A 48,119-nucleotide genomic window follows, 5' to 3' on the forward strand; every position below is an offset into this window, starting at 1 on the left:
TGCAAAAGTGACTGGTTATCACACCATTAGAGGTTTGGTACATGGCAATGCAAGGTTAAAAAGAGATGGTTATTCATATGTTGAACAAAACGTTTACTATGCATATGGGATTCCTGAGGATTGTGAAATTTATGAAAACGATACCGTTGTAAAGATTATTGAAAATAACGCTGCGTAAAGACGCGCGGGCGCGGCGGGGGCGCCCCTCTTTCAAATTTTCCCATTCCAAATTTTATCAAATGTTTATCACATTAAATTGTGAGGGTATCTCTATGTGCAAAAAATACGAATTAACCAGTGAAATCAAAAAAATCAAACATGCTCTTACTCGAAATATTATAAACCTTTATCGCATTAAAGCTTTAAAAGATTTTGATGATGTACAGGCGGGGTCTTTAGGCGGCTTTATTGAAAAGGAAGTTAACCTATCCCATGATGGTAATTGCTGGGTGTATGATGAGGCTTGTGTCTATGGTCATGCAAGAGTGTATGACAATGCAAAAATACGCCATTTTTCTCAAGTCTGTGGTCAAGTTTATGGCAATGCTGAGGTCTATGGAAAAGCTTTTATCTCTCAATATGCTAAAGTTTATGACCATGCTTTTGTCTATAGCAATGCTCATGTTTATGGCAATGTTTATGGGTATGCTCATGTGAATGGTAGTGCCCGCATTCTTGCTGATGCTCATATTTATGATCATGCGCATGTTTCTTATGATGCTACGGTTTTTAGTTATGCACGCGTTTATGGTCATGCCAAGGTTTCTGGCTTGGCTTGTATTTATAGCCATGCAAAAATTTATAATTATGCTGTTATTAATGGTCGTGCAAAGATTTATGGCAAGGTTTATGGAAATGCTTGTGTGAGTGGCTCTTGTGAGATTTATGGCTCTGTTTTTGGCAATGCTAAAATCTCATATTGTGCAACGATCTGGGGGCGTGCTTATGGCAATGCAAAAATCAACAAAAAAAGCAAAGTAAGGTTGGTTCCAAAAAATTGTGAGGTTTATGAAAGGGATAATGTTGTCAATATAACTGATAAAACAGAATAAAAAGAGACATGGGGGCGTGCATTCTTTATGGTTATAAACGCATATAAAATGCATTGCTATAAACATCTCATAAAAGATAGCATTCATAAAAAAAAGCCGTGCCAAATGATATGACGCGGCTTTCAAATAGCGTTTTTTATTGATTAAAATGAATCATCCACATGGAGTAATGAATGCATATATACAAAACGTATCATATTGCAAGCGCTCTATGAGAGATATGAAAACTTATCAAAAGAAACGTAAATGTGCGTATGATCTTTAATCACTCATTTGAATTACAGAGCCTATAAACGCTTGTTATGGCTATTAAACGTATCAAACAAATCAAAATGCTCGGTAGCTTTATCAATCCAATCAAAAGCAAATGCATATTAAGTGAATGTCTTGTAAAAACGTTCTTTTTACATTTGGAAGCGTTGGTTTTTACAAAGCAGCTTTTCATAAGAAAAATAAACAAACGCTTTTATAAAATGTAAGGTTTTCAAGATTTTGCTCTGCTGTGAAAGCTAAATCTTAATTTTCTCATAAATGAAACGTTTTTAAGAGCAAATGATAACTAAGTTATAACTGTAATAAAAAAAAGTTTTAACGTTTCTTATAAAGATCTCATCTTATGTTTCAAACGTTTAAACGTGCATTTAAAGAGGTTCTCATAAGCGTATTTGTACTTTTCATAAAACCTAATTTCTTTAAATATTAGCCGGTCCATTTTTGGAGGCATTATCTTAGAATAGAGCATTCTTTAAACATTACAGCTTTTGACTCAAAATTGAGTAAAAACCCATGTGAGATTACAATGGTTTTGAAGTTTTCTTGCTTGCGTTATATCATTAAAAAGCTTTCTCTTTCATAAGACATAACATTGTGATTTTCATTCTATATGTCATGATATTATATTTATGCTGATTACTTATCATTTTCTAAACTTTTAGAAAGCGTTTTAAAAGTGATCTTGTCTTTAAATCCTTTTATGCAATCTTTATAAATTAAACCTATAAGCTTATAAAAGTTTTAAATGATTACTTTCTTATAGGATACTATAACATCTTTAGATTTTGCGCTCCCCAATTTTGGGGACCGTTAATTTTGTTTTTATCATGCGATTAACAATCCAATCATTAAAACAAGATGTGATCTTTAAACGTATGTTATCGATAATTCCAAACAACTAAATTTTAAACAATGTGATTTGTACTGTGATAAAAACGTATCATAAGATTTATAAACTGTTATGAATGATAGCTGCTTTTCATTTCATTTGAATGCACACATGCGTTATAATATTTGTATCATGATTTGCTTTTTATGGTCTATTCATGCATGGCAATCTTATATAAAAAATGATCAAATGAATCATGCATAAAAGTGTGGATTCTTAAGTGGATTCATATAAAATAATTTCACACAACCTATTGACTTTATTGGTTTTTTATGCATAATATGTTATCGAACTTATGACCGGCAAAAGGGCGCCAATATTCCTGTACCACCAACGACTAACTAACGGTATTTCTTATCATTTTTGATCATATCCTCCACCCTTATTGTACATTTTATCAGCAAGATGTGCGCAGCAAGCCCGTACATTTACGCTGCTAAGTCTCCGTGTACGGTTTTCATTCTCAAACGCAAAATCATCTTTAGCCGAAGCAACTTGATATTGCAGCGCCGGTCCATAAAGCGTATGCACAATTGGTACCAAATATACACAGGGCAGTGCGCATTTTGGGTTATATTGTCATGAGAGAGATGACCAAAAACTTTATCCCAAAAGCATTATACTCTAAATTATCAAGAGCATTCTTCAATCCCCCTGAATAAGACCCGTGATAAACAGGGCTTGCAAGAATAACATCGTTAGCGTCTGCGATTGTTTTGACAAATGCATGCGTTTTAGCATCACAATGGTAATGACTTATAAAAACAACAACTTTTTTAAATGCCTCCTCAACGGCGTATGAATATAAGCACGTTTTTTCTCGTCATTTTTTAAGGTATTAAACTCTTCCAATCTACCGAACTTACTCTTAAATTGTAGCCGAATGATTTTAATAAACCCATATTATTTTAAAAACTCAACAAATAATATTGAGGCTACAATCAAAGACACTTCTTTTCAATATTAAGCAAGTTTTGTAACCTATATTGTTATCTCCATAGAAGTAAAACAGCCTCTATGGACGATGAGTAGCTAAGCCTTCACAGCTAGTGCTTTACAAGCGCTTTTATAACACTCACTCTGCCCCAAATATAGGATTGCATTTTATTAAATAACCCACGCGCATATAATTAAAGAGAGAAACGATTAAGCTTGCACCAATCATGCCAAGCCAATAGCCAATAAAGTCATATTCAAAAAAATGCGCCATTAGTGCTCCCCCAAATAGGCCTAACCCCCAATAACTTATTGCTACAACAATTGTTGACCAAAACGTATCAAGCAAGCCCACAAGTATGCCATTGAGCATAGCACCTAAAGTGCCAAAAGCAAAAGACAATAAAATGAACGGAAGCAACTTCCAAGAGAAAACAACAACGCGTTCTGAAGAAATATTAAAGATGGTTGTAAGGATGAATCCATAAGAGAGATAAACAATCCCTGATAAAAACAAGACATAAGCTACAGCAAAAACAGTGACACTCATACGCAGCTGTTTTAGAGCCATATTATTCCTATCTGCTCTATACCACGCTGCTATTGTCGCGGCTGCGCTGGAAATCCCCAAAGCCACCACAGAAATAAGCATATCGAGACGCATCCCTATCGTATGCGCGGCCAAAGATTCGACCCCATAAGCCGTAATCATAAATGCAATGACCGAAGGAAAGCCCTCCGCAATAAGAATACGTATACCAATGGGTAGCCCTACTCTCAGCAATTTTATTATTCGTAAAATCTCTAACTTTGGTCTCAAATAATTAAAGCGAAAAGAATGAAAAGCAGAATTGCGGGAAAAAATTATTGCTGCTGCAATAACAATTAAAATACGGATCAAACTGCTCGCAATTCCTGCACCAAAGACACCTAATCCGCTTGCAGAACCTATACCAAAAATAAGCGGCCAAGAGATAAGAAAATTCACGAGGATAGCCGCAAGCATAACCCAGGTTAACGGCTTTGGATTACCAATTGCTGACAGTAATCCCCGGCTATTCACATAAAGATAAAAAAACACCACTCCTATAGCAGCACCACTATTATATTCCTGCGCTATATTGGCAATTGTCCCATCTTGGCCGAGAAAACACAAAATATTCCTCGTGTTGAGTAAAATGATCGCACTCATTATTCCAATCACAAGTGAAAGCCATATTCCTTGATCAAACCATGCCTTTAATGCATATCTATCTTGTCTACGAAAACTTTCCGCAAGTTTTGGTGCAACCGCGGTAATAATACCTAGCCCAAACAACATAACAAAACTAAATATACTCAGAGCTAACATTGTACCACTCAAGGCTTGCACGCCTAAATGCGCTACAAGCGCTGCATCTGTGAAGGAAATCATCATCTGAGAGATAAACCCAACAGCCAGTGGCATGCCAAGAGAGAGCAATTGCTTCATCACAACAAACATTGTGAAATACCCTTCCATATTGAAGGGCATATTAAGCTCAGATCTTTTAAACAAAACACATTGATTTTTTCGGTAAAGTCTTTCCATCGCAAGTCTTGTGTAAAGGATGCATAATGAGAACGCATTAAGGTAAGAGGAGATGCCCAGTTCTTAAAAAAGAAGCGCAATGCACCTTTATTGGTTTTTTGTACAATATTATGCCCCCAAGCAACTACAGTCATTGATAAAAGATCCTCAGCGAGCCGTTTGTTCGTCTTGTATATCCATTTTTAGTATTTTTAATCAAACTTTTTGGTACTGCAAGTAATACACCTGTGCTAACCTTTGCTTACTCGCTGCTTACATACGTAAAAAAAACAAAGCCGACCAAGTTGTCAAAAAACACAGGCATTAGCATTTTTACAATCCATTGTGCCTATACACCAATTAAAAAAGAGCGTTTATGATACATAAGACACCTCGATGCCCCACCGCTCTACGATCTAAAATTATGAAACTTTAGTTCAACAACCAACGCACAATATTTTACGAACGCAAAAGCACCATCTAGCACTCACTAGGAGAGCATTCTATAACTATACGTACCATGTCCACATCACAAAACCTATAGAGACTTCATATGAATGATTGCCCTCCTCAAAAATAATAATTTTGGCCTCCTCCGAATCCAATCTGAAGTATTCATTTAACAACACATCAATATCATATCCTCTTGATATACTCGTTCGCGATATTTCTGGAGAATAACAGCACAATCATTTGGCGCATTCAAATCGGTAAGCATCTCTGCTAAAAACGATGGACAGCTATTAATTTCGACTCAATCCATATAAGATGACCCACACACTATTTTTTCCTGTGTCTTTATGTAAGTCATAGGCAAGTCCCTATTCAACTGTATCTTCACTCTCAGACCTCTTCGTTTTTTATTAACTTTTTATCAGTATAAAGCCAAGCCAAATTAAGCGGGATAATTGAACATATACAAACCAAGGCAAAACAAAAAGCTGCTTCTATACAAACATTATTTGCCAACCAACAATCAGCACAAGCGCTAAAATACCAAAAATACGCGCAAGAAAACTAACAATGGATAAAACCGTATTTGCATTCTTTTGTTGAATATGTTTAAAAAATTCTGCTTCAAACTGCGTCATAGGAACAGAAAAAAACTGTGAAATACGGTGAATAAAATAATAGGAGCCCAACTGTTTGCAACGAGAAGCAGAGCAAGCATAACAACAGCACTTAGGACGAGTGAGCACAAAGTTATCGCCATAGGAGCATATTTTTGCATAAGATATTTAATCACAAAGCGATTAAATAAGTATTTTACGAGAGTATAAGACACAAAGCACAGGCCAAGAATAAGAATTTTAGTCTTTCCTGTCGCATTGTCTAATACTCCTGTCTGTCCCAAAATAAAAGGTTGCCAAAAATGAAATATTGGCTGCAATGCAGCAACAATAAAACCACATATCAATATGTAATATAACCCAATTTTTGAGGTAACTAAATAAGTAAAAGCTTCTGTTGCATGCAACAAAGAACCCGAGTCTATTTACTGACTATCCGAAGCGGATGCAATACCTATCCCCGTCACCCGACTAAACAAGAATACAAGCACGAGAAACCCGAAAGAACAAAAATAATATGCCGACTGATAATTATCCATACACAAAACAATAAGAACACCTAGCGCACCAGCAACCATATTCATGAATGCCATCAGTTCCCGCTTATAGACGTTTACTTGGTGGTAGATCAAACTACCCTTGTATCCACCGCCGTCGATTAAGCCTTTAATCCATGTGCTATCAGCGCCAGAACATAAAGCAAAGCCTAAAGCATATATAATTTCTGCCGGAATTAAGACAGAAAGATTAGGCGCGTAAATAGATAAAAAGAAGAAGAGCGAAAAAAAGAAACATGATAAGATAACATTTTTTTAACGCCAATTTTATCTCCTAAAATCCCACAAGGCACTTTAAAAATACAAATAGCCGCGCTAAACACAATTTGCAATAAGGCTAACTGTGCTATACTAACGCCCATAGACAAGAAAAAAAAGCATGGAAGGAACCTGTAATCAGCCGAACCTCGCTCATTGCCCCACAGCCATAGAGCAACTTTTTAACTTCATAATCTATCGTCATTAATATATCCAAAAGCTATAAAGCTGGCAGCTTTTTTTGCCGCCAGCTTTGTATATTTTAAAACTTCAATTCATAGAAGCGCCTCAAGCAGCCATTTTCTGCTCACTTGCTCGGGCTTTGAGCGCAGCAACATCAACCCGTTTAATTTTTTTTCAGTGGTTTATACATATCTTTAGTTTTCATAACTTTACCTCCTGTATTAAATGAAAACAATTAAATTCAACATGAAGTGTACATTATAACTACCTTTTATCAATTTATTATTTTGATATAAAAAGCTTTTCTCCCCTCCCCCTTAAGTATTTCATGCTCCAATCATTCTGTAACAACCACCGCAGCACTTGGAAACTCATGCGCCCCTTCGGGCAAAGTACGCTTATATTCACGCCAATTTATCACCGGCTGGTCGTTAAACGCAACGCTCGTTTGCAGTGCAGCAAAATGCGCTTTGCCGCATTTAATCTTCAGTATTTCTTTAAGTCGCAAATCAAACTCGCTGTTTGCCCCTTTTGTCTCCAGCACAAAGTAAAGCTTTTGTTCGCCATCTCGCTCTAAAAAAACTGCCCAATCAGGCGTATAAGAACCAATGGGAGTGGCTATTTTAAAACTTCTTGGTAGTTTAAAAAACAATCTGACTTCAGGATCATTTTCAAGACTTTGTGCAAACTCTTTCTCCACACTGCTTTCATAAACCACATGATCATACACACTCTTCTCACTCACAACAGCTGTACGCTCTAAATTTGCCACAAGCTCTTCACTGGTAAAAAGCTCTTGCACACTATATTCTTGCCCGACCAGCTTTAAATATTTAATGCCATCAATTGTAAGATTAACATGGGTTTTATTGAGTATTTCTTCTATGCGCTCTAAAAAAGCTTGTGGATTTTTTACAAACTCATGCTCACGGCCACTCTTGGTCAAAATACCAATAATTGTCTTTGTGGTTAATTTCAGCTTTAAGGTCAAATAATGTACAATGTTCGGCAGTGCACAAAAACTATAATCAAGCGCACTCTGCTTTAATAACTGCTCTTCATAGGTCACACCAGCACTATCCAGTTCTATCTCTGCTGTCTGATAAACCAAATGCGCGGGCGCAACTGGCGCCATTTTTTCCACTGCATCCACTGCTTTGGCAACAAACTCTGTGCGATCAAGCTTTGCACGATAAGTGGTCTTTTTATTGATCTTCTCCCACAAGGCCAAAAACTCTGGTGAAGCCACTGTTTGCTTTTTAAGCTTAACCCGCACCTCGCGCGTAGCATTACGAATAATCGGCATGGCTTGGCTCGCTTCTAGCGCCTGCAGCACAGCTTGCTTCTGCCCTTTACTAAAACGTTCACTTAAATCTAACGTCCCAGTCGCCCATTGCGCTTTTAATGTATCTGTGATTTTTCCTGCTGATGTAAGCAAGGCTTTTTCACGCAACTCAACCAATATATCAGCAGCCTCTTGCGAAGACAGAATTTTTGTTTCCGTCACAGCTGTCATATAAATCAGATCTTGCAGCGTCTCAACATTAATAAGCGCGCCCGCATCAGTTTTTTTCACAATTTCTTGACGCAATTCGCGTGGCATTTCCTCCGCCCCTATAGCCTCAAATTCGCTCGCCACTAAATCTTGATCTACTTTAACGACACCCGCCTCATCAATAAAATCTTTTGCAACAAGTATTTTAACAATTTTTTGTGCTTGCGATACTTCCACTTTAGCGGCCACATATTTTACATCTTCATAAATACGGCCAACCAAATGCTCCATCTGCAATGTACCAAGTTTATAACCAATATCCGCCTCTAATTCTTTTTGCAATGTACTCACAAACTCAGCAAAGCTTTCATTCACCATGACATGCAGCACATTTATATCTTTATCTTCTACCTGTTCACCGTGTTGGTTTACGCACAAGCGCAAACCGCGACCAATCTTTTGCCGTGCGGTAAAATTCGATTTTTGCTCAATCAACATACACACTTGAAACACATTCGGATTATCCCAGCCTTCTCTCAAGGCAGAATGTGAAAAGATAAAACGCAAGGGGCATGCAAAAGATAATAACCACTCCTTATCACGCATAATCGTGTTATAAGTGTCATCATCAGCTTGGCTGTCGCCCTTTGTATCCTTATACACGCCTTTCTTGTCTTGCGAGAAATAACCGCCGTGCACATTTCGAACATTTTGCGCAAACTTAGTTCGTAAGGAGGCATATTTCTTTTTCGTCAACAGCTCTTCATAACATTCTTCAAACATACGCTCATAAAGTGCTGGCTCTTCATCAGAGCTACGATATTTAGCCACCTCATCAATAAAAAAAAGTGATAAAACTTTAATCCCTAAAGGCGCAAGCCGCAATTCTTTATCTAAATGTGTTTCTATAGTGCGATAAATTTGCGCGCGTTTAAGCTCTATTGTATTCACATCACCAAGGGCGTGGCCAAATTTGACAACTTCAGTATCAGAAAACTCAACAGCTTCATCCCCCGCCATGCAATTGATACCCGAAACAATATAACCCCTATAAAGCTCACGCCCGCCCGTAACGCGATACAGATCATCGCCTTGTCTCACTGTAACTGTTTTGCGGCTCACAGTGCCATTCTTTCCCGCAATATCCAACTCTAAGCGCGCCTTAAAGCCATGTTTGTGTGATACGGATTTCAAGGCAATATAGGGACGGTTAAAATCTTGCTCTATCTGATTAGAAGAGACACAAATTTGCTTTACCAGTCCTTTTTGATAAGCATCAACAGGTGTTAAACGATATAAAAGATTAATCTCCTCTTTATGCGTGGCACTATAGCGGAAAACACAAAGCGGATTAAGGCTCGCAATAGCCTCTTTCGCTTTTGCTGTACTATCCACCGATTGCGGTTCATCTATGATCACAATCGGATTTGTATCTTGGATATAGCGCATAGCACTTTCGCCATTCAGTCTATCTTGCGGAAGATTGATAATATTTTCCGCTTTTTTAAATGCATCAATATTGATAATCATAATTTCAATATTGGTAGAGCTTGCAAATTGGCGAATTTGCGAAAGATCTTTTGAATTATAAATAAAATAACGATAGGGCAGATTATCAAACTCTGCTTGAAAATGCTCCCTTGTTACTTGAAGTGATTTATATACCCCTTCGCGAATAGCAACACTTGGTACGACGATAATAAATTTGATAAAGCCATAGCGTTGATTTAACTCAAAAATCGTCTTGCTATAAACATAAGTTTTGCCTGTTCCCGTTTCCATCTCAATAGAAAACTGCTTTTGCTCTAGCGCCTTACTCGCCACGAGTTTATTGTTCTGTTGCACCTCTTGTAAATTTGCTAATATAGTTTCATCACTAATCAATAATTGATTACCATAACCAAATTCATTTAACGCTAATTGTCCTTGTTCTGAACACAAGAAAATAGAAGAATCTCGTCGTGGTTGGCCTTTAAATAAATCAATGACGCTTTTAACGGCATCATTTTGAAATTCTTGTTGTTTAAATTTAAGTTTCATATCGCCGCCCCAATCGTCTCTCTATAGTTTAAATTTTATCAAAACTTACTTCATTGTCTTTAAAGATAAAGTCGCAATTAATAAGCGCCTCATCACTTTTAAAGGCCGCATCAAGCGCTACGATTTTTACGGGCAAATACTTTATCATCTCTTCCGCATCTTCGGGGTCCAAGGGGGGGTCTATGGCTATAATCACTAAGACATCGCCTTCGCTCTCACCTATATAATAGAATTTTTTGCCATTGATTGGTAAAGGATAAATTTTTAAATCCAATGGCCAACCATATTTAAGTATGATCTCGAAGATAATATCTTGATGAGAGCGCTCGGAATTCACCCCCCGTAAAATATGATCCAAACGCATTTGCAATTGTTCTTTAACATCAAGTGCATTCGGATCAATCGGGCTATCGTCCCATATGGAAAAGTTGGAACTATCGAGCTCTAGCACGCGAAATCCGATGTCTAAAGGCTGCTTGCTTGTGAATTCTGCTTCATGCTTTTGCTTGATTTGTGCACCAGCGCGGCGAATACGTTCGCTACCTATATCGCAGATAGTTTTATAACCAGCCTTATAAGCTTCGCTCTTCTCATCACACAATTCAGGCAATTGCACCATGATGAATTTGCGATTGCCACCATCTTCGGCATTCAAAGCCATCACTGCATGCGCTGTTGTACTAGAGCCAGCAAAAAAATCGAGAATGATGTCGTCTTTGTTCATGCCGATTTGCATGAGCAATTTTATGAGTTTGGTAGGTTTAATATATTCAAACAATCCTTGAACATGCATTAATTGATCAATTTCACGTTTGGAAAAAGCGGTATCACCTGAAAACTCTCGTTTAAAAATTCCTGCAAATTCTTCATCAAAATTGGCATCGATCTCCTTGCCGAAAAAAGTCGTAGGAACCAACCCATCTTGAGTCTCATTTAAAAACCTTTTAATCATAGGATAGGATTCGCCTTCGCCCCATATGATCTCATCATTAGCAATTTTTTCTTTCAAAACTTTTTCGCTAAAAGCCCAATAACGCCCTTGCGGCCTTTTCAGAACCACCCCATTCGGCTTGGTAATTGTATAATTGGCCGCATAGGGTTTATGAGCCGTAATGGGGTCCGCTTTCCAAGGTCCCTTAGGATGATTATCAGGATTTTTATATGCTGAACTATCTGGTCGCGGTAACAGGTTTCTCTTGAAATTCTCCTTATACTTTGCGTAGCATATAATATATTCATGGCTGACAGAAAAATATTTCGCTGAATTCTTGCGCGTGTGAACCTTCTCCCACACCAATTGAGCAACAAAATTTTCTTCACCAAACACCTCGTCGCACACTTTGCGCAAATTATGCACCTCATGATCATCAATCGAGATAAAGATCACCCCATCGTCACGCAATAAGGTCTGTGCCAAAAGCAAGCGCGGATAAATCATATTGAGCCAAGCCGTGTGAAACCGCCCCATTGTCTCAGGGTTTGACTTCGTTGTCTGCTTGGTCACTTCCTTATATCGCGCCAATGGGTCTTTAAAATCATCATCATAGATAAAATCATTCCCCGTATTATAGGGCGGGTCTATATAGATCATCTTCACTTGGCCAAAATAAGCCCGCTGGATAAGTTTTAACACTTCAAGATTATCGCCCTTAATATAAAGATTATGTGTATTATCAAAGTTTACGCTCTCCTCGCGCTTCGGGCGCAATGTCGCTAGTGAAGGCTTTTGTGCAAGCTTTAAACTTGCTCCTTTGCCCTTCCATTCAAATTTGAACTTCTCAAAATCATTATCAATATATTCGCCGCATAGATTAAGAAGCTGATCTATATCCAGCTTTCCCTCAGCAAAACATTGCGGAAAGGCTGCTTTTAACTTTTCTATGTCTGGATTAACAGGGCTTTGACTCATGCCCTCTATTCTATCTTCACCCGCTATTATACTCATCTTTGCGCTTCTCCGTTACGCTTAGTATAAAATATGTCTATGAATATTTCTTTTGTACGTCGCAATTCCTTTTATCCTATTTATTTCTATATCCTCTGCAAATTTACTTTCATGAAAAGTGTCATATAAGCTGTTCTCTTTATTTTTTAAAGTTTCTTGTGCTTGTTTTATGTCTTTTTGCTTACGCAAGTCGGCTAGATCAATTCGCATTACCACATTTTGATCATTTTGCCTTTCTTTGATTTACTTTGAAAAAGCAATAATTTCGCGCCCTAAATTAGCCGCTGTTTGGCATAATAAAGGCGGTTATTTTATATTTTTTCTTGTGTGCTATTATGGCACTTACAAATATTATCAATAAGCTTATCAATTGGCACAAGCACATCCCAAATATGTCTATCTTTTAGCCTTGTCATATTTCTTACAAATCGAAGAGCTGTATCGTCAATTTGACGACATGCCACCATGGGTAATTTTAAAATTGCGTCACATGTGGCTTGGTCAAGCACATACAAGTACTATCACTGCCAACGAAAACATAAATTTCTTCATCATTTATTTTGACGCAATAAAAACCATTTCACAAGGGATTATGTCAGCATCCACTTCTAGTTCTCCCTTGTCCGCACAAGCAAGATTTGCTAAAATACCTTTCACGGTGTGTAAAAACACCCTCAAACGCCCACCAGCAAGCTGAAAATCCTTCCCATGCCATAAAACGCTTTGCCTTTATAGGTTTTATACTGTGTGTCAGATTCATAATAAAATATAGCTCTTATCATTTTATCCCTGAGTGATTTGTATTGCCTTATCAATCATATAATTAGACTCATGTACAAACCATGCTTTTACAATCTGCCATAGGAATGTATTAATCTCTTGCACTCGCTCCTTAAATATATTGCGGCATGATTTTTACATTATCAGCAACGTTGGTATTAATTGCCAACCTTCATGACGGTAAGCTTTAACAAAGCTTTCGTCTGCTTCTTTTTGTCGTCCCGTCAGTTAAACTCTTGCTTTAAACCTTCTTCGGTTTTACGTCTATATATAGCGCCGCGTATTGGTTTTATCGCTTGTTTAAGCACCTTTCTTGTCCCCAGTCATCCTCTCATCCCCGCCTTACAAGGCCAAAAAACAAATGGCCATTCCAATTGATGCCGGTAATATGCTTAGCAATAGCTTTCAAGCTTTTGTAAATCTTGCCCTCATTGATAGCCTTTTGACACCACAAGCACATGATGCGTTTGTCCTAAATAATCGTCACTGAAATAAGTGTGCCATAAGGCTTTGGGCTCCTACATTAACGTATACTTTACAGTGGCTATTTCTTGCTCTAATTGTTTACAACTCATTGTCTAATCCTCTCAACACAGGAATGTTCTATTTCCTCGATTAGTCCAGAAAATAGTGTGTGTTCACAAAGTTAGACAAAAATGCAATTTATTCTTTTTCATTGGATAGCTCAACTCCCTCCACGCTTAGAACCAATAAACCTAAGCTTATTGCTGCTATAAGTTTACCGCGCACCCAAAACGAGAAATTTATATCCTATTGAAAAAATAAATTTAGAAGATCCCTTCTTAAACAAAGTCTCGACTAAATAAGATGGTTTGAGCATTTTTAGCAAAAAGAGATAAAAATTCACTATCTCAAGGATCTTAACTACGTTATCGATCATACGCAAAAAAAGCTGAGAAGTGCAGATTTCTAAAAGAAATGAGAATAGTTTTATAAAGAGAAATGGTACTGCAAGCGATACATCGGTTCGAACGTTCTCTTTAAAAACACACCGTAATTACAAGCGGCTTCAAAAAACAGCCTTACTAATATAATATTAGCTAGAGGGTTACATGTATATCGCAATAATAATGCACTCATTCCCGCAAGAGTGCTCCACATATTATGGCGTAGACTGTATAAACTCTGCCGCTCTTGCATACTCAGACGTAAGGCCACTTAGTCGTATAGCAGCCGCAGTTTCAACGTAAAACAGCGGACGCTTCTGTATCATAATACTTGACAGAAGCATCAACAGCTAAGGATATAGGAACTAATTTATATTTTTTCGAAATGTTATATATAAATTTAATGAGCCGCCCCAAAACACACCACCAGTGAACCCACTTAAAAGACCAAAAAGAAGGTTAAAATCAAATGCATATTTCAAATCAGGTACAACCTTGAGAAAAACAATCAATGTGAATTTGATGACAAAAGCGATAAGAATAAATGTCAGCGTCAACGGCGTACCAGGCAGAATAATGAAATCCGTTCCTTCTTTGATTTTTAAACGCGCAGTAGCACGCCAGAGCAACCAGCCAACGCCAACGCCGATCATCAGCCCTGCCAACATTGAGACTGCTCCCCAGCGCAGGAACGCCAGCTCTTTAATCACATCGCTTGCGCCCAAAAAAAGAAAGACTAACGGCAATAGAAAAAGGCGGTTAACCTTCATTTCCCTATCTTTCAATGCGATTATTCCCCTCGCAATGAGAAAAATAAGCAAAATCCAGGCCCATAAAGGAGTTCCAGTCAGAATGTTAAACAATGACATATTATGCTCCATGATGTTTGATGCGATAAAAATATCGCATCATGTTAGGAAAATATTTAGAAAAAAAGATACCAACACAAACTAAACCCATATTGATCCACCAAAGCTGGGGAGTCCCTTCAAAAAAACATTGGGCAGCCCATTAGCAAAAAATATGATAACCCAAATCCATGTAATATATTTATTGATGAGATACAACATAATATGTCTACGTTTTTCCTCACAGACACCAGCACTGGCATAAAAAATAGTAAAGGGTTTCTTTAGTAAAAGGCTAATCAATTTTATCTTCACCCGCTATTATACTCATCACTGCATTTCCCCTTATGCTCAGTATAGAAGAATAGAATATTTATTTTCATGCATATTGCAAGCTTACTGTAAAAAAACAAAACCTTATAGGGGAATTATAGCGATTCTACTTAAACAGAGGCCTTAGGTTCGTATCACGCGCGCCACCCACAAGATGCATACCGACCATAAAATGAGCAATTTTATAACATATTGAAAAATAAATATAAATTGAGCGGAGACCTTTTTAAAAAAGTCTCCGCTCAATGAGACGTTTTGGCCATTTTGGGCGAAAAAGAGGAAAATACACCCGCGCAAGGCCTCGGCTCTGTTATCAGTCAAAGGCAAAAAACGCCGAAAACTGCGTCTTTTAACCGCTTTACAAAACACTGGAAAGGAGAATGAGAAAAGTTGTAAGGAAATCAATGGTACGGTTGGTGGGATTTGAACCTACGACCTCTGGTGCCACAAACCAGCGCTCTAACCAACTGAGCTACAACCGCATAAAATCAAATGTATCATAACTGTTCACGATTTCGTAAACATTTATTCTTTGCTTATGTGACATAAGGAAGATCAACAAAGTTTGCAAGCCCCTTTAAAAAAATCTCGCAATTTTTTGTGAAGAAAAAAGCGTTTTTTACAAAGGAAATTTTGCCCAATGCTCAAGACTATGATCACGATAGCCTTTTATGTTATCAACTCCATCTTGTTGCATCATCTGCAAAACCTCTTGCAGAATAGTTATGACAAGATTTGGACCTTCATAAACCATCCCACTATATAATTGAATCAAATCTGCACCAGCTTTTACTTTTTCCAAAGCAGTCTGTGCATCCTTTATACCGCCAACACCGATAATTGCAATCTCCTTCCCTAATTTTTGACGCATTTTTGCAAGCATAATAGTAGAACGCTCAAAGAGTGGACGTCCAGAAAGCCCACCCTCTTCATTACGGAAGTGACTATTGTTAAGACCTTGGCGTGAAAGAGTTGTGTTAGAAACAATGAGTCCATCAAAATCAGAAAGTTTTATTTCTTCAGCAACATCATCTAATTCTTTCTCTGATAAATCAGGAGAAATTTTTAAAAAAATGGGAATGGAGAATCCATGCTTGTTCTCTTGCTCATTTCGCGCTTGCGAAATTGCACTCAACAAAAGATGCAAACTGTCACGGGCCTGTAAATCACGTAAACCTGGTGTATTAGGAGAAGAAATATTAACCGTAAAATAATCAGCAACATCATAAAAATGAGCAATACCAACAGTATAATCATCAATCTTATCGACCGTATCCTTATTGGCTCCAATGTTGACTCCTATAACACCAGTTTTTTTACACGCATGCAATCTATTGTAAACAACTTGATGTCCGTCATTATTAAAGCCCATTCTATTAATAATCGCTTCATCTTCTTTTAAACGAAAAAGCCGTGGTTTAGGATTTCCAATCTGAGGCTTTGGTGTCACTGTCCCAATTTCAGTAAAACCAAATCCTAACCGAAAAATACCATCTACAACCTCTGCATTTTTATCAAACCCCGCTGCAAGACCAATAAAATTTTCAAACTCAAGACCAGCAACAGTTACACACAAACGTTTGTCGATAACCTTTTGACAACCATTTAATCCACTTTTCAGCCCAAGAATCGCTAAACCGTGTGCTTGCTCTGGATCCAACATAAATAAGGCAGAACGGCCAATACAACGAAAAAAACTCATCAATTCTTCTCCACAACATAAAAATGATCCATCGCACCTCACCTCTACCTTTTAACACAAAAGATTTCCAATCAAAGCAAGCATATTATCCAAATAATATTCCCCTTCTAGAAGAAAACTCATCACATAATAGCCATACATGTTTATATTGGTTATATTATGTAAAGAACTTTTTATTCTTAAAAAATGTTTCTCTTTTTCGACATTTTTTAAAGATTAAAATATGAATCCTAATCTTATAAAATTCAGCATGAATTGGAACATCAATGGCTCTTACCATAGTCATGGTTTTATGACGTCTTATGCAGGCACGCTCATAATTTTCTTAAAAATGCAGGCAAATTATCTCTATTCCCAAAGTTCCTTTGTGTAATATTGTTTTCAATAGAAACAAAGCTTGTTCTATAAAGCTATTTTTTCCTAGCATTTATAGGATACATAGTTCATAAAATCATCTAAATTCATACTATTGTTGCACTATTTATGAGCAACAGAATGTTCAATCAATTTGTACTCTATTGATAATCTGCGTTGTTTTCTTTGCCATTTCTGATGTATTAAATACAATTTTGCATCTATTAAGTGCTCTGCCTAACATATATTTTAAGTAATGACAGTTGATTATTGAACTCAAACATCATACCAACGACTTCCAAACCAAAATGATCTTGCAAACCCTAGAGCTCTGCTATTTATAAACTGATACAATCTTCCAGCAGATGAAATGTGTTTCTTCCATCCGAATTATCGCCATTTTAGCTCATGTAACCCATACAAATAGCTTTTAGATAAGCCATAATGCCCTCCTAATTGCTATTATCGCTTACTAAATTAAGAGGAATTAAATTATAAGTTTTACTCCTGTCTCATCTATCTATTTCTTCTATCAGTGCTGAAATATATTTTTTATTCCTAAATTCTCTTTTTATGACAAAATGTTATGCTAATATATGTACTTCATTTGAAAAGCTTTCTGATAGCTCAACTTTCTACACTACTTATTTTGTGGTATTGTGTAAAAACCTCTCTTTTTAATGTTAACATAAAAATCTTGAGGCAATTATATAAATTAAGCTACAGTTTTCTACTTTCTGTTGAAAAAGCAGATATAGTTTTTATCAAAAAAGCTTTTTTCTAGGAAATATTCTATGTACATTCAAATAGAGCCCTAAAGCTCTTTATTAAACCTTATAAAGTTCTTTGAAAATAATATTAATATCGTAATATAATCCTAAAAATAAAATCTGCCCTTTCCTTTTTCATCAAAAGCGGTAAGTAAATTACCGTATATCGCTTATATAAAGGGGAAAATGCAATGCTTAAAGAATTCAAAGAATTTGCCCTAAAAGGTAATATGATTGATCTTGCTATCGGTGTGATTATAGGGGGTGCTTTTGGTAGCTTGGTCAACTCAATTGTCAATGATATTTTTATGCCAATCATTGGGCTGATTACAGGTGGGATTGATTTTTCTAATATGTTTATTCAACTTGCTGGCGAAAAACAAGCAACATTGAGTGCCGCCAAAGCAGCTGGAGCAACCATTAGCTATGGACACTTTATTACTTTACTTATCAATTTTCTCATTATTGCTTGGGTTCTTTTTTTATTCGTTAAGGCTATGAATAAAATTCGTAGAAAAGAAGAAGAAAGCCCCAAAAAAACGTCTTCAGAAGAACAACTTTTAACAGAAATTAGAGATCTTTTGGCTAAGAAAAAATAATTTTATGCAAGATTTACATCATGGAACACGAGGAAAAAACATTTCCACAGTTGTTCCATGATTGGGTTTTGAGAACAGTAAAAATTGTCCCCCTCTTTCTTCCACCATTGCTTTACACATTGGGAGGCCTAAACCTGTTCCCATAAAAGCGCTATCACCAGATCGTCCATCTTTGCGCTCTACTTGACCATAAGGTTGCAGTGCCTGTATAATCTCTTCTTCGTTCATCCCTATACCATTATCACTCACTGAAATTTTTACACGTTCTTTTCTATAAGAAACGTGAACAATAATCTGTCCACCCAAAGGTGTAAAACGAATAGCATTGGAAAGAAGATTCCATATAATCTGGCGAAACACTTGTTGTGATACAGGAATAAATGGAACGTGAGGTGGAGCAACAATACGCATGATAATGCCGTTCTGATTGGCTTGAGTTTCAAGAAAAGCTATCGTCGCACGTAAACAAGATATTACATCAAATGTTTCAGAAATAAGGGAAGAATCAATCTGGTTATCGGAACCAGAATAATTTATCTTCGAGCACTCTAGTAATTGATTAATCAGCAATAATATATGTTTTCCAGAGGAAATAATATCGCGTAAATATCCATGATAGCGCTCATTTTCTATCGAACCAAAACGGCCTTCTCTCATAATTTCTGCAAAACCAATAAGAGCATTCAAAGGTGTTCGTATTTCATGAACAACTCCAACGATTTTATCCTCTTCTGCTTTTTTTTCTCCTGATGGAACTGTTTGTGTCCTATCACGCAACATAACAGCATAATTGCCTTGCTTTGCCAAAAATACAATCGTTATCAAAACGGTTATATTTTTATGATTTTTTGTCATTAAATCAGCGGTTTCACTGCGATTTAAAACCTGATTTTTTTCCTCCATACGGATTGATTTAAAATACTTTTCAACCAAAAGTCGGCTTTGCAAAGTAAATAATGAAGAGAATGGTTGTCCTCGTAGTTCATTTATTTCATAACCCATTAATGCTAAGGCTGCCCTACTCGCTGATTGAACAAAGCCCTCTTCATCCAACCATAAAACACCATCTGTTGCTGTATCCAACAATGATAAAACTGCAGCGGGCTCTTTTACGAGAGCTTGTTCTATAGCATTTACCGGCAATGTTTGTGCATATGGTAACTGAATAGCTGTTTCTTCAACTAAATTTTCTTCTTTTACCGATGAATTCAATTCATCACGCAATTGCTCTGCAATTTCACGAAAAGCTGAGCGTTCTATCTCCGTAAGACATAGCATTTCTGTTTCTAGCTTTTCATTTCTTTATTCTTGGACTTTTTTTTTGTATTTTTAAAACACCAAAGCCACGAAACCCCTTAAGCTGCTTTTTAACATCAAAAATTGGCAAAGCCGACAATTCAACATCAAGCCATTGTAAGCAACCATCAACAGGCCATTGAACAATCTCTTTACTCCAAGGCATAGCCGCTTCAATAAAACGACTGAGAACCAGATATCGATCATCATTAAATTGATGAGCAAGCTCATGAAAACTACACCCTAAAATAGAAGAAGAGAGAGGACCAACAACTTCAGCTAGCTCTTTTGAGACTTCACAAAACAAACCATTGTGATCGATTTCCCACGTAAAAGGCCGTGGCAAAAGCTCTGGTGTAAAACGAAAAGCTTCTTGCTGACATTTTAATTCATTTGTATTTAACTTTAACTCATCTGCTTTTAATGGCATAACTAAAACTAAAAAGTGTTGAATTTACTCTCAAATGAATAATGCTAATTTGTTTACAATTATCTATTCTGGTTAAAATAACTTGATATCTCATATCAATTGTCTGTAGCAAAATTTTGACTGTTTCATCAACAAAACAAGAATAAAAAGAAGCTTCCAGCTCTTGTTGCTTATTCACCCATTATGTAATAAATCTTGTTACAATAATGGTAACATCTCCCTCGCATAAATAGTACTCAAAAAGAATACACTTATTTTACACATTCATGCGCCTTTTTTGAAAAGATATCTCCCAAGATCCCCAAGCTTATTTTACGACGTCATCTGTAAATGGTGTAATGTAAAAGTCCCTATAGAGGATATCAAGGCATTGTGCATTACCATTTTTATACTTATAAAAGAGCTGGTTAGCACCATCATTATACTAATTTCAGCCCCTAATGTTACCAATAGTTCTCGGCATTTGAAGGCGTTCATAAGCAGCCTTTTTATTTTTTAACTTTTTTACTCCTACATTATTATGATACGCAAGAAAACGGTTTTAATTGTTTCAACAGAAACAGATTTGAAATGAGAAAATCTTACAATGTTTGAGACTTTTATTCACTGTGAATAATGATAAATTACTATAAATCAATATACTGCATTATCAAAATCTCTTTTTCAAATAAAGCTTCTCGTAAGAACATCTTTCTTGAGCCAATAATATCAAATGATAATAAATTCAGCGTGACGCTTTAAAGTATCCTATGCAACAGAACTTGCATATTGGGCATTTTTCTTATGATGCTCTCAATAATCTCCCAAAGATCTTTCTTTCATTAGAATCGCTACAAAAGAAAAAACAAAAAATATGCCACCGCACTATTTTATTAAAAAATTTCTCTGTAAAAAAGAGAACACAAATTATCTGTTTTCATATAAAGATTTGTTTAATTTCTTTATATTCCAGATCATTTAGAAATGTTAAAAACATCTCATAATCTCCTTTGATATCAGCTTGTTTACCTCATCAGAAGTCTTAATACAAAAGATCGCTTTTGCTTTATTACTCTCCATTTAAATTTTTAATATTATATAAAAAAATAAAACAAGCACATTTAAATAATAACTGTCAGATATTTAAAAAATTGCATATTTTTAAATGCGTTTGTTTATTTTCCTTCATTGAGTAAAATTTCACGTTTTCCAACATGATTAGCGGCTCCAACAATGCCTTTTTCTTCCATTCGCTCGACGAGAGAAGCTGCTTTATTATAGCCGATTGAAAGTCGGCGCTGAATATAAGATGTTGAACATTTTTTATCACGCATAACAATTTTTACAGCTTGGTTATAAAGTTCCTCACCCTCTTCATCAAAATTTTCTTCCTCAGAAATTTCAGCAGCTGAATCAGCAGAAGTATCCTCTTTGTTATCGTCTTCATTATCTGTTACCGTTGCTAAATAATCAGGTTTTCCTTGCATTTTAAGATGTGCAACGATGGATTCAACTTCTTCATCTGAGACAAAAGGTCCATGAACGCGCACAATGCGTCCACCACCTGCCATATGAAGCATATCCCCCTGACCTAAAAGCGTTTCAGCACCTTGTTCACCCAAGATCGTACGACTATCAATTTTTGATGTTACTTGAAAAGAAATGCGGGTAGGAAAGTTCGCTTTAATTGTACCTGTGATAACATCAACAGAAGGACGTTGTGTTGCCATAATAAGATGAATACCTGCCGCACGCGCCATTTGCGCTAAGCGCTGAATGGCATTCTCTATCTCTTTCCCTGCCACCATCATAAGATCAGCCATCTCATCAACAATCACAACAATATAAGGAAGCTGCGTGAGATCCATGGCTTCTTCATGATAAAGCATTTCCCCTGTTTCCTTATCAAAACCCGACTGAACAGTACACATGATTGTTTCGCCTTTTTGAGCTGCAAGTGCAACGCGTGCATTAAAACCATCAATATTACGCACACCCAACTTAGCCATTTTGCGATAACGCTCTTCCATTTCACGAACCGCCCATTTTAAAGCTGTTACTGCTTTTTTGGGATCTGTGACAACGGGTGTTAAAAGATGTGGAATGCCATCATAAACAGAAAGCTCTAACATTTTAGGATCAACCATGATCAAACGACATTGCTTTGGTGTCATACGATAAAGAATCGACAAAATCATTGTATTAATTGCAACAGACTTGCCTGATCCTGTTGTTCCTGCAACCAATAAATGAGGCATTTTTGCTAATTCTGCAATGACCGGTTCACCATTAATCCCCTTCCCCAAAGCAAGAGCAAGTTTAAATTCACTTTCACGAAAAGAACGTGTTTGGATTAATTCTCGTAAATAAACGGTTTCACGAACCGCATTGGGTAACTCAATCCCGATAACATTACGTCCAGGAATTACAGCAACGCGTGTAGAAATAGCAGACATAGAACGCGCAATATCATCAGAAAGATTAATAACGCGCGATGACTTTACGCCCGCAGCAGGCTCAAATTCATACATTGTTACCACTGGCCCTGGATGAACATGGATAACTTCACCCTTAATGCCAAAATCTTCCAAAACACTTTCCAAAAGTCCAGCACCACGTTCTAATGTTTCTTGAGGAATCATCGTACCTTCATGAAAAACAGGTTCCTGTAATAAGTTGATCGGAGGAAATTCATAAACATCACAGTCAATAGATTGAATATTTTGCATAAAAGCAGAATCATAATTACCTAATGGCATACGAGTAGATTGCAATGTTTTATTTTTACTGTTTGCTTGCATCACAGAAAAATCTTTTGAATTCTTTGTGACGGCTTTGTTTATACAATCAACAGTATTATTGGCGACAGTATTATTGCTATTTTCAGTCTCTATACTCGCCCCTGCATCGCTTAACGCGCCTGTATTACTTAACGTATGAGCAGAATCTTCAACAGAAAGATTAGAATGACTCTCTTTAGTAGTATCATTATTTGTATGCATTAAATCAGAAATTTTCTCAACACCTCGCATCCTTTCCGCTGGAGATTCTGATGTAATTGAATCATAGAGTTGTGGAAAGCGGTATTCAAGAACACGGTAAAGAGCCGTTATTGACTCATCAAAGGCTGTGGGAATATCTGGTGTAATTTCATTTGTCGTATCAATTGATATTCCATCCTCTTTTGAAGTTTGAGTCTCCACATGTTCAAATATCAAAGATTCACACTCAAAAAATGCATCATCGGAAAGATGCAAAGCAGGTTTTATTTTTTGTAGCACATTTTCCACTTGTAATTTACGTTCTTGTTTATCCTCCTCAAGTGGAATATTTGCTGACGGCATACGAGTAGTTTGACGTGACAACTGCTTCAAAACCGTTGAATGACAAACTGATGTTTTATTCTCTATTGATTGAGGATTAATGACTTTTTTTGTCGAAAGAATATTTGTTGTTTTCTTGTTACAACGTACAATATCTGTATCTGTAATTTTTTTTTGATCTTGCTTCGTAAAAATTTTAAACTGTTTTGCAAAAACTGGATCTGTTTCTATACGACGACGCAAAATCTCAACTTCTGGGGTTCTCGTGAAACGGACGTTTTTTCCGAGGGCAAATGCCTTTTTCCACACTTCCGGATAAGGAAATATCTCAGTAATCTTAACAGATAAATCTTCTCTTGATGCACCTTTTGTACCATCATCAGAAAAAGAAGACGTAGAAATAGATTTTGTTTTCGAATTATGCATGGCACCCAACAAATTTATAGCAATGAGAAAAATAACCTTTTCAAAAAGAATTCGTAGAAACTATCATACGAAGGTTAATAACCTTTTGCTGATGGTTACTTTTTAATGAAAAAAATAGTGCCATAATGCATATTCATAATCTGCCTTTTGCATATTTACGATATAAATTGCCTAGTTTATGGTGTCATAGAGCGCGTATTTCATTTGTTTTGAAGAAAACTTCATGATAAAAAAACTTCAAGAAAATTGTCTATGCCTCTCTTTCTCTCCCTTTTCATAAAAGAAACTAGTCTCAATAATACAATAAGCATTGCTCTATTGAACTCTCCATGCTCAATTATCACGATATAATCTAATTTCTCACGTTTTTATAAGATTATCCTTGTTATCCTCGTTTAAAAAGGCTTAGACTAAGACAATCATAATGACATAAATATAAATAGAAAAAAGGGAGTGAATTATGTTTAATAAACGGAAATTTTATATCAATGGTCTATGGGATGAGCCAAGCACTCCTCACGATTTTGACGTCATTAATCCATCAACAGAGGAGGCTTGTGCTGTCATTAGCCTTGGAAGTACAAAAGATGCCGATAAAGCAATTAATGCGGCTAAAGAAGCCTTTCAAAAATGGAAAACAACATCACCAAATGAGCGTCTTGGATTTGTTGAAAAAATTCTAGAGATCTACGAAAAACGTTCCAAAGACATGGCAAAAACCATTTCAATGGAAATGGGAGCACCAATTGATATGGCGCTTAATGCGCAAACTGCAACCGGAAGTTCCCATATTCGCAATTTTATCGAAGCTTATAAAGAGTTTTCGTTCCAAAAAACTTTAATAAAGGGAAATGAGCAAGCAATCCTTCACTACGATCCTATCGGCGTCGTAGGATTAATTACGCCATGGAATTGGCCCATGAATCAAGTAACTCTTAAAGTTATTCCTGCTCTCTTGGCTGGCTGTACCATGGTGTTAAAGCCCTCTGAAATTGCGCCTCTTTCTGCTATGCTTTTTGCTGAATTTTTAGATGAAGCCGCACTTCCAGCCGGTGTTTTTAATTTAATCAATGGTGATGGTGCGACTGTTGGCTCTTACCTCTCTGCACATCCTGATTTAGAAATGATCAGCTTTACTGGTTCAACTAGAGCAGGAAAAGATATTTCTAAAAATGCCAGCGCTACTTTAAAAAGAGTCTGTCTGGAACTTGGGGGAAAAGGAGCGAATATTATCTTTGCTGATGCCGACTCAGATGCTGTTCAACGTGGTGCACGACATTGCTTTTATAATAGTGGACAAAGTTGTAATGCACCAACTCGTATGCTTGTGGAACAGAGCATCTATGACAAAGCCGTGAAAATAGCCAAAGATATTGCAGAAACAACAAAAGTAGGACCAAACTGCCAAGAAGGAAATCATATTGGGCCCGTTGTTTCAAAAAAACAATATGATAAAATTCAAGATCTTATCCAATCGGGAATTGATGAAGGTGCAACTCTTGTTGCAGGCGGGACTGGTTTACCGAAAGGAATGGAACGCGGTTATTATGTCCGTCCAACAGTCTTTGCTGATGTAAAACCTCATATGCGTATTTTTAAAGAAGAAATCTTTGGTCCAGTTCTCTCGATTCTTTCTTTTAGTACAGAAGAAGAAGCCATCGCTTTAGCGAATGAGACTGAGTATGGTCTTACAAACTATATTCAATCGCAAGATCGCAACAAATATCGTCGTATTGCGGCACAAGTACGCTCTGGTATGGTAGAAGTTAATGGATATGGATTACCCAGTGGAAGCTACTTTGGAGGTGTAAAATTTTCTGGGCGCGCTCGTGAAGGAGGACATTGGGGAATTAAAGAATTTCTCGATAGTAAAGCAATTTCGTACTGGTAAAATCTTATTAAAAACTTAATAGGAATCGTATGGTAATACAGAAAATAACGGATGAAGGTGCTCTTGGGCAACGTCTTGATCAGTGGCTCGCAAAACAATATCATGATGTGCTCTCACGTTCGCGTTTGCAAACTCTCATCCGTGAAGGCTGTCTTAAAATTGATGGTCAATTCATAAAGGAACCCAAAATAAAATTAAAACCTAACCAAATAATTGAATTGGAAATGCCGGACCTTCGTGATGCAGAACCTAGCGCTGAAGCCATTGCATTGGACATTCTTTTTGAAGATGATCATGTCATTGTTATTAACAAACCAGCCGGTCTTGTTGTTCATCCTGGGAATGGCAATTGGACCGGTACATTGGTTAATGCCCTTATTTACCACTGTGGGAATAGTTTATCTGGTATAGGTGGTGTTAAACGCCCTGGTATTGTCCATCGTCTTGATAAAAATACAAGTGGTGTCATGGTTGTTGCAAAAAATGATCTAGCTCATAAAAGTCTCAGTGCTCAATTTTCTGATCATGGACGTACCTGCGCATTAGATCGACGCTACCATGCCTTGATTTGGGGAACACCTCAGCGCAATGTCTGGACAATTGATGCATCACTTGGCCGTTCGCCCCATAACCGGACAAAGCAAGCTGTCATCCATAACCAAAACCCTTATGCTCGTCATGCTGTTACACATGTTTTTCTGCTTGAAAAATATGGCTCTCATGCAGACTCAACATCTTTTGCTAGCCTTCTGGAATGTCGCTTGGAAACTGGACGCACCCATCAAATCCGTGTTCATATGACTCATATTGGGCATCCACTCATAGGCGATACAGTTTATGGAAACGCTTTTAAAACAAAATCAAACACATTCAACTCCACTATTAGAAATGCAATCGATCAATTCAACCGACATGCACTCCATGCTGCAAGTCTTACTTTTGAACATCCTTCTACCGGTAAAGTTATGTCGTTTTCCGCACCACTGCCTCAAGATATGGCTAAACTTATTAAACTTTTTAAAAAAATGAATTGAAACTTTTCCCCTTCTCAAGATTTCACAATAAAATATCTTTTTTTGAACAAAATTGAAAAATATGCTAGAGTGAGGTTATGAGGATAGTTAGCTATCTAAAAACATAGAATTTGCCTTATCAGGGAATTCAAACAAAAGGAGGGTGCTATATGGCCCATATGAATTTATTATCAGTAATGACAGGTGATGGTGGTTTAAACCGTTACTTGGAAGAAGTGCGTCGTTTTCCAATGCTTGAGCCAAAAGAAGAATATATGTTAGCTCAGCGTTACCGTGAGCATAATGATCTAAAAGCTGCGCATAGGCTAGTAACCAGCCATTTGCGTCTCGTAGCTAAAATCGCGATGGGATATCGGGGCTACGGACTTCCCATTGGGGAAGTCATTTCAGAAGGCAATGTTGGACTCATGCAAGCTGTTAAACGTTTCGAACCAGAGCGGGGTTTTCGTCTTGCAACCTATGCAATATGGTGGATTAAAGCATCAATCCAAGAATATGTATTGCGCTCTTGGAGTTTGGTGAAAATGGGGACAACAGCTAATCAAAAGCGTTTGTTTTTCAACCTTCGTAAGTTAAAAAGTAAACTTCAAGCACTTGATAGTGGCGATCTCAATGCAGAACAAGTGAAAAAAATTGCAATCCAGTTGAATGTCACAGAAGATGAAGTTGTATCAATGAATCGTAGGCTTGGTGGTGACACTTCACTCAACGCACCAATTCGAACAAAAGAAGGGGAAAACAGTGAGTTGCAAGATTGGTTGGTGGATGAATCTAACGATCAAGAACAAATTTTAATTGAAAAAAGTGAATTAGAAAATCGCCGTTCCATGCTCATAAATGCCATGGACAATCTCAATGAACGCGAAAAGCGTATATTTAAAGCGCGTCGTTTAAACGATGTACCACTAACCCTAGAAGAACTCTCTGGTGAATTTAATATTAGTCGAGAACGAGTAAGACAAATTGAAATGCGTGCATTTGAAAAAGTGCAAAACTCTATCAAAGATTCTACTTTATCTCAAAGTCAAGTATAAAACCTAGAGTTAAGTATAAAGCCAATGGTTTGCACATTCTTTAAATGTGAAAATGAAAAAAAGCATGCCTTGGCTTTATACTTGTAAATTAGCCTATAGAATTCTTTAAGTTATTGATATGTAAAGCTTTATTGAATATATTTGGTATATAATTGATAAAGACGGTCGTAGAAAATTCTTCACAGCCGTTTATTTTTTTGCATCTATGTTTTATTTTGTTGACCAAGAACTGTTAACTTATCTTGTTGTGCAAGCCATTGTCCAATAACTTCATTAAAAATAGACTTACCTGTTGGTCCTTTTGCAAAGGTTAATTCACTTATACGCCCGTTTTTATCCGTTAACACCAAACGCATCCAATCTAATTCTCGCATCAATTGTAAATTTCGATCAAGAAATGGATGATTTCCACTCAATGCGACAAGAAAAAAGTCATCGTTAATCTTTGCAGCAATGGTTCTTGTTAAAGCCTGTCCAATGGATTGTTCACTTGCTTTAAAGGTTAATGCTTGAACATTGCTTATAGCTTTACCTGAAAATTTATCCGAAAGAATAAAAATAAGGTCCATAATATATGAAGCAGGAAATGACTGATCGGTATTACGACGTAAAATTAACCGTAATGATATCCCTTCATCAGGAATTGTTATATCACCTTGTATAGTTGTTTCTTCTGGAGCCCCCTTCACTTGAGACTCTTTTATAAGCGTCCAGCGAGCACTTCCCGTTGCTATCTTTTCTGCATCATAATTTGTACGTGCTTGATAGAAAACAGCTTCACCTGATGTTTCAAGCGATTGCAAATTGCTATCAACAACTGTTGAGAATACTTCTTCATCCGAAGAATCTATCGCTTGTTTTAAACCAACATCAATTTCACTTCCATCCTCTAATAAGCGTTGTGTTAACTTTCTCTTAATTGGAAATGCCTTTGGTACTCTGTGAGAAGCTTGAAGATTTTCTTCTAAAAACTGATGATCATTTGATACAAATACACGCTCACCAACAAAAAAAAATACCAACAAGTAAAACAACAAAACTAACAACAGAAACAGCACTTATCACAATACGCCTTTGCACTAACGATTTATTAGCACGACGTAAAGCCTGAGAAAAAATGTGCGAAACAATATGCGGATTATCTTCCTGCGAAGGAGAAATCTTTAACACACTGCTATTAACATGCTGAGAAGGCACATCAGCCTCCATATTAACAGGCTCTGCATCTGGTATATCTGATACACAAAGCTCAACAAATACCTTGTTATCCTTTGAACGTGTAACAAAATCTTGCTTTCTTTTTATGTTTACCTCTGACAATTCATTATTCTTTGGTAATATAGTTTTTTTTGTATATTTCTTATCTTCATTTATATTTGTGGGATTCCACCCAATAACTGAAGAAAGCCGTTTCTTTTCAACTGCTAAATATTCTCCTTCAACAGTTGCAATAGAACTTTGAAGAATCTTTCTTTGTTCATCCGCTATTGCTTGTGGTATTTTTGCTGTTACAAATTGATGTTCTAGTGTTTCGGTAGCCCGCTTATAAATCCGCTTACGCACTTGTGGTGTAATATTATTTTGTGCATTAATTGTCTTTTTTAAGATTCCAACGAAATCTACCATTTCCTCTATAATCTCTCTTAAACTGAGAAAAAATCAATAGTAAAGCCAAAAAACCTTATTTTAGCCTTCTAAATTGGTTGCCATTTAATATTGGTACAACTATTGCAATAATGTAAAATGAATATGAAAAATAAACAATGCTATTTTGCACCTTTCTTTTACGTGCTCTTAAAAACTTTTTTTGTAAAAAGATACAAAAACGAACAGAGAACATATATAGAAATCTAAAAACAATAATCAATTAACAAAGGGATCCGTAATAAGAATAGTATCTTCACGCTCTGGACTTGTGGATAATAAAGCCACTTTTGTATTAATCAGTTCTTCAATATAGCGTATATATTTAATAGCCTGCACTGGTAAATCTTCCCACCTCAATGCATGTGCTGTTTCTTCCTTCCAACCTTCTAATGTTGCATAAATAGGCTTCACCCGATCCTGAGCTCCCATGGAAGAAGGTAAATAATCAATCCTTTTACCATCAAGCTCATAACCAATACAAATTTTTATTTCATCCAAACCATCTAAAACATCAAGTTTTGTCAATGCTATACCTTGAACACCGCAAATTGTTACCATCTGACGTACTAAGACAGCATCAAACCAACCACATCGACGCTTTCGACCCGTTACAACACCAAATTCATGTCCACGCACTCCCAGAAATTCACCAATATCATTTATCTGCTCTGTCGGGAACGGCCCTTCTCCAACGCGTGTAGTATAAGCTTTTGCAATACCCAAAACATAATGGATTGCATCAGGTCCCATCCCCGAACCTGTACATGCTTGCCCAGCAACTGTATTAGATGACGTTACATAAGGATAAGTTCCAAAATCATTATCTAATAAAGCACCTTGCGCACCTTCAAAAAGAATGTGTTTCCCTCCTCGATAACCTTCATCTAAAAGACGCCACGTACAATCCATAAAGGGCAAAATTTTATCCGCAACTTGCATCAATTCATCATAAAGTGCTCGAGAATCAATCTCTGCAACACCCATCCCACGACGCAAAGCATTATGATGCCTCAAAAGCCGCTCAATCTTAGCCATAAGTGTATCTTTTTCTGCTAAATCCATCACTCGGATAGCACGACGTCCCACCTTATCTTCATAAGCCGGTCCAATACCGCGCTTTGTTGTACCAATCTTTAAACCAGATAAACCGCTTTCTCGAATTGCATCAAGATCACGATGCAAAGAAAGAATCAAAGGAGCATTTTCAGCAATACGCAAAATTTCTGGTGTGATTTTTACACCCTGATTACATAGTTTTTTTACTTCTGCAACAAAATGATGAGGGTCAACAACAACACCATTACCAATAATTGATAACTTGCCACGCACTAAACCAGACGGTAAAAGTGATAATTTATAACTGACTCCATCAACAACCAATGTATGGCCAGCATTATGCCCCCCCTGATATCTCACCACGATATCTGCTCGCTCAGACAACCAATCTACAATTTTACCTTTGCCTTCATCACCCCATTGTGTACCGACAACAACTACATTGGCCATAACTTTCTCCGTCGTGTTTGGTCAAAAAAACCAGCATTCAAAAACAAACTCTTCTTTATAACGAAACCTTAGAGCAAGTGCGACTCCTCATTTCAGATTTTTCTCAATCTTCAAGTGATTAAATTTTCAAATTTATGATAATAAAGATAAGCAAATACCCAAATATTTTAAATCTGTCATTTTCGCTACAAAAAGTAAAAACATTAGAGATTTTAATTTGTGCGTATCCAACACCTGACAAAGCATTCATTCCCCGTCTTAATCTTTTACAATTCATGTAATATTTAGAGGCTGTTTGTCTGATACAAGAATACGAAAGATCATCATAATCTCTCGTATCCTTTTTTGTTTAAAAACACGTTGTGAAAATCAACAGTAATTATTTAAAGCTGTGCTTTTTCAACTTGGAACGCCCACTCAAGCCATTGTGTTAAAATTTCAAGATCGGAAGCCTCAATTGTTATACCCGCCCAAATTCGAAGCCCAGGAGGAGCATCGCGATACGAACCGATATCATAAGCAACCCCTTCCTCATCAAGACGCTTCACAACCGCTTTTATAAAAGATACTCGCTTTTCCGTATCCAAAGCAGTAATCACTGGATCCACAATATCTAAACAAATAGCGGTGTTAGAACGCACTTCAGGATCTTTTGCCAAATATTCTAACCATGGCGTTTTGCGAACAAAAGCATCAAGTACAGAAAAATTTTTCTCAACCCTTGCTCTTAATGCCGCTGCACCTCCTAGAGATTTTGCCCACTTCAACCCATCAAGAAAATCCTCAACACAAAGCATAGAAGGTGTATTGATGATCTTTCCTTTAAAAATATCTTCGTTCAATTTTCCATTTTTTGTCATATAGAAAAGTTGGGGCATAGGCCAAGCTGGAACATGATTCTCAAGCCTCTCAACAGCACGAGGACTTAAAATCACCATACCATGTGCAGCCTCACCTCCCAAAACTTTCTGCCATGAAAAAGTAACAACATCTAATTTTGAAAAATCAAGATATTGCGCAAAAGCTGCCGATGTTGCATCACAAATGGTCAATCCAGCCCGCTTATGCGGAATGAAATCCGCATTAGGAATACGCACACCAGAAGTTGTCCCATTCCATGTAAAAACAACATCCCGATCAAAGTCAAGTTGTGTTAAATCTGGTATTTCACCATAAGGAGCTTCAAAACGACGCACATCAGAAAGCTTTAATTGCTCGACAACATCTTTATTCCACCCAAACCCAAAACTTTCCCACGCTGCCATATCAATGCCACGCTCACCTAATAGAGACCATAGAGCAGCCTCAACAGCACCGGTATCTGATCCTGGCATAATTCCTATACGATGATCAGAAGGAACCTCAAGAATCTCACGGGTTAAATTAACAACTTCAGCAAGTTTTAATTCTGCTTCTCTAGATCTATGTGAACGCCCAACTAATGCATTTTTAAGAACATCAAGAGTCCAACCAGGCCGTTTGCTACAAGGGCCTGAAGAAAAATTAGTATTATTGGGACGATTACTTGGTTTTTGTAACATTATCATTATTTCTCCCCTTTTAGATGTTTTTCTTTCTTTATAAAGAAAAACAAATTATTATAAAGACTAATCAATAATCTTTTTAGAAAAAAGTCAAAAATGTTGTCTCTTATTTCGTATGCTTAAAATTTAGGGAAACTTTATAAAAAAATCTTTCTTAATCATTCTTCTCGATTGATTCTTTTAATTTTTTTTCGTATCACCACCACGATAAGACAGCATTCTAATAACAATACACTAAAGTGTCCAATATACCTATCAAATTTATTTTATGATAAAGATTCATTGATAACGCTCTAGAATAGGGAGATAAACTTATTAAAAAATCAATTATTTTTCTTTTGATGACTGGACAGAGAAAATTTTAATGTTATAACCGCAAACGCTTTATATTTTTTATGAAGCATGCCCAGATAGCTCAGTTGGTAGAGCAGCGGACTGAAAATCCGCGTGTCCGTGGTTCGAATCCGCGTCTGGGCACCACTTTTTGTGTTTAAAATATTGAAATATATAGTTTTTTTCTTTAAATAGCTATTTTCAGACCACCTTTTAGACCACCTTCTACAGTTTATATAATTTTACCTAATTTGTTCTTATTTGCTCCTTATTTTTCTTTGGAGTGAAGTCTAAGATCTCTTTTTTCTCCATCTCACTGCTCTTCCCAGCTTATAAGGTTGGGGAAACTCTCCTTGAAGCACCCAATTGCGAATCGTTGTTGTAGATACACTAAAAAGCTGTGCACACTCACGTGTCGTTACATATCTATCTCCATCATCAAATATCATCTCATTACCTTTCTCTTTTTTATATTAATTAAATGGGTGGGAGTGCTGGGAGGAGAGAGCACCCCCATAGGTTTAAGCAGCTTTTGCCAAAATCTTTTCCATCTCTTGTTCTATTTCCCCTAAAAAGATTTCGACAGCTTTATTAATCTCTTCAATGTGTTCCTCATCGCGGAGGATGCGTTTGATTTTCATTCTCAAACCAGTAGATTTGCCTACAAAGTTTGGATTATAGCTCATGAAATCACACCATTTTCGTCCAGTGCATGCCATTTGGAATTGCATCTGTGCGATATATTCAGGCTTGATTTCGTCATAAATAAAAAAACGAAGATGCGTGGTTGATTGTGGACATTTGACTTCGACTAAACCGTCCTCTCCAATAAACCCATCAGGACTAGCCCCCGCCATTTCCATTTTTGGGTGTGGGATAAACCCGCATCTTATGACATTGGTGTCATAAATGAATTCATATTCTCTCAAGGCATTCTCTTCATGTTCAATGCCCCATTGCATAGCAGGTGTTGTATAAGATTGGCTTATTTCCCCTATTAAGCGTTCTGTCATGAGTTTCGTTTTGTAATCTTCATATTTGCTTGTAGGCAAACCTTTTGCTGTCTTACTGAGTACGTTGTAAACGTTTGAAGCAGTGACTTTACCTAAGCGCGCTTGAAACCATTCTGCTGTTCTTTGTTCCATCTCACACCGCCGTTCCCTGTTCGTGTGGCGTTGCTATATCGGCATCTTGTATAGGTGCATCTAATTGCTTTTGTTGTGCTTTATTCATTTGCTTTCGTTGCTTTTTTTTTCAAAGAAAACAAAGCGGTTTGTGCTTGTTTATAAGACATATCTGTTAGATTTTTTACTCCTATGAAAGAGAGAAGCCTACTTTCTTCAGATTGTGTTTTTTTAATTAATTCTTTGATTTCATTCATCTGTTCAGGAGAGATACCCGCAAGAAGCGTTATTCCATTCTGTATCGTCTTCTTTTCTTGCAACATTAAGAAGCATGCCTAAGAGATATCTACGTGCGTAGGTGAGAGTAGAACAAACCGCTTGTATGTTATTTTTGCTCCCTGTAGCGTCAAAAGGAAATGTTCCTTCTGTTGATATTTCATTGCCTGATATATGCTTTAAAGTCATTTCTACAGTTATGTCATTTGAACTCTGGTCTTTGATACGAGAGAACAAGGCAAAGTGATGTTTTGCAAGAGGTTCTTTGATAGCATCAATATATTTATCAAGCGTTGTATAGAGCTTTTAGTATGTGTATTAATGGCGTTTTGTTCGATATTTTTGTATTCCATTTGCATAGCCGAAAGATCATGGACAAAATTTTGGCGCTCTTGTCGTTTTATCTCCTTTTCTCGCAATTCGAGAAGGCTCTTGAGACGTTCCAGATCAACATCATTTTCTAAAGCTCTTTCTAAAATAAGCTCCATAGCTGTAGGTTTGATTTCACAATCGTTCGTTTTTTTCACTAATTCCGTTTGTGTGGTACTTAGTTCACTCATCTTGATTTCCTCCACTGCGCGCAATTTCCCCGTGGCGTGAATCACGCTTGTGTTTAAAAATATTGTTTGGTTGTTAGAAACGGCTTATAGAGATACTATAAGATTAGTAGTTCGTATTTTTTTCCATGGTTTATTGCCTCTCGCCCGTTGTGATGATTTCATCATTGATGATCTCTGCGTTTCCATGAATAAATGCATAACCATAGATTTTGGCATTTCCCCCAACTTTTGCTCTGATGGAAATCAATGGACTGTCATAAATTTTAGCATTTCCATTAATAAATGCACCACCGGAAACTTGTGCATTTTCGTAGATTTGTGCATTGGCAAAAACACATGCATTTTCGTAAATATCAGCAATGTTATCAATATAAGCATCACCAAAAACTTTGGCATAACCATAGACTTTTGCATCATCGCCTACCCAGCAATTGCCATCATGACTTAGATTGTCTTCATTCTCTATAAAGCCGCCAAGATCACCTTTCTTGACATCCCCCAAATCTCTCAATGCACGAATGCGGCGGAGTGTTTTGTCATTAACTTCAGTTTTTTCATCAGTCAGTTCGTATTTTTTTTCCATGATTTTTGCCCCTACCTTAAGATAGCATCACTTCCATAAAATGCTGTTTTGCCAGCTACTATGGCATTACCACCAACTTTTGCGTTATTATAAACTTCGGCATCATCATAAACCCATGCCTCACCACCAATCCAGCAATTGTTATCATGGCTAAGATTTCTTTCACTCTCTACCCAGCCACCAAGATCACCTTTTTTAACATCTCCAAAGTCTTTTAATGCACGGATACGGTAAAGCGTTATTCTATCAACTTTAATTGTCTCATCAGTCAGTTCGTATTTCTTTTTTATCATAATAACCTCCTCTTAATGCATGCTTTGTCTTTTAAGCTCTTGAGACAGCACACCAATTCCTTTTGCTGTGATTTTTGCGCAAAGGAATGACCTTTTCTATTCCACTTGCGGTTTGAAGTGTGATAGTTGGACAATCCATAAGTTTCTTTTGGATTTTGTCTTGATGAGAAAGCAAATTTCCACCTGCTGCTCGTCTGTAAACCCAACCTTTTTTCTGTAAGAAGAGAATGAACTGTTTTGATTGCATCTCGAGTATTTTAGCAGCTTCTGTAAGACCGAAGAGTCCATTATGACGCTGTAAGCTTTCAAGAGCCATTGCCTTTGGTTTAAGGGTATTCACTTCGCTTTTTAAGGTCTCTAATTGTGTGACGCTTTCTAAAAGCAGTTTTTTCACAAAGAGAGGGTCTTCTAAAGCGTTTGCAAGGTCTAAAGGTTTCTTTGCACGCCGTTCACATTCAATAAAATATTGACGGGCTTGTTTACCTTTTTCATTACGCTCTACCATGGAAAGTTCTTTTGCCATTTCCAAAGTGAGATGGTAATTAATTGCGATAACAGCTCTAGATTTTGCGCTCGCCAAATTTGGTGACCGCAAATCTTGTGTTTTTATAAAATCTTGTCCTTCTATAAAATTGTATCTGGTAATATGGTCCTTAATCCAATTGGAAAAGTCACGTTTTGCCTCTAAGAATGTATGCAGATCACGTGCATTTACTGTCTGAACAATTTCCTTATCAATGGCTTGTTCTTTAATCTCTATGAGAGTATTCATGATGAACTCCTTTCAAAAAGTTCATATTTTTCAGATGTTACAATAAGGCTTTTCATCATCACTTCCTAAATTAATGAAAACACAAGTTTTGGCATAATATTCTGCCATAGTTTCTATGGCGCTCTGCTTTAGCGATTTTCCTTGCTGCGTAAATTTTGAAGTAATGATTATCGGTTTTATCTGTTTCTATTTCAGATTTTGGACAAATCTTCTGTCTGTTCCATTCTTGTTTTGTAAAAACAAAATCCACGCCTTCTTTTAGATCAAGCTTTTCAACACAATCATTAAACCAAGTGGAAAAATCTTATTTCAAATGTAAGTGCCTATGCATTACATGGGCATTGACCATTTGGACATAACCGATTTTGTTGTCTACCTCGTTTTCAGGTATGAGATATCTTTCACTATCATATCATGTGTATTCATAAGTTTACTCTAATCAATTATTGATGGATTAAAGGGGGTACATTTAAAAGCGCCCTTTAGAATTTTTAAAGCACATCACAAGGACGCAAACGGTGTTGTTGTTCGTAAGTACCGTAAATCTCATCATTATATTTTTCGTCTGCGATCTCGCCTAAAAGTTTATTGTAACATCACTTTCTCATATAAAATAATGAACCTCACTATCCTCATAGAGACGTTCGATATTTTCTTTTACATATGCTTCTGCGATCTCTTCAGAAATGTCTTCACAGTTCTTTTCAGAAGGATTGATGCGAAAGATTTGGATTGCATCATCTGCCTCGTCAATAATTTTTAGAACTTGGCTTTCATCCAGTGGTCCTGACCGACCAATGTTTTGATCATCATTATAGACAACTAATAAAATTTCATCGGAATTTATAAGAATTGGATTTTCCATAATTTCTCCTCCCCAACGCCTCTTGGCAATTGTTTGTGTGTGGTTTATGGATACCAATGTAGTGTATTTAAGAACATATGTTAATACATATGTACCGATTTTAGAAATTTTTACATAAATATAAAAATTCACTTAGAAAATTAAAACTGTAATTACTAAAAAAGGGGTATATGTTTAGAATAGCTAGAGCTTTAGTAATACTAATTACATTGAATTTTAATATTCTAATCGATTATTTTGCAAATATTTGCATAATTCTCTCCTTAACAGAAATATACGATAAGAAGAAAATTATGCTCATATGATTTAACTATTTTAAAATCTCGGTGGTTTTATCCAGTCTATAGGCGCAGCCCAAATTAATGCAATATCTTTTATTTCTGGATACAACCTATTTAAACTCTCTAAATTAAATAAACCAGGCTTACTACCTTGCTTTATTATTTTGACAAAACAACGTCCATCTTGCGTATAGACAATTGCTTTTTTATTAAGAAGTAAACTTGGAGAAATGTTTTCTGAATAAAATAAAATGGATTTATCTTCAATGAAAGGTTCCATTGAATCGCCTTCAACTTTTACTGCGTATGTATCCTTTGTAATATACGGGGGCATTTCCACTTCTTCAAGCCAACCATCTTCATAGGGGATAATTTCTGAACCTGCTCCTACATATCCCATTAAGGGTATAGTTTTTTTTCGTGGAAGTGGGTATTTCGTGATTTCCTCAATTGCTATACCTTCTTGTGCACTTATTCCTCGTTCACCTGTCAGCATTTTATTGACTGCAGAGCGGTAGATAGGACGATGTACCTTCTCACTTAGTTGTCTGGCAAGCTATGATTGAGATAATCCAGATTCTTGTAAGGCTTCACTTAGCCAAATTTTCATAATGTTATTCATGGTTTCCATTATATCTTTGTTAGAAAAAAAATCTTTTGTGATTTTCGTTACATTTTCTATTGATATTGTACCTAAATAAGCCACAATATGACTTATGAAACAATTTTCGGAAATAATAAATTTATTAGGTGGGGTTCGTAGAGTATCTCAGTTGCTTGGGGTTCATAGAACACGCATGTACGTCTGGCTCCGTCCTGTATCAAAAGGCGGAACTGGTGGGAGAATTCCGACAAAACATATCCCAATTCTTTTGAATAAAGCTAAAAGAATTGGAGCACCGATTAAGGCAGAAGACTTTTTCTCGTTTTTTTATAGGACGCAATCATGTGATTCTAAATTATCTTCACATTCTGCTTTTATTGCTGCCCCTACAGATAATAATGAACATCAACAGCACCATTCACACTCTTAAAGAAGAAAGATCAGAGATAGTAGATGTCTCACAGATCACTATAAGCAAAGTCCAGTTGATTGATCTTGTTAATAAGATTGGACAGGAAAACATATATTATGGTGTCCTTTCGCCTCAAGATGCATGTTTTGAAATAAGCATAGATCCCTCATCAACAGGTTGTTTTGTCTATATGCTGCATAGTATCTTTGCGCGTGATGATAGAAAATATTTTCCGTTATTGCCGTACGATGATTTTAATCAATGGTTTTTATCTGTGTTTACGCAAGCTTTTACAACTACAACTTGGTTTGATAATTATTTTTCTCAAGAGTTGTCATCTTTTTATTGCTTAAATGAGCTGATCTTGTTTATAGTCTTAGTCAAAAATAGGCTTGATTTCTTAAGGGATAAACTCATCGAAAAAAGAAAAGAAGAAATCAAATTAATAAGATGCGTGCAATGTGTGTCTGAATTGAGTTAATCCAATTTTTCAAAACTTATAACTACGCGCTCTGCCATAGCGCACATATAAATACGCATCAACCATAAGGGGAGGAAATGAAAAAACCACCACGTTATACTTTTAGCTCTTCAGAAGATTTAATACATGCAATAGGTTTTCCAGATGGTTGTACAATTGTTTTTAGTAATTCTGATTGGAATTTTTCTTTTGATGAAAATAACCATTTAATAGCTAAAAATGCTTTAGGATCAAAGTTGTACTTAGAGGTATACGGTAACACACAAGCTTTCCAAGAGAAATTTCAGGGATTATTCGAGAAGCATAATAAGCGGTCTGCATATTAGATGAAGCGCTTCGTAATTGATATGCTTTTAATCGATCTGTTGCAGCCTCCATTTCATTCCATGATGATTGGATTCGTTTGGCTTCTTCTTTAGGGGAAATATACGTTCTAAAAAAATATTAGCATTAAAAATTTTTGTGAAATCATAAGTTGGAGAAAATTGAAAAGTAAGTTTAACAGAAGCCCCATATGTTCTATCAATATCGGCCCCAAATTGTATACCTATGATAGCAAAACATTTTGTATGGGCTGGAATATTTATAGACAATAATACTTTCGACGCAGGTACTTCAGGTGGGCTTATAAAATGAATTCTATCTTCGATATTATGGCAATAAGGTAAAGAAGGCGCATTAAATTGACCAACAGAAAGAAATACTTCAGGCCAAGAATTAGTATGTTCCCAGTTAATATCACTACATGGTTTCCGACAGTAAACACCAGAAACAGAATGTAATTTAATATCAAAGGGAGCTATATTGTGAAAATTAAACCATGCAATATCATCAGCAAACTCTTCATAACAAGATGTAATAAACAAAGGTTGCAGTGGAATGTTGTTTACTTGATTGTTTGTATTTTGAAGCACATCATTATCAGGCATTTTCCACCTTTATTTCGAATAATAATTACCGTCGAACGGCTTTGTAAAAATATTTTTAAATGGAATAGCAAATGACTAACACGATTTTCTGTCTTGATCTAGGGACAAAGACAGGCTGGGCGATATGTTCCAAAGACATGTGCCTAAAGACGACAACGAAGCAGACTCTTTAGCAATTTTATATTTAAAGAAAGAAGGGGGGTATACATGTCCAGTAAAATACCATGGACGAGACTTAATACAGACCAATGGCTATTTAAACTTTCTGATTTACCGCCTATGGAAGTCAATGTTTATGTGAAGTTGCGGATAAGAATGTTACACACGCGTGAACCTCTTTTGAATGATTCACAAATATTATCTCATTTTACTTGTTGTTCAGTAAAAAGATTTCAAAAGGCATTAGATTATTTATTTAGATTTGGACACATCATTTGCTTAGAAGATGGTCGTTTGTGAAATTCAGATGTTGAGGAAGAACTCAATAACTCAAACGAAAATTTAAATAAATTTTCAGAGAGCACAGAAGGCAGCGCAAGCAAAATGGGCAAAACATCATAAAGCAAAAACAATTAGTGATGATCAAGATGCTAAGCATGATGCTTGTGAGGATTCTAGCAATACACAAGCAATGCTTAATGATGTCATTAACAATAACATATATAATAAAAAAACTAAACTATCGTTTTAGAAAAAAAAGAAATTTGTTCTGAAAGTTTAGAAACAAACGAACAGATTGACGAGCCAACAGAGGTTCATGCTTGCGAAAGCCAACCAAAGCAAATCACAACGGGTGTAGAAAACCAACCTCCCATTCACGAGCAAAAGAACGTTCCCAAAAAAGCGAAGCGGACTAGGTCAAAATATGGGTTTCTCTTACCTGCGGATTTTGAACCTAATTTGCAATACGCAATCGATCAAGGATTAACGCATCATGAGGCAGTGTCAGAATTTGAACGGTTCACAAATTACTGGATAGCAAACCCAGGTAAAAAGTGCAAACAAACGAGATTGGCAAAGGACTGGGTGCAATTGGGTTACACATCCAAAGTGTTTTTTTTAGCACAGAAAAAAGCAAGATTAGAACAGGAGAAACGGTTAGGTGGTCATTATGGAAATGATCAGTCCGGGGTATCCATTGACTTTGAAAACTGGGAATACATTGACGAAACAGGAGGAGGCGCAAACCTTAGATGCTTGCAATCGTCTACAAGCGTTGCTCTCTGTGAAAGCTTCAGTTAAGCAAATTGAGCAAGCTTCTTTCCTACTCTCAAGCATGAAGTCCCTGCGAACACAGATTCCAAGGCCGTTATCCTTTCCTATAGCATGATGCTGGAACGGATTTCAGCATATGCTCTGAAAAAGGGCGTCGAAGATATCGTAACTGGTCAAGCAATGGGGATATCAAAAACATTTATGCCAATTTGTGGAGAGCTTTTAGCTTATTGCCAGACAGTAGAAAATAACCTTCTTTCAAAAGCCGAAAGTGTACGTAGAGCAATTAAAATACACGTGAGAAAACACTCAAAGAAAAAACAGCGAAAGAGCACTTTAGACGACTAACGCTTGTTCACAAGCAAGAGCTTGAAGAAACTTTAAATGGTATTGGAGGAACAGTGAAAAACATTGCAGGTTAGCAAAATAGTGAAAAGTGGTGATCATTTTACGATTAGATATGCGTTTTAAGAGTGACTAAAAATTTTTTTTAAGGTATAATACTTTCCTAAAATTGTATGCAGTACCAAATTTATAAACTAAGTGAATCCTTTAATACAAATTAAGAATTTTAGGATGTGAAAATTTCAAGATATTTGTTTAAAAAACATAAATAGCTAGTATCAATGTAAAAAAATATTGCAGCAGTCATTAAGTTCTTTCGTGTATTTTTGAAATAACAGAGTGTTTCTTTAATCTTTATGAAAGGTTAGAGGATCTTAGTACTTAAAGCGATCATCAACTATAGATAAATAATAGATGAGGTTAACTAAAAGCAACTGGATGCAATAGAAGACGTTGCTATTAAAAGGAAAGCAAACGCGAAAAAACTAAAGGTAGTTTGTGCCTTCTATCAGAAAATAATTTAAAAAATTGAAATCATAATTTTTTCACAGGAAATGAGTATGTTTACAGATAAGCAACTAAGAGCCTTGTTTGGCATTATAGTTTTTATATTTTTATGTTTTTCAGGAATTAAAAAAAATATTGACTTTATTCAGGGTATTTTGACATTCGCATCTGTTGGTTTGATAATAGTAACAACTATTTTTGCAATTTTATGCAATTCTAATATTCCTTCTGAGTTGCAGAACAACCCAAAATATAAAGATGATGGTACAACGGGTTGGGTGAAACTAACACGTGATTTACAACAATATATGCACCGACTCTTAAATATAATAATTTTAGCGCTTGTCGTTTTAATTTTCCCAAATAGTTATAAAGAAACTGTTTCTTTGCCTGTCATTTTTAGGTATGTGGAACACAAATTTCCTTTTTCATTAGATACCATAATGTGGTACTCAGATATTGCTATTTGGTATTTAAACATTGTACTTTGGTATTATTTTTTATGCCGTGTACTCTTTCTTATGTTGTATACACGCAATTTAATAAATATATCTATCCTTACACTGCAGTGTTCCATTATAAAGCCACAGTGAAATTTCCGATTTCAAATATCAATTCTTTTTTTACAAAATCTTTATTATATCTGCCATTATCATCTTTAGATGATTTAATACGGATTCTATGCTGAAAACTCTCAGTATTAAATATTACATCGAACTTATCATATGTATCTCCCACAAAATTTAATTTGTGCAATATAGGATTTTTTTTATCTTTTTTTAAAAAATTCCACAAATATTCCCTTAAATTATTTTCTTCTTTAAATTTGATATCTAAGCTGAGTTCTATTTCAGTAACATCATCAGTGGGAAATGCATCAAGAGAATCTTTAGCCAACTCCACTAAGCATTTTGCTGATTGCTTTCCAAAAAGTTCTAATTGTTTTTGTTTTTTATATTTTAGTTTTATTTCTTTAATTGAATGCAATTTTTTTTCGAAATCTTGCTTATCAATAAGCTCAGGTAAAATATTAATTTCTTCCTTGAAATTTTCTTTGTAGTGTGACTGCAAGCATTGGTTTAGCTTTTTACTTGAAGAAAAAAGAATGAATTTTGTAGGAATCAAAACTCCAAAATATTGTTCATTTTGTTCAATTTGTTTTTTAGAACGCGGGTTAGGAACGCTTTGAAAGCCATTTTCGGAATCAATCACTTCAGGATTATAAGGACTTTCTTCTCCTGTTAAAACATAAACCCAATAGTAGGTACTTGATTCCACAAAAAGTTTTTCAATTGTTAAGGTAGCACATTGATTCTTCACGGTAAGAGTATACGTTCCTTCCTGCAAAAATTTATCGATACAATTTGTATTAACTAATTTTGAGTCTGTATCTATTTCATATTTATAAGAAAGGAAGTTAATGGTATTCATAAAGCTAACACAATTACAACGTTTATAGTCTTATGGGCGATAGATACTATCTAAGTTATCTCAGTGATTATGAAGTAGGTAGTTTGTATCTCAAATATCTCGTGTCTTTTAGAATCATTCAAGTGAAAGGTAGAGGCTATAAAATTTTAATTGTAGAAGCAATATGAGTTTTAGAAGATCTATTAAAAGCTGCTTAAGTTTAAAAGAAGTATGATCATCTTCCCAGCTTTTAAGTGGAGAAGAAATTAGGTTGCATCTTTGATTGTAATAACGACTTTCTTTCCAAGAACACTCAGTGTTTGCTCTAATGTTTGAAGCTTAGTTGGATAATTTGGATCAAGAATGCGTCTTGCTTCTGTTTCTTTTTTACCCAAACGATTAGCCAATTCTGTTTTTGTGATATTCGCTTTATTAAAGGCTTCTACCACTGCAAGTTTAAGAACATTCCATGCATCTACAGTAACCTCTACAAGGTCTTTATACTGTTGTGGCATTGGTAAAGGCAAACCGCGCATAGAATAGCTCCGTAATGCTAAAGCTAAAGCTTCAACAGCATTCTCTAATGCCTCTGCTCTATTTTCTCCAGCTGTTATTGCTTCTGGTACATCTGGAAAGGTTACAATAAAACCACCGTCTGGATCAGATTCCAGTTTTGCTTGATAAGTGTATTCCATGTTTAGGTATCCTCGCCATAATCGAAATGCTTTTAAAACGAAAAATCAAAGCCATTGAGAGAGTAACTCATACCCTCAACTGCTTTTTTATTATTTTCACGTAAAGTGGGGTCAATTCACCAGATTTTATAACGGTTGTCTTGTCTCCAAAAGTTACCAAATAATATGACCCTTTGCCTGCATCAGGAGCTTCACTGTAATGAATGCCTCTATTTCTGGCTTCTTTACGTAATTCTCTAAGCAGTGCTTCTCGTTTCATTTAGCCTCCCCCTTTACTTTATAAAATGAATATCGCACAAAAAGGTTCGATAGTCAACAATAAATCGAACAAAAAAGTTTGATACAGACTCTTAATGAAAGGATATTTATTGAAACGTTAAAAGCAGAAATAAGAAAGCCGTGCCATTTGTGTGACATGTTTTTTTGATGAATAATTTGTCAAATAATATTATAATGTAATACTTAAAAAACTGTTATTAATAAACTGAAACAATTGAAAAAATAAGCAAATAATGTTAAGGTTTTCTATGTATTAAAATACAAATTTAAGGTAAGAAAAAACATGCTAAACAAAGTGACGTTAATCGGGCGCCTTGGTGCTAATCCCGAAAGCAAAACAATGAATTCTGGAGCAGAAATAGTCAATTTTAGTATAGCGACTTCTGAGAGCTATACAGATAAAAAACCAATCAAAAAGTAGAGAAAACAGAATGGCATTCCATGGTGATTTTTAATCCACATTTAGCAAAAANCCAATCAAAAAGTAGAGAAAACAGAATGGCATTCCATGGTGATTTTTAATCCACATTTAGCAAAAATTACACTTCAGTATCTCAACAAAGGTTCAAAGATTTACGTAGAAGGCAAATTACAAACACGCAAATGGCAAGATAAAAATGGGCATGACCGTTACACAACAGAGATTGTCTTACCACAATTCAAAGGCGAGTTGTATTTGCTTGATGTAAAGAAAGATCAATCGGCATCCCCTACCCCTTCACCCGTTACTTCTCAAAATTATGCTATCGCTTCAGGTGCTCAAGATTATAGAACAGCTCTTAACGATAGTGTCCCATTCTGATTGATAACATATGACAAAGAGAAAAAAACGTACAAAACGCGGACGTCCTCGGATAAAAGGATGCATAAGAGAACCAAACGGACGCATCTCACGAGCAAAAACACCGCATGAACCCATGGATAAATTGGCAATTGAAATGCGTGCCAAACGCTTTGGCTTGACCATAGAAGAGGCTAAAAATCCGCTTTCCGGTACCTATATTGGGCGGCTTTATTTGCAAGGCGAAATCAATCAAGACCAATATGATGCTGCGCAAAAATATCTTGAAGTGAAAAACAATTACCTATGTGCAAAAGCATTGCCTAATGCAATTTATGATGAAATGCCTACAACTTCTGATAACGGAGCAAGAGAGAAATGGGCACAGAAGGCAACAGAACATCTTTTAGCTGTAAAAGATGTTGTTCAAGAAGCTCAATGTTTACACCGTCAATATAACCTTCATGCCGCATTACAGTATCTTGTCATAGAAGATCAATCACTACCACACCTTGTGCTTTCATTGCGCATTGCTCTTAATGCGCTTCATAAGCATTTTAGCCATTAAAAAGAATTGACATCAGATGAAAAATCATTAAAATGTGTATATATTTACACATTATGAGTTTAGGTAATGGAACAAGATAGCCGAAAAATCATTGCAAAATTAAAGCATGATGGCTTTGAACTTATCAAAGTGAAAGGTTCTCATCATAAATTTAAAAAAGATGATAAGGTTGTTATCGTTCCACATCCTAAAAAAAATCTTCCGATTGGTACAGCACGTTCTATCGCACAACAAGCAGGCTGGTTAAAAGAAGGAGAAGAAGAATGAAAAGATTTTTTGCTCTTGTTCATAAAGATGAAGAATCTGCTTTTGGTGTTCAGTTTCCTGATTTTGAGGGACTTTTTTCTGCTGCTGATGAAGAAGAAAATTTAATCGCAAATGCAACAGAAGCACTCCAACTTTATTGTGAAGATATAGTTAGAGTGCCTATTCCTTCAAAATTTGAAGAAGTTATACAACGGGAATCTGTCAAAACAGCTTTGTCAGAAGGAGCTTTTTTAATACAAGTTCCTTTTATTGAAAATGATTCAGAAGTCATACGCACAAATATATCAATTGAACGAGGGCTTTTACGTGCAATTGATGATTGTGCACAAGAGAGAGGTTTAACAAGATCTGCTTTTTTGGCAACAGCAGCGCGTCACGAGCTTAATATTTAGCTCTTCAATCTGGAAAAATTTATCACTCTAGATTTTTTTGCAAAAGCGTGTAATTGCATATGATCCGCGAGCTATTAATGAAAATCAAAAGGCGGCAGGCAAACAAAACGCTATAGTTAAGAGGGATATAACTATCATTGATACTATATACATGGCATCTAATATTTCTGGACCTGTCATTGCCTTTCCCTCCTATAATAATTTCACAATAATTTATAAAATCTAAAATGTTTTAGAAAATTCTATATATTCTATTTTAAAATAAAAAATATAGATTTTTTTGTTGACATGGTGTAAAAAATCGTATTTAATGATGACACTGTATTATTCGTGTTGTGTCTAAAATTCAGTAAAATATGAACTTGAAACGTGGCTAAAAAGCTCTGTTTTTTTGTTAGCTCTGGCTAATTAATTTTTCACAGAATAAAAATCAATATTTGACTAATTATGTCATTAATTATGACTCAAAAGGAGCCATAATGAAAGCTGTCATCACTAAGCCAATGTGTGTTGTTGGCGACAATAAAAGCACTGTTCGCTTTGAACCATTACCCCCCAATAATCCATTTGTTGAAGTTTCTAATCAGGTCTACGCACGTCTCAAGCGCGCCAATGCTCAAAACCTTTTGTTGACGTCAAAACAACAGCAAAACCTGAAAAGACAGTTGAACAAATTAAGCAGATAGAACAAGAAGTAGCACAAACATCATCTGAACCAATGACTGAAGAAACCTTACTCGAAAAACCAAAAGCATCTAAGGTCTCTCAATCATCAACACCTACTCTTAAAAAGGCTTAGACGTTGAAGTTAATCATCTACCCAAAATGGTATCTTCAACAGGTGAAGGATACCTTCACCAGTCTTCAAGCACCACGCCTTAATTGGGCTGTGCGTAATGCTCTAAACACCGCAGCAAAACAGTCGAACGCTTTACTGAAAAGCAAATTGCCGACATCTCATCAGCCCAAATAAAGCGTATAAGAAGAGGTGTTTATATTAAAGAAAAGGCGACAGCAAGGTTTCTTGAGACAGATATCATTGGTCCTGGAACACCGATACTTCTTAAATTTTTTAAAGCAAAAGAACAAAACGCAGCGTGGCTTACAAAATGTTTGTAAAAAAACAAATCTTGCCCATGTTTTTATCAAGGATGGGAGTTTTCCAAAGCCTGTTGAATTAAAAAAGCTGAATGGTAATGTTTTTCAAAGAGTGGATGGAAATCAATTCCCCATTGCAAAACAAGAGGGACCCTCAATTGCTAGGGTGATGTCAAAGCCAGAGATTACAAGTGCTATTGTAAAAAAAGCCAATGAGAGATTAATTGCCAATATACAGTACCAACTTGCTCATCATGAATACGCTGGCTGTTAATAAGAAAGGCTAGATTATGTTCTTAAACTTTATCTATATATTCCATATCCTTATGAGTTTATGCATTACACACTTTGATTGCAATTTTAAAAACAGATTATCACTTATGCTTTGTTTTTCCATA

38 protein-coding genes, 2 tRNA genes and 9 pseudogenes are annotated in these 48,119 nt (G+C 36.1%); 19 read left to right on the forward strand and 30 right to left on the reverse strand.

Annotation, left to right across the window (positions count from 1 at the left end; all coding sequences use genetic code 11):
* The first annotated feature begins 272 nt into the window (after positions 1-272).
* A complete protein-coding gene (locus ACFIMS_RS03130) occupies positions 273-1,052 on the forward strand; it encodes a hypothetical protein (protein ID WP_375696383.1) in 780 nt (259 codons plus the stop codon).
* Positions 1,053-2,571: 1,519 nt separating this feature from the next.
* On the opposite strand, the gene ACFIMS_RS03135 is transcribed toward ACFIMS_RS03130, so the two are convergent.
* The 7 genes from ACFIMS_RS03135 to ACFIMS_RS03165 form a co-directional block, all read right to left on the reverse strand.
* A complete protein-coding gene (locus ACFIMS_RS03135) occupies positions 2,572-2,745 on the reverse strand; it encodes a hypothetical protein (RefSeq protein WP_375638007.1) in 174 nt (57 codons plus the stop codon).
* A 40-nt stretch (positions 2,746-2,785) separates the two neighbouring features.
* On the reverse strand, positions 2,786-2,974 hold the full coding sequence (locus ACFIMS_RS03140; RefSeq protein WP_375612108.1) for an NADPH-dependent FMN reductase: 189 nt from the start codon (positions 2,972-2,974) through the stop codon (positions 2,786-2,788).
* A 315-nt stretch (positions 2,975-3,289) separates the two neighbouring features.
* Positions 3,290-4,633, reverse strand: a complete 1,344-nt coding sequence (locus tag ACFIMS_RS03145) for an MATE family efflux transporter (protein WP_375681452.1) — start codon at positions 4,631-4,633, stop codon at positions 3,290-3,292.
* A gap of 1,013 nt (positions 4,634-5,646) precedes the next feature.
* Positions 5,647-5,898: a hypothetical protein gene (locus ACFIMS_RS03150; protein WP_375638002.1), complete on the reverse strand. Its 252-nt coding sequence runs from the start codon at positions 5,896-5,898 to the stop codon at positions 5,647-5,649.
* A 296-nt stretch (positions 5,899-6,194) separates the two neighbouring features.
* Complete coding sequence (locus tag ACFIMS_RS03155; protein ID WP_375631516.1) at positions 6,195-6,362, reverse strand: hypothetical protein; 168 nt, start codon at positions 6,360-6,362, stop codon at positions 6,195-6,197.
* Between the two features lie 742 nt (positions 6,363-7,104).
* Positions 7,105-10,302 (reverse strand): DEAD/DEAH box helicase family protein, encoded by a 3,198-nt coding sequence (locus tag ACFIMS_RS03160; RefSeq protein ID WP_375638000.1) that lies wholly within the window; start codon positions 10,300-10,302, stop codon positions 7,105-7,107.
* 28 nt (positions 10,303-10,330) lie between these two features.
* Positions 10,331-12,247: a site-specific DNA-methyltransferase gene (locus tag ACFIMS_RS03165; RefSeq protein WP_375637998.1), complete on the reverse strand. Its 1,917-nt coding sequence runs from the start codon at positions 12,245-12,247 to the stop codon at positions 10,331-10,333.
* 370 nt (positions 12,248-12,617) lie between these two features.
* On the opposite strand from ACFIMS_RS03165, the gene ACFIMS_RS03170 reads away from it, so the two are divergent.
* Positions 12,618-12,944: a hypothetical protein gene (locus tag ACFIMS_RS03170; RefSeq protein ID WP_375637995.1), complete on the forward strand. Its 327-nt coding sequence runs from the start codon at positions 12,618-12,620 to the stop codon at positions 12,942-12,944.
* A 414-nt stretch (positions 12,945-13,358) separates the two neighbouring features.
* Here ACFIMS_RS03170 and ACFIMS_RS03175 read toward each other — a convergent pair whose 3' ends face one another.
* From ACFIMS_RS03175 to ACFIMS_RS03190, 4 genes are all read right to left on the reverse strand, one after another.
* Positions 13,359-13,487, reverse strand: coding sequence for a DUF2924 domain-containing protein (locus ACFIMS_RS03175; protein ID WP_375631508.1), 129 nt, complete (start codon positions 13,485-13,487; stop codon positions 13,359-13,361).
* Positions 13,488-14,300: 813 nt separating this feature from the next.
* Positions 14,301-14,804 carry a hypothetical protein gene (locus ACFIMS_RS03180; protein WP_375681453.1) on the reverse strand — a complete coding sequence of 168 codons (504 nt, stop codon included), beginning with the start codon at positions 14,802-14,804 and terminating at the stop codon, positions 14,301-14,303.
* Positions 14,805-15,521: 717 nt separating this feature from the next.
* A tRNA-His gene (locus tag ACFIMS_RS03185) sits at positions 15,522-15,598 on the reverse strand.
* A gap of 137 nt (positions 15,599-15,735) precedes the next feature.
* Positions 15,736-16,818, reverse strand: a complete 1,083-nt coding sequence (locus ACFIMS_RS03190; RefSeq protein ID WP_375627812.1) for a quinone-dependent dihydroorotate dehydrogenase — start codon at positions 16,816-16,818, stop codon at positions 15,736-15,738.
* Positions 16,819-18,133: 1,315 nt separating this feature from the next.
* Between ACFIMS_RS03190 and mscL the strand changes: the two genes are divergently transcribed.
* Positions 18,134-18,541: a large conductance mechanosensitive channel protein MscL gene (gene mscL / locus ACFIMS_RS03195; protein WP_026500234.1), complete on the forward strand. Its 408-nt coding sequence runs from the start codon at positions 18,134-18,136 to the stop codon at positions 18,539-18,541.
* 18 nt (positions 18,542-18,559) lie between these two features.
* On the opposite strand, the gene ACFIMS_RS03200 is transcribed toward mscL, so the two are convergent.
* The 3 genes from ACFIMS_RS03200 to ACFIMS_RS03210 form a co-directional block, all read right to left on the reverse strand.
* Entirely contained in the window at positions 18,560-19,819 is a 1,260-nt protein-coding gene (locus ACFIMS_RS03200; RefSeq protein ID WP_375696384.1) for a sensor histidine kinase, read from the reverse strand.
* 16 nt (positions 19,820-19,835) lie between these two features.
* Positions 19,836-20,267: a hypothetical protein gene (locus tag ACFIMS_RS03205; protein WP_375696385.1), complete on the reverse strand. Its 432-nt coding sequence runs from the start codon at positions 20,265-20,267 to the stop codon at positions 19,836-19,838.
* A gap of 1,154 nt (positions 20,268-21,421) precedes the next feature.
* Positions 21,422-23,995, reverse strand: coding sequence for a DNA translocase FtsK (locus ACFIMS_RS03210; protein ID WP_375613712.1), 2,574 nt, complete (start codon positions 23,993-23,995; stop codon positions 21,422-21,424).
* A gap of 460 nt (positions 23,996-24,455) precedes the next feature.
* Here ACFIMS_RS03210 and ACFIMS_RS03215 point away from each other — a divergent pair, with 460 nt between their 5' ends.
* The 3 genes from ACFIMS_RS03215 (at position 24,456) to rpoH (ending at position 27,954) form a co-directional block, all read left to right on the forward strand.
* A complete protein-coding gene (locus ACFIMS_RS03215) occupies positions 24,456-25,886 on the forward strand; it encodes an aldehyde dehydrogenase family protein (RefSeq protein ID WP_375696386.1) in 1,431 nt (476 codons plus the stop codon).
* 29 nt (positions 25,887-25,915) lie between these two features.
* Positions 25,916-26,920 carry an RluA family pseudouridine synthase gene (locus ACFIMS_RS03220; protein WP_375650654.1) on the forward strand — a complete coding sequence of 335 codons (1,005 nt, stop codon included), beginning with the start codon at positions 25,916-25,918 and terminating at the stop codon, positions 26,918-26,920.
* Between the two features lie 149 nt (positions 26,921-27,069).
* Positions 27,070-27,954 carry an RNA polymerase sigma factor RpoH gene (gene rpoH, locus ACFIMS_RS03225; protein WP_273790355.1) on the forward strand — a complete coding sequence of 295 codons (885 nt, stop codon included), beginning with the start codon at positions 27,070-27,072 and terminating at the stop codon, positions 27,952-27,954.
* Between the two features lie 203 nt (positions 27,955-28,157).
* Here the strand turns inward: rpoH and ACFIMS_RS03230 are convergent.
* From ACFIMS_RS03230 to ACFIMS_RS03240, 3 genes and pseudogenes are all read right to left on the reverse strand, one after another.
* Positions 28,158-29,580, reverse strand: a pseudogene (locus ACFIMS_RS03230) (hypothetical protein).
* A gap of 237 nt (positions 29,581-29,817) precedes the next feature.
* A complete protein-coding gene (locus ACFIMS_RS03235; RefSeq protein ID WP_375613716.1) occupies positions 29,818-31,107 on the reverse strand; it encodes an adenylosuccinate synthase in 1,290 nt (429 codons plus the stop codon).
* Positions 31,108-31,490: 383 nt separating this feature from the next.
* Positions 31,491-32,654 (reverse strand): phosphoserine transaminase, encoded by a 1,164-nt coding sequence (locus ACFIMS_RS03240; protein ID WP_375613717.1) that lies wholly within the window; start codon positions 32,652-32,654, stop codon positions 31,491-31,493.
* Between the two features lie 401 nt (positions 32,655-33,055).
* On the opposite strand from ACFIMS_RS03240, the gene ACFIMS_RS03245 reads away from it, so the two are divergent.
* Positions 33,056-33,131: transfer RNA gene (locus ACFIMS_RS03245), tRNA-Phe, on the forward strand.
* 99 nt (positions 33,132-33,230) lie between these two features.
* Here the strand turns inward: ACFIMS_RS03245 and ACFIMS_RS03250 are convergent.
* The 9 genes and pseudogenes from ACFIMS_RS03250 to ACFIMS_RS03290 form a co-directional block, all read right to left on the reverse strand.
* Positions 33,231-33,433, reverse strand: a pseudogene (locus ACFIMS_RS03250) (helix-turn-helix transcriptional regulator).
* A 72-nt stretch (positions 33,434-33,505) separates the two neighbouring features.
* Positions 33,506-34,129: a lambda exonuclease family protein gene (locus ACFIMS_RS03255; protein WP_375696387.1), complete on the reverse strand. Its 624-nt coding sequence runs from the start codon at positions 34,127-34,129 to the stop codon at positions 33,506-33,508.
* Between the two features lies 1 nt (position 34,130).
* Positions 34,131-34,944, reverse strand: a pseudogene (locus ACFIMS_RS03260) (ERF family protein).
* Between the two features lie 130 nt (positions 34,945-35,074).
* Positions 35,075-35,527, reverse strand: a complete 453-nt coding sequence (locus ACFIMS_RS03265) for a hypothetical protein (protein WP_375652354.1) — start codon at positions 35,525-35,527, stop codon at positions 35,075-35,077.
* 11 nt (positions 35,528-35,538) lie between these two features.
* The gene (locus ACFIMS_RS03270) at positions 35,539-35,820 is read right to left on the reverse strand and encodes a hypothetical protein (RefSeq protein ID WP_375638704.1); all 282 of its coding nucleotides are present in this window, start codon (positions 35,818-35,820) and stop codon (positions 35,539-35,541) included.
* Between the two features lie 12 nt (positions 35,821-35,832).
* Positions 35,833-36,592, reverse strand: a pseudogene (locus tag ACFIMS_RS03275) (antA/AntB antirepressor family protein).
* A gap of 70 nt (positions 36,593-36,662) precedes the next feature.
* A pseudogene (locus ACFIMS_RS03280) lies at positions 36,663-37,018 on the reverse strand (antA/AntB antirepressor family protein).
* Between the two features lie 65 nt (positions 37,019-37,083).
* Positions 37,084-37,457: pseudogene (locus ACFIMS_RS03285) on the reverse strand (hypothetical protein).
* Between the two features lie 315 nt (positions 37,458-37,772).
* A complete protein-coding gene (locus ACFIMS_RS03290) occupies positions 37,773-38,234 on the reverse strand; it encodes a helix-turn-helix transcriptional regulator (RefSeq protein WP_375681459.1) in 462 nt (153 codons plus the stop codon).
* A gap of 220 nt (positions 38,235-38,454) precedes the next feature.
* Here ACFIMS_RS03290 and ACFIMS_RS03295 point away from each other — a divergent pair, with 220 nt between their 5' ends.
* From ACFIMS_RS03295 to ACFIMS_RS03305, 3 genes are all read left to right on the forward strand, one after another.
* Entirely contained in the window at positions 38,455-38,772 is a 318-nt protein-coding gene (locus tag ACFIMS_RS03295; protein WP_375632673.1) for a hypothetical protein, read from the forward strand.
* 55 nt (positions 38,773-38,827) lie between these two features.
* Positions 38,828-39,235 carry a hypothetical protein gene (locus ACFIMS_RS03300; protein ID WP_375638809.1) on the forward strand — a complete coding sequence of 136 codons (408 nt, stop codon included), beginning with the start codon at positions 38,828-38,830 and terminating at the stop codon, positions 39,233-39,235.
* A gap of 77 nt (positions 39,236-39,312) precedes the next feature.
* On the forward strand, positions 39,313-39,561 hold the full coding sequence (locus tag ACFIMS_RS03305; protein ID WP_375681460.1) for a hypothetical protein: 249 nt from the start codon (positions 39,313-39,315) through the stop codon (positions 39,559-39,561).
* Positions 39,562-39,588: 27 nt separating this feature from the next.
* Here ACFIMS_RS03305 and ACFIMS_RS03310 read toward each other — a convergent pair whose 3' ends face one another.
* Entirely contained in the window at positions 39,589-40,164 is a 576-nt protein-coding gene (locus ACFIMS_RS03310; RefSeq protein ID WP_375696388.1) for a hypothetical protein, read from the reverse strand.
* Positions 40,165-40,371: 207 nt separating this feature from the next.
* Here ACFIMS_RS03310 and ACFIMS_RS03315 point away from each other — a divergent pair, with 207 nt between their 5' ends.
* From ACFIMS_RS03315 to ACFIMS_RS03325, 3 genes are all read left to right on the forward strand, one after another.
* Positions 40,372-40,623 carry a hypothetical protein gene (locus ACFIMS_RS03315; protein WP_375638815.1) on the forward strand — a complete coding sequence of 84 codons (252 nt, stop codon included), beginning with the start codon at positions 40,372-40,374 and terminating at the stop codon, positions 40,621-40,623.
* Positions 40,624-41,064: 441 nt separating this feature from the next.
* Entirely contained in the window at positions 41,065-41,406 is a 342-nt protein-coding gene (locus ACFIMS_RS03320; protein WP_375638816.1) for a hypothetical protein, read from the forward strand.
* A gap of 878 nt (positions 41,407-42,284) precedes the next feature.
* Positions 42,285-42,824, forward strand: coding sequence for a hypothetical protein (locus tag ACFIMS_RS03325; RefSeq protein WP_375610935.1), 540 nt, complete (start codon positions 42,285-42,287; stop codon positions 42,822-42,824).
* On the opposite strand, the gene ACFIMS_RS03330 is transcribed toward ACFIMS_RS03325, so the two are convergent.
* The 3 genes from ACFIMS_RS03330 to ACFIMS_RS03340 all read right to left on the reverse strand — a co-directional run bounded on the left by ACFIMS_RS03330 (position 42,808) and on the right by ACFIMS_RS03340 (position 44,595).
* Entirely contained in the window at positions 42,808-43,662 is an 855-nt protein-coding gene (locus ACFIMS_RS03330) for a hypothetical protein (RefSeq protein WP_375610934.1), read from the reverse strand. The two genes, ACFIMS_RS03325 and ACFIMS_RS03330, sit on opposite strands and share 17 nt — an antisense overlap.
* A 245-nt stretch (positions 43,663-43,907) precedes the next feature.
* Positions 43,908-44,336, reverse strand: coding sequence for a type II toxin-antitoxin system HicB family antitoxin (locus tag ACFIMS_RS03335; RefSeq protein WP_375696389.1), 429 nt, complete (start codon positions 44,334-44,336; stop codon positions 43,908-43,910).
* A 67-nt stretch (positions 44,337-44,403) separates the two neighbouring features.
* Positions 44,404-44,595 carry a hypothetical protein gene (locus tag ACFIMS_RS03340; RefSeq protein WP_375610932.1) on the reverse strand — a complete coding sequence of 64 codons (192 nt, stop codon included), beginning with the start codon at positions 44,593-44,595 and terminating at the stop codon, positions 44,404-44,406.
* A 360-nt stretch (positions 44,596-44,955) separates the two neighbouring features.
* Here ACFIMS_RS03340 and ssb point away from each other — a divergent pair.
* The 6 genes and pseudogenes from ssb to ACFIMS_RS03370 all read left to right on the forward strand — a co-directional run bounded on the left by ssb (position 44,956) and on the right by ACFIMS_RS03370 (position 47,995).
* Positions 44,956-45,417: pseudogene (gene ssb / locus ACFIMS_RS03345) on the forward strand (single-stranded DNA-binding protein).
* Between the two features lie 10 nt (positions 45,418-45,427).
* Entirely contained in the window at positions 45,428-45,964 is a 537-nt protein-coding gene (locus tag ACFIMS_RS03350) for a hypothetical protein (protein WP_375638819.1), read from the forward strand.
* A 66-nt stretch (positions 45,965-46,030) separates the two neighbouring features.
* The gene (locus tag ACFIMS_RS03355; RefSeq protein WP_375638821.1) at positions 46,031-46,231 is read left to right on the forward strand and encodes a type II toxin-antitoxin system HicA family toxin; all 201 of its coding nucleotides are present in this window, start codon (positions 46,031-46,033) and stop codon (positions 46,229-46,231) included.
* Entirely contained in the window at positions 46,228-46,623 is a 396-nt protein-coding gene (locus ACFIMS_RS03360; RefSeq protein ID WP_375638823.1) for a type II toxin-antitoxin system HicB family antitoxin, read from the forward strand. Before ACFIMS_RS03355 ends, ACFIMS_RS03360 begins: the two co-directional genes overlap by 4 nt.
* 479 nt (positions 46,624-47,102) lie before the next feature.
* Positions 47,103-47,422 (forward strand): annotated as a pseudogene (locus ACFIMS_RS03365) (hypothetical protein).
* A gap of 3 nt (positions 47,423-47,425) precedes the next feature.
* A pseudogene (locus ACFIMS_RS03370) lies at positions 47,426-47,995 on the forward strand (hypothetical protein).
* The last annotated feature ends 124 nt before the right edge of the window (positions 47,996-48,119 follow it).

The organism is Bartonella sp. AP331QHHD, assembly GCF_042195905.1.
In the GTDB taxonomy this organism is placed as follows: Bacteria; Pseudomonadota; Alphaproteobacteria; order Rhizobiales; family Rhizobiaceae; genus Bartonella.

Bases quoted from the DNA above. Each gene is read 5' to 3' on its own strand.
- ACFIMS_RS03130 (WP_375696383.1), top strand. From the start codon at position 273: ATGTGCAAAAAATACGAATTAACCAGTGAAATCAAAAAAATCAAACAT.
- ACFIMS_RS03145 (WP_375681452.1), bottom strand. From the start codon at position 4,633: ATGTTTGTTGTGATGAAGCAATTGCTCTCTCTTGGCATGCCACTGGCT.
- ACFIMS_RS03155 (WP_375631516.1), bottom strand. From the start codon at position 6,362: ATGGCATTCATGAATATGGTTGCTGGTGCGCTAGGTGTTCTTATTGTT.
- ACFIMS_RS03160 (WP_375638000.1), bottom strand. From the start codon at position 10,302: ATGAAACTTAAATTTAAACAACAAGAATTTCAAAATGATGCCGTTAAA.
- ACFIMS_RS03165 (WP_375637998.1), bottom strand. From the start codon at position 12,247: ATGAGTATAATAGCGGGTGAAGATAGAATAGAGGGCATGAGTCAAAGC.
- ACFIMS_RS03175 (WP_375631508.1), bottom strand. From the start codon at position 13,487: ATGTGCTTGTGGTGTCAAAAGGCTATCAATGAGGGCAAGATTTACAAA.
- ACFIMS_RS03180 (WP_375681453.1), bottom strand. From the start codon at position 14,804: ATGTCATTGTTTAACATTCTGACTGGAACTCCTTTATGGGCCTGGATT.
- ACFIMS_RS03190 (WP_375627812.1), bottom strand. From the start codon at position 16,818: ATGAGTTTTTTTCGTTGTATTGGCCGTTCTGCCTTATTTATGTTGGAT.
- mscL (WP_026500234.1), top strand. From the start codon at position 18,134: ATGCTTAAAGAATTCAAAGAATTTGCCCTAAAAGGTAATATGATTGAT.
- ACFIMS_RS03200 (WP_375696384.1), bottom strand. From the start codon at position 19,819: ATGCTATGTCTTACGGAGATAGAACGCTCAGCTTTTCGTGAAATTGCA.
- ACFIMS_RS03205 (WP_375696385.1), bottom strand. From the start codon at position 20,267: ATGCCATTAAAAGCAGATGAGTTAAAGTTAAATACAAATGAATTAAAA.
- ACFIMS_RS03210 (WP_375613712.1), bottom strand. From the start codon at position 23,995: ATGCATAATTCGAAAACAAAATCTATTTCTACGTCTTCTTTTTCTGAT.
- ACFIMS_RS03215 (WP_375696386.1), top strand. From the start codon at position 24,456: ATGTTTAATAAACGGAAATTTTATATCAATGGTCTATGGGATGAGCCA.
- ACFIMS_RS03220 (WP_375650654.1), top strand. From the start codon at position 25,916: ATGGTAATACAGAAAATAACGGATGAAGGTGCTCTTGGGCAACGTCTT.
- rpoH (WP_273790355.1), top strand. From the start codon at position 27,070: ATGGCCCATATGAATTTATTATCAGTAATGACAGGTGATGGTGGTTTA.
- ACFIMS_RS03235 (WP_375613716.1), bottom strand. From the start codon at position 31,107: ATGGCCAATGTAGTTGTTGTCGGTACACAATGGGGTGATGAAGGCAAA.
- ACFIMS_RS03240 (WP_375613717.1), bottom strand. From the start codon at position 32,654: ATGATAATGTTACAAAAACCAAGTAATCGTCCCAATAATACTAATTTT.
- ACFIMS_RS03255 (WP_375696387.1), bottom strand. From the start codon at position 34,129: ATGGAACAAAGAACAGCAGAATGGTTTCAAGCGCGCTTAGGTAAAGTC.
- ACFIMS_RS03265 (WP_375652354.1), bottom strand. From the start codon at position 35,527: ATGGAAAAAAAATACGAACTGACTGATGAAAAAACTGAAGTTAATGAC.
- ACFIMS_RS03270 (WP_375638704.1), bottom strand. From the start codon at position 35,820: ATGATAAAAAAGAAATACGAACTGACTGATGAGACAATTAAAGTTGAT.
- ACFIMS_RS03290 (WP_375681459.1), bottom strand. From the start codon at position 38,234: ATGCTGACAGGTGAACGAGGAATAAGTGCACAAGAAGGTATAGCAATT.
- ACFIMS_RS03295 (WP_375632673.1), top strand. From the start codon at position 38,455: ATGAAACAATTTTCGGAAATAATAAATTTATTAGGTGGGGTTCGTAGA.
- ACFIMS_RS03305 (WP_375681460.1), top strand. From the start codon at position 39,313: ATGAAAAAACCACCACGTTATACTTTTAGCTCTTCAGAAGATTTAATA.
- ACFIMS_RS03310 (WP_375696388.1), bottom strand. From the start codon at position 40,164: ATGCCTGATAATGATGTGCTTCAAAATACAAACAATCAAGTAAACAAC.
- ACFIMS_RS03315 (WP_375638815.1), top strand. From the start codon at position 40,372: ATGTCCAGTAAAATACCATGGACGAGACTTAATACAGACCAATGGCTA.
- ACFIMS_RS03325 (WP_375610935.1), top strand. From the start codon at position 42,285: ATGTTTACAGATAAGCAACTAAGAGCCTTGTTTGGCATTATAGTTTTT.
- ACFIMS_RS03330 (WP_375610934.1), bottom strand. From the start codon at position 43,662: ATGAATACCATTAACTTCCTTTCTTATAAATATGAAATAGATACAGAC.
- ACFIMS_RS03335 (WP_375696389.1), bottom strand. From the start codon at position 44,336: ATGGAATACACTTATCAAGCAAAACTGGAATCTGATCCAGACGGTGGT.
- ACFIMS_RS03340 (WP_375610932.1), bottom strand. From the start codon at position 44,595: ATGAAACGAGAAGCACTGCTTAGAGAATTACGTAAAGAAGCCAGAAAT.
- ACFIMS_RS03350 (WP_375638819.1), top strand. From the start codon at position 45,428: ATGACAAAGAGAAAAAAACGTACAAAACGCGGACGTCCTCGGATAAAA.
- ACFIMS_RS03355 (WP_375638821.1), top strand. From the start codon at position 46,031: ATGGAACAAGATAGCCGAAAAATCATTGCAAAATTAAAGCATGATGGC.
- ACFIMS_RS03360 (WP_375638823.1), top strand. From the start codon at position 46,228: ATGAAAAGATTTTTTGCTCTTGTTCATAAAGATGAAGAATCTGCTTTT.